Below are 57,671 nucleotides of genomic sequence, written 5' to 3'. Positions count from 1 at the left end.
CAGGACCAGCACGGATACTCCTCTTCACCAAGGACGTTCATCATCAACGCTCCGCGCCAGCGTAGAGCGCCGGAGCGGTGCGATGTGACTACGCTCGTCCTATGCCCCGCCGCCACATCCGTGTCAAGGGTGCCCCCGAGGCGCCCCTCCGGGCCGCGCTCGCCGCCCTCCGGACCGACCTCGGCGTCCCCGAGACCTTCCGGTCCGAGGTCCTCGCGGAGGCCGAGAGCACCGCCAGGTTCCCGGCCGTACCCGGCCACGACGCGACCGACATCCCCTTCTTCACGGTCGACCCGCCCACCGCGAACGACCTGGACCAGGCGATGCACCTGTCCCGGCACGACGGCGGCTACCGCGTCCGGTACGCCATCGCCGACGTCGCCGCCTTCGTCGTACCGGGCGGCGCGCTGGACTCCGAGGCGCACCACCGCGTCAACACCCTCTACTTCCCGGACGAGAAGGTCCCCCTGCACCCCGCCGTCCTCAGCGAGGGCGCGGCCAGCCTGCTCCCCGGCCAGACCTGCCCGGCCGTGCTGTGGACCATCGGCCTGGACGGGGAGGGCCGGACCGTGACCGCCGACGTCCGCCGGGCCCTCGTCCGCAGCCGGGCCAAGCTCGACTACGCGGGTGTGCAGAAGCGGATCGACGAGGGGACCGCCGAGGAGCCCGTCGCCCTGCTCAGGGAGATCGGCGAGGCCCGCGAACGCCTGGAAGTCGCGCGCGGCGGTATCTCCCTCAACGTGCCCGAGCAGGAGATCGTCGAGTACGACCACACCTACGAGCTCACCTACCGCGCCCCGCTGCCCGCCGACGCCTGGAACGCCCAGATCTCCCTGCTCACCGGCATGGCCGCCGCCGACCTGATGCTGGCCCACGGCACCGGCGTGCTGCGCACCCTCCCGACCGCCCCCGACGGCGCCGTCGCCCGTCTGCGCCGTACCGCGCACGCGCTGCGCATCGACTGGCCGCACCACGTCTCCTACGCCGCGCTGATCCGCTCCCTGAACCCGCGCCGCCCCCGCCACGCGGCCTTCCTCCAGGAGTGCACCACGCTGCTGCGCGGCGCCGGCTACACGGTCTTCCGGGACGGTGTCCTCCCCTCGAACACCACCCACGCGGCCGTCGCCGCCCCCTACGCCCACTGCACCGCGCCACTGCGCCGCCTGGCCGACCGCTACGCCTCGGAACTGTGCCTGGCGGCGGCCGCGGGCGAGGAGCCGCCCGACTGGGTGCTGATGGCACTGGACACGCTCCCCAAGCAGATGGCCGAAGGGGCACGGCGCGCCGGCACGGTGGAGCGGGAGTGCGTCGACATCGTCGAGGCGGCCCTGCTCAAGGACCGGGTCGGAGAGGTCTTCGACGGGTGCGTGGTGGAGGTCGAGCCGCGCCGGCCGACCGTGGGCAAGGTGCTGCTGCAGCAGCCCGCCGTCATAGGCCGGATCGAGGCCGCCCACCCTCTCCCACTGGGCGAGCGGCTGCCGGTGCGGCTGACCGAGGCCGATCCGGGGACGACGAAGGTGCGGTTCGCGCCCGCGTGAGCCGTCGTACGGCGGCGCGGAGCCGCCGGACGCGACCGAGCCTCAGGCGGCGACGAACCAGCGGGTCAGGACGGCGTCGAGGTCGGCTCCCTGGCCGTTCGCACCCTGGTTGCTCTCGTCCTGGCTGTGCCCGTCCGCGGCCCAGGCCACGAACCCGTCGGGCCGTACGAGGAGACCGGTCAGCTCCGGCCGCCCCGGGCAGGCCGCGGTGACGACGTCCACCCGGTCGCCGTACCCCTCCGCGCGGGCGCGCAGCTTCGGGTCGTCGGCGAGGTCGAGGAGCAGGGCGCGGCCGTCGTGCAGGTGGTCGCCGAGCCGGGTGCCGTTGGAGAGCTCCAGGTCCGGGGCGCTCTGCCCGGTCAGCGGGTGGTCGCCGGGCAGGTCGTAGTGCTGCCAGACGCCGGAGATCTGCTTGACGAGGTACGTCGTCCCGGTCGTCGTCAGCGCGAGGTCGGTGACCACCCGGCGCAGGGCGCGGGCGTGCCGGTCCGGGCGCATCACGGCGATCTGGGCGCGGGTCCAGTCCAGCACCCAGGCGCCGATCGGGTGCCGTTCGGCGGTGTAGCTGTCGAGGAGCGAGTCGGGGGCGGCCCCGCGCACCACGGCGGCCAGCTTCCAGCCGAGGTTCATGGCGTCCCCGAGCCCGAGGTTGAGTCCCTGCCCGCCGAACGGCGAGTGCACGTGCGCCGCGTCCCCCGCGAGCAGCACCCGGCCCTTGCGGTAACCGCTCGCCTGCCGGGCGTTGTCGGTGAACCGGGTCGAGGAGTGCACCTCGTGGATGGTCACCTCTTCCACGCCGGACACCCGGCGTAGGGCGGCCTGCAACTCCTCGGCGGTGACCGGCGCGGACCGGTCGGCGGGCGGCCCGTCGAACTCGACGGTGAGGATCCGGCCCGGGAAGGGCCCGTTGACGTACGTCCCCACGTCGGTGGTGTTCCACCCGGCCCCGAGCCGCTCGCCGCCGCTCATCTCGACGACCGCCTGGTAACCGGTGATCTCCGGCTCGGTCCCGGGGAAGTCGAACCCGGCGAGCTTGCGGACGGTGCTCCGCCCGCCGTCGCACCCCACCAGCCAGCCGGTGCGGACGGTGTGGTCACTGCCGAGACGTACGGACACCCCTTCGTCGTCGGCGTCGAAGCCGGTCAGCTCCACGCCCCGGCGCACCTCGACGCCGAGCCGCTCGGCGCGGGCGCCCAGGATCCGCTCCAGCTCCACCTGCGGCACACCGAGGCCGACGCCGTCGGCGGGACCGATGTCGGCGAACGCCGGGTCGGAGCCGTCGAACAGGTCCCCGCGCATCATGATCCCGGCGAAGTGCCCGGCGAACTTCGGGGGAGTCCGGGGCGCATCAGCCGCCCCGGCCCCCTGCTCCCGGTCCCCGAGGAAGGCCCGCATCCGCCACCGGTTCCGCTCCCAGGCCGCCGCGAGGTCGGGCAGCAGCCCGCGCCGGTAGAGGCTCACCGCGCCGGCCGTGTTGATCCCGCCCGCCTTGATGGTCTCGTCCACCTCGGCCAGCCGCTCCACGACCAGCACCTTCGCCCCGCCGAGCCGCAGCTCGCCGGCGAGGAAGAGACCGACGGGCCCGCCGCCGGCCACCACCACGTCGTAGTCCGTGCCGGTGTCGCCGTTGTTGCCGTTCCTGCTGTCTGCAGTCGTCATGCTTTCGCTCATGGCTTTACTGTAGTCACTAAAACTTTCGAGCGGCTATAGTTTTCTCGTGATCGATGAAAACAGGCCGGGCGGGCCACGGGAGCCAGGGGAGTCCCTGCGGGAGCGCAAGAAGCGCGAGACGCGGCAGCGGATCTCGAACGTCGCGACGGTGATGTTCCGGGAGCACGGCTTCGACCATGTGACCGTCGCGGAGGTCGCGCGGGCGGCCGGGGTGTCGGCGATGACCGTGTTCAACTACTTCCCGCGCAAGGAGGACCTGTTCCTCGACCGCATCCCGGAGGCCGTCGCGGCCTTCGCCGGCGCGGTACGGGACCGCGCGCCCGGCGAGCCCCCGCTCGCGGCGCTGCGCCGTCTGGCCTTCCGGTTCATCGACGCGCGGCATCCGCTGGGCGGCGTGGGGGAGAACTTCGGTGGCTTCTGGCCGGTCGTCGCCGACTCGCCGGCGCTGCGGGCCCGCGCCCGTGAGGCGGTCGAGGAGGTGGAGCGGGCGCTGGCCGGGGCGCTCGCCGAGGCCGGGGTGGCCGACCCGGAACTGGTGGCGGCCGTGACCGTGGCCGCGTACCGCTCGGTGTGCGTCACCTCGGTGAGCCGTCAGCTCGCGGGCGACCCGTTCGCGGAGATCGTCGAGGACCACCGGCAGCGGATGGGGGCGGCGTTCGACGCGCTGGAGCGGATGGTGCGGTAGCCGCCCCTCTCCCTTGACGGCTAACGCCGTTAGCCCTACTGTCGTGGCTAACGGCGTTAGCTGAATTGCCTCTGGAGGCAGCCATGACCAGCACCACGAACGTCACCCCCGCCCTCCGCACCGCCACCACGGTGGCCCGCCGCACCGCCTGGCTGGCCGCCGCCCTGTTCTGGACGGCGTTCGCGATCCTGGAGGGCGTGAACCACGGCTGGCTCGCCGGCGCCCTCGCCCTGCTCTTCCTTCTCCTCCCGGACCTCACCTTCCTGGTCGCCCTCGACGAGGCGCCCCGGATGGCCAAGGGGCAGCTGGCGCCGCGCGCGGTGCCGTACTACAACGCGATGCACCGGGCGCTGGTCCCGCTGGGACTGCTGACGGCGTACGCGGTGCAGCCCCTCTTCTCCTGGCCCCCGGCGTTCGCCGCGCTCTGCGGCTGGCTGGCCCACATCTCGTACGATCGCGCCTTCGGGTACGGGCTGCGGACGAAGGAGGGCTTCCAGCGTGACTGACGCGACCGATGCGACCGGTGTCTCCGGCGCGACCGACCGGCTGACGCCGAGGGCGCGGGAGATCGTGGCGGCGGCCCGGGAACTGCTGGAGGAGTCCGGACCCACCGTCCTCACCATGCGCACCCTCGCCGACCGCCTCGGCATCAAGGCCCCCTCGCTCTACAAGCACTTCCCCGACAAGCACGCCGTGGAGGTCGAACTCACCGCGCAGATGCTGGAGGAGTCGGCGGCGGCACTGGAGACGGCAGCGTCCCGGCACCCCGGCTCCCTGGAGGCCATGGCCGAGGCGTACCGCGCCTACGCCCTGGCCCACCCCCACCTCTACTGCCTCGCCACCGAACGCCCCCTCCCGCGCGCCGCGCTGCCCGCCGGCCTGGAGGACCGGGCCGCCCTCCCGCTCCTGCGGGCCTGCGGCGGCGACCGGGACCTGGCCCGCGCCACCTGGGCGTTCGCCCACGGCATGGTGGTCCTGGAGATCCACGGCCGCTTCCCGCAGGACGCCGACCTGGACGCGGCATGGAAACGGGGCGTGCGGGCGTTGCACCCTTAGCGCGAGGGGGTGCGAACGTGGCGGAACAGGCACGGTGGACGAGGGCGAGGCTGGGCCGTTGCGGCCCGGCGCTCGACCTGCTGACGGCGAACTTCGAACGGCACACCTACGCCCCGCACGCGCACGCCGAGTTCACCATCGGGGTGTGCGTCGGCGGCTCCGAGGTCATCGACTACCGGGGCGGCCACATCAGCACCGGCCCCGGTTCGATCGTCGTCCTGGCCCCCGGCGAGATGCACACGGGCGGCCCGGCCACACCGACCGACGGCTACGCCTACCGCGCCCTCTACGCGGACCCGGCCCTGCTGGCGGACGGCACCCTGGACGCCGTACCGCACTTCCGGGACCCCGTCCTCGACGACCCCGAACTGGCCGCGGCCTTCCGCCGGACCCACACCGAACTGGCCGCCTGCCCCGACCCCCTGGAAGCCGAATCCCGTCTCCCCTGGCTGCTGACGGCCCTGTCCCGCCGCCACTCCACGGCACGGCCGGCGACCGACCGGGTCCCCGGGGCGTACGGCATCTCCCTGCTGGTCCGGGACCGCCTGGCCGACGAGCTGACCTGCCCGCCGTCGCTCGCCGACCTGGCCGCGGACCTGGGCCTCTCCCGCTACCAGCTGCTCCGGGCGTTCCGTACGACGATGGGCGTGCCGCCGTACGCCTGGCTGGCCCAGTACCGGGTGAACCGTGCCCGCGGCCTGCTGGAGGCGGGCCTGCGCCCGGCGGAGGTGGCGACGCTGGTGGGCTTCGCCGACCAGGCCCACCTGACCCGCTGGTTCCGCCGGGTGCTGGGGGTGACCCCGGCGGCGTACCGCAACAGCGTTCAAGACGCGGATAGGTACTGACAGCGAGACTCGCCGTATGACTGCACGCGGCTGGTTCCTGTTCTCCCTCATGGGAGTGATCTGGGGCATCCCCTATCTGATGATCAAGGTGGCGGTGGACGAGGTGTCCCCGTCGACGGTGGTGTTCGCGCGGTGCGCGGTGGGCGCGGCCCTGCTCCTCCCCCTGGCGATCCGCCAGGGAGGTCTCCTTCTCACCCTGCGCACCCACTGGCGCCCGATGCTGGCCTTCGCGTGCATAGAGATCATGGGCCCGTGGTTCACCCTGACCGACGCCGAACGCCACCTGTCCAGCTCGACGGCGGGCCTGCTGATCGCCGGCGTACCGATCGTTGGCGTGGTGGCGGCGAGGTACTTCGGCGGTGAGCGGGAGCACCTGGGCGCCCGCCGGATCGCGGGCCTCCTGATCGGTCTGGCGGGCGTAGGAGTCCTCACCGTCCCCCACCTGACGGGCGGCGACGCCCGCTCCCTCGGCGAGGTCCTGCTCACCGTCATCGGCTACGCGACGGCACCCCTGATAGCGGCCCGCCGCCTCAAGGACGTCCCGACGCTGCAGCTGATAGCGCCGTGCCTGACCCTGGCGGCCCTGGTCTACGCCCCGGCGGCCGCGGCCACCTGGCCGACTGCGATGCCCTCCACGAACGCGCTGCTCTCCCTCCTCGCCCTGGGCGTCCTCTGCACGGCGGTGGCCTTCGTGGCCTTCCTGGAACTGATCAAGGAGATAGGCCCGACCCGCTCCACGGTGATCACGTACGTCAACCCGGCGGTGGCGGTGGCGGCGGGCGCCCTCTTCCTGGGCGAGAGCTTCACCGCGACGATCGCCGTGTCCTTCGCGCTGATCCTGACGGGGTCGGTCCTGGCGACGATGGCCTCGGCACCGAAGGGGTCGGCACGCCCGGTAACATGGTCCACACGGCAGACGAGCCGGGCGGACGGCCGCGTGGAGTCCCCTTGACGGGGGCTTCCCGAGGAACGTCCGGGCTCCACAGGGCAGGGTGGTGGCTAACGGCCACCCGAGGCGACTCGCGGGACAGTGCCACAGAAAGCAAACCGCCCAGCACCTCGGTGCTGGGTAAGGGTGAAACGGTGGTGTAAGAGACCACCAGTGCCCAGGGTGACCTGGGCAGCTAGGTAAACCCCACCCGGAGCAAGGTCAAGAGGAGCGCTGTGAAAGGCGCTCTGCGGGGACGTTCGAGGGCTGCCCGCCCGAGCCCCCGGGTAGACCGCACGAGGCCGGTGGCAACACCGGCCCTAGATGGATGGCCGTCACCCCGGCTCCCGCGAGGGACCGGGGCACAGAACCCGGCGTACAGCCCGACTCGTCTGCCCCATGGCCCTGGCCTGGGATTTTACCCAGGCCAGGGATGTTTTTGTTGAGAGGGGGGTTCCCTGCTATCTGCTACCTGCCTATTCCCAATGGTTCCCCCGTAACTCTGCAACGGTTGGGAGATGTGGGAACCGTCACTAGGCGTGACTTGACTCGTGACACGTGCTGTTGAGTGAGCGGTTGCAGGTTCGAACCCTGGAACGGGATGGGCGAGGAGAACGGCCTGACCGCGCCGGCGGCGAGGGGACTGACGGTGACGTGACCGACGTCGCGGCCAGACCCGAACTGGTGACGGTCACCCCAGTGTTCCGCCTTCCTCCGCTGGATCGCGCACACGAGTAGAGAAGGGTGCATAGAGGGGCTGTCGTCGGTCTCTCAGAACACAGAGTCTACGGAAACAGGTGTCCTCCGCCGTCAGGGCACTGCGCATGTGTCGATCCCGTCGTCAGTCATTGGCAGTCTCGGCCTCGTCGTGCGGCGTCGTGGAGAGTCCGGCCGCGTCGGCGAGATCTGGGTCCTCCATGCTCTGGTTTCCAGCAGGTGTGTCCGACTCCTCGTTCGACGTCCGATCGATGTCGGCGAGTGTCGGGAGGACATACGCCTGGGCCAGCCCCGCCAGGTGGAGGGGGAGGGGGAGAGACAGGGCGGCGGCGTAGTCCGGGGCCTGACGTAGTTGGTGCACGGCGAGGGCCAGCGCCTCGGGGTCGTCGGGCTTTTCCAGTACGAGGGCCGCTGAGTCGTCCTCTGCGTGGCAGCCCAGCACCGCGATCTCCACCAGGGCCGGGTTCCAGGCGCTGGTCCCCGCCTGCGAGGTGAGGTTGCCTGCCGCGTTGACCCGGGTGGCGAGGCGGTCGAGTGCGGGGGAGATCGCATGGGTTCCGGGGCGTTCGGTGGTGCTGTAGAAGACCCGCTCGCGCGACGAATCCCCGTCGCCGTATCGCTGCTGGGGATTCTGTGCCCAGAAGCCGGCCGGCTGTCCGTGGGGCTTGCCCGGGTCGGCCAGGCCCCACCACTGTGCGCTCTCGCGACCGCCGCACCCGCGCACGCGTACAAGGCGGAGTTCGTCGTCCAGTCGGCCTGCCGGGGCGTGGCCGGTCTTGATCAGGTCGCGTTCGGTCTGGCCGTCCTGGAGCCATGGCCAGTGCAGTCGGCTGTTCTGGGCGTGGGTGATCAGTGCTGTGGGTTGCCCCCGGAGGGAGTGCAGCACGCGTTGGAGGAATGCCGCGGTGTCCCTGCGCTGTTGGGCGAGGTTGTTGCGCCACTGCTTGCCGGTGACCCTAGGGGCATCGGAACGTGCGTCATCGTCCGGAGTCTCGGGTTCCGCGAACGCTTCGGGGTCGATCTCCGCCTGCTTCACCAGGCCGAGGAGGAACTGCGGGTATGGCACCCATTTCCCCGTCGTATCATCCCAGCCGCGTACGGCTGCGATGCCTTCCCGCGCCGGGAGCGGTGTGACGAGGACGGCCACAGGCAGGTGTTTGGGCAACCGGGTCGGGCCGTCCTTGCGACGTTTCACCATCCACACCGCCGCGTATTGCAGCGAGTCCGGAAGATCGCCACCGAGGGTGTGCTGGGGCAGGACGCGGACGCCGAGCTGGCGCAGTCCGTCGAGCCACGAGCTGTAAGTGCGGTGGTCGAGGCTTTCCGCATTGTCGATCTGCCGGTCGGTGGACGGGGTGACGACGAACTGAGTCAGCAGGCCTGCGTCGGCGCACCCGAGGCGGATGGCGAACTTGGGGTCCGTCGACGCCGGGCGGAACGTGCTGCGGTGTGCGACTTCCACGAGGGCGAGTTCAGGGCGGGAGGGGTCCGCGCCGTCCGCGCGGAGCCAGGCGCGCAGGGCGCGGCGTCGTTCGGCGACGGCTGCCGCGAGCGCCGCGCCTTTGCCCTTGGCCACGGGGTCGGGCACGAGCCGGTCGCCCAGCCCGTCGGCGAGGGGCAGGCAGCGCAGCCGGAGTGTGACCTCCGCCGTCCGCCACTCCAGGACGACCGGTGTTCCGGGCATGGCCTCGTCGAAGTCCCGGTCCGTGACGTGGGCGGCACTGGCGTCGCCGTCGCCGTCGAGGCCCAGGGCCTTGGCGAACTGTTCCACTGCCTCGCCGCGTACCTCGGGTGACTGCCACAGCAGCCGCACCTCCACCACGGGCGGGCCGGCCTGTTCCGGGCCGTCGGAGGCGATCTGGACCTGTGCCGCGAGTGCCACGCGCCGTGCCTGGGTCTCGCGCAGCAGCTCGGCCTTCTTGGCCTCGTCTGTCCTGGGCTTGGGCCGCCGGTTCTGCGGCGCGCCGATGCCCTTGCCGCGTCCGCGCGTGAGGTCGGGTACCCGGGCCAGTGTTTCAGGGAGGGCCTGCTCGGCCCATTCGGTGAGCTGGGCCCGCTGGTTGGGCATGAAGCCTGTGCCGATCTCGTGCTTGCCCATCCTGGTGCTGTGGACCACGGCCGCGCGGACACCGCGGCCCTCCCCGATCCAGGAGACCGGTTCGGTGAGGAGCTGTTCGGGGTCGGGGAAGTTGCCGGCGAGGCTGAGTCCGCGCAGGATGCCGGCGGTGTCGTTCTCCGACCAGACGAAGGTGTCGGCGGCCCGGTCGCGGCGCAGGCGGGCGAGTGCGTAGCGTTCGGTGGCCGGTGCGCCGGGCAGCCAGGGGATGGTGGGTCGCAGGTAGACCGTAGTGGCCTCCCTGTAGGGCAGGTTGAGGCGTTTGGTGGTGGTCCGAGGGTGGGTCGCCCAGCGGCGTACACCCCAGTGCAGGTGGAGACGCGGTCTGGGGTCGAACGGCGTGGTGTGCAGGGAGATGTTCAGGAGGACGGAGAACCACCACTCCTTGCGTTTGACGGTCCGGCACAGGGGCTGCGACATGAGTTCTGCGCCCTGGTCGCGAGGTCCGCGGGGCAGCGCCCGGAACCGTAGCTCCCCGCCCTCGAACGGGAAGGGATCGAGGGTCAGGATGCGGCGTGCCAGGGCGTCGGTGGCGAGTTGGAACTGGCGCGGTTCCGGGGCGGCGGTGCCGCCCCGGGTGGTCGGGGTGGTGAGGAGTTCGACGCCGCTGACCGGCTGCCACTCGGGCAGGTTCTGCTTCAGCTCGGTGCTGCTCGCGAGCAACAACGAGCGGAACCGGGGATCCTGTGCGGAGTCCTTGGGACCGAGGGTACGCAGCCAGGCGTCGAGGAGCTGCTGCATGGAACGGCCCGGGAGGGGGTCGGGCGCCGAGGCCGGTACGTACATCCAGAAGTCCTCGGTGGCCTGCGGCCCCGGTTCCACGGGGATCCGCGGCCGGGGGCGGACGATCACGTCGGGGGCGAGGGTCTGGAGCACGCCGTCGAGTCGGCGGGTGGGCAGCGTCGGCTGCCGCTTCTCCTCGTCCCGCCCGTGGTTGTGCAGTTCGAGGAGTCCGGCATGCCAGTGTTCGGGGAAGGGAAGTGCGTGGAAGTCCTCGGTCCAGGGGGTGCCCTCCTCGGCCAGGTGGTACGCGGATCGGCGGATGTTCTTGTACATGTCGGTTCTCCCTGGGATGTCCATACGTAGGCGGTGCGATTGCTCGCCAACAGTGCTGCTCAGGGCGGTGGTTGACGTATTTCAGTCGACCGGTCGCGGGCCGGGTGACATCCCCATGGCGCACAGTGCTTCGTACAGCGGGCGGTAGAGCAGCTTGACGAGTGCGGCGTCGGCGGGATCGGTGCGCGCGCCGTACTCGACGGTGCCGGTGTCCGTGTCGGTGTGCGCGAAGTACGGCGCCAGAACGTCCCGTAGCCTGACCAGCAGCCCGGGGTCGCCTGCGCGGCGTGGACGCCGGTTCTGGCCTGTGAAGGGCGCCTGTGCCGCGGCGAGTCGCGGTGCGAAGGCCGCGTCGACGAACACGACGCGGGCGGGTACGCCACCGCGGACGAGGCGCCCGATGACTTGCCAGATGGTGACGAGCTGGTCCCAGACGAAGGACTTCTTCTCGTCATCGGAGAGCGAGGAGTAGATGTAGGGCCGTGACAGTACGTGCCGCCACACGCCGCGTGCGGTGGTCCTGAAAGCGCTGCCTGCCGCGTTGAGGTCCCCCGCCTGGGTGACCATGTCGCAGAACGTCCCTTCGTCCGGCAGCTTCAGTTGACCGCGTACGAACCGCGTCGCCCAGTCGTTGATGGCGAAGACCGCCAGGGAGAGGTCGTCGGGGCGGGGGTGCGGGCGGACAAGGAAGAACACCGTCCCGAACGCCGCCACCTTCTCCTCGCCGGGCCGTTGGGGGGCGGTGAGGATGTTGTGGCCTCGCTCCACGGCGAGGAGGGGCGCCACGAGCAGTTCGGCGTCCGGGTCGTCGGCGAAGGCCGCGAGGTCCCCACGCCGGACCGCTCCTGCGCCCGATTCCGTGGCCGGCGCCTGGCTTCGTGCCGACGCAGTCCCGTCGACGGCGGCCTCCAGTTCGGCGTCGTCGGCGGCCAGGACGCGTACGCGGCCACGCCAGCGCGGGATCTCGTTCAGGGCGGTGGCGGCCACTTTGGCTTCCGCGTAGCTGCCCACCAGGAGCAGGGCACGTTTGCGGCGCTGGTCGGGGATTCGGGCGAGTTCGCTCTGGAGAGGGGAGGAGTTGCCGTCGCTCCGGGACCGGGCGAGCCGGTCGATCATCAGGCGCAGGACGTCCTCGCGCTGGTCGGGGTCCTGGCCGGAGAGCCGGATCGGCTGTCCTGCGGCGTCGTACAGGAACTCGGTGCGGAACACCGTCTTCCGGATGGCGTCGAGAGCCTTAGGCTGCGGTTTCAGTACGGCGCGGACAGGTGCGAGGACGTGGGCCCGGGTAGAGGTGCCGGCCCAACTGGTGCCGGACATCAACAGCACGTGTGGGCCGGCTTTGCCGAGGCCTGGGTCGGCGCCGAGCTGGGGAAGACCCAGGAGCAGTTCCCGGCCCACGCCCGCGCAACGGAAGAAGCGCAGGGTGCCGGTACGGTGTCCGTCCTTGTTGCGGGCGGCGGCCCGTTCGTCCACCAGGTACTGGAAGCCCAGGACGTTGCCCATGGGCGCTTCGGGCAGTAGTGGCGCGTAGTCGAGGGGCGGGCGGCGGGTCAGCTCGTGGGCCGCGGAGTCCAGCCGTAGCGCTGCCTCCACCTGAGGCCACAGGAACGTCACCCGGTCCAGGCGTTGGTGCAGGGCGGCGAGGACGAGGGTGAACTCCAGCCGCCGTGCGTTGAGTTCACGCCACTCCTCGGTGAGTGGTACGTCCTCGGGGGCAGGCTCCTTGCCTCGCTTGGCAGCGGGCATGGGGCGCTGTTCCGGGCCCGGCGCTCCGACGAGGAAGGAGTCGAGGAGCGCGCGGACTCGGCGTCGTGTCCGCTTCTCGTCGAGGGTGTGCAGGACGTCGTGGGCGAGGGCCGTGAGCTCGTCGGCGGGAGTTCCGTAGGGGCCGCGTCCGCCGAGCGGATCGTCGCGGAACGTGTCGAAGAACCCGGTGATCGCGGTGCGTCGCTGCACCCAGGGAACGTCGGGGACGGGGGAGTCGCCATCGGCCCCGAGCCCTTCCTCGTCCTCGTAGAGTGTGCTCTCGTCCTCGACATCCTCTTCGTTCATGTTGTCCGGCCGCCCGGCGGCCTGGCCTCGCGTCAGCGGGTACCAGGCGTGCAGCAGCTTCTCCTGAAGGGTCCAGGCACTGAAGTAGTCGATCTGCGCCCAGTCCCGCATCGCTCCGTCGTCGATGAGCATGGCGTACAGCCGGTTCGCGGCGGATCCGACGACGTCCAGGGCGGCGGACCACCGTTCCACGTCCTGGTCGGAGAGTTGCAGCCGTCCCTGCCGGGCGAGTTCGGCGATCTCGTGGGTCTGCAGCTGGTCGAGCCAGGAGTCGGAGACACCCTTGGTGACGAGCGTGGCCGACGGGGCGAACATCTGGTCGAGCTGCATCTGTACGCGGTCGGCCTCGTCGACGACGACGATGTCGCTGCGCAGGCAGGCCAGCTCCAGATAGCGCAGGCGCTCGGCGTTTAGCTGACGCGGAACCGCCGTCTGGACGAGACTGGCCGGGTTGGCCACCCAGATCAGCGCGTCCACGAGGTCACGCGCGGCGGAGTGCCGGGGGCAGGCGCTCCACAGCGGGCAGGCGTGCGGGGTGCCCAGGTCCTCCTCGTCGGTGTCGGTGTCGTCCGTGGCGCCCTCCCTGTCGACGGCGCCTCGGGCTCGTTCGAGTTCGCGTACGGCGCGCTCGGCCGCGGGCTCCTCGGTGGTCTCCTGGCGCCGAGCGGGGTGAAGGCCACCGCAGGGCGCGTCGGTGTAGCGCAGGGGCTCGGACGTGTCGAGTGCGCGCAGGGCGTCCAGCGGGCAGGCGGTGCTGAGGTGGGCGAAGACGGGTCCGGTGTGAGCCAGTAGGGAGTGTTCTCCCCGTGCGGCGAGTCTGCGGTGCAGCCGCTGGGTGTGCTGAGGCCGCGTCGTGCCCCCCTGCACCAGGGCGGCGCTAAGGCCGAGCGTGCGGAACAGCTCGGTCAGCGTCAGCTGTTCGGCCACGTCGCCGACGACGAGAGTGATGCGCAGGCCTTTGTGGTACGCCCAGACGCCGAGCAGGGTCATCAAGGTCGACTTGCCGGCGCCGACCATGCCGACGAGGTGGGTGAGCCGGTCGAGCGGCAGCGCGGACGCCGCTTCGAAGACTGTCCCGTCCGGGGTACGGGTGTCGAGGTCGAGCTGGGCGAGACGCTGCTCCCAGTTCCCCGCCTTGAGCCCGCGCCGCTGCTCCTCCGCGTCCATCCACCGTGCGACGTCGGCGAGTTCGTCGAGTGGTACGTCGAGGGGGCCTGCGGTGGCGGGGCGTTCGGCGGTGAGGGGGTGACCGGGGAAGGGGTCCCGCACGAGGTCGGCGGGGACCGTGACGGAAGTGCGCCGGTGGCGGCGGTCCATGAAGCGGTGTTCGCCCGCCTCCGCCGGGGGAAGCACCTTCGTGGCGAAGCCGGGGAGGTTCGCGAGCGCGTCGTCGTAGGTGGTGAAGCGGTCGGCCGCCACTTTGAGGGGGACCCGATGGGCGGGCTCCCCGGCCGCCGGGACGCGGTACGCGCGCAGCCGTTCGGGCAGTTCCAGGTAGGCGTCCAGGCTCTGCTGCCACATCCGGCCGCGGCGCATCGGCCAGAGCAGATGCCGGGCCGCGGCCAGCGCGACCTGTTCGGTGGTGCCGGTGGGGAGCTTCGAGGCCCGCGCGAATGCGAGGCCGTAGCCGCCGAGGAGCGTCCACGCCCCGTCGGCAGCGTGACCGGGCGCCACGGTCTCCATCAGCCGCAGAGCGAGCTCGACCTGGCAGAGCAGAGCGGGCCGGGTCCCGGCGTGTTCTTCGGGCCAAGGCCTCAGTGCGGCGACGACCGGCTGGTACCAGCTGCTGCGGTCACGCATGGTCTGTTCCCTTCTTCCCGGCGCCGTCGGTCGCCGTCGTCTGGTTTCCGGACCGGGACGACGCTGTGCGTGCCCCGCTGTGCTCCCTGGCCGGAGGCACTGTGTGCAGGGGCGCGATGGACGCGTCCGGCCCGCGTTCGCCGGACAGTCGCAGCCGCGCGGTCCGTTTCAGCTGGTCGTCCGTCAGCAGCCGAAGACCGCCCGCCCCCGCGCCCCGCTCCTTGGCGTACATGGCCAGGTAGTCACGGCGGGCGCGCACCCGGAATGCGGGCACCACCCAACAGGCTTCGTCGTACGGGGGCTCGGGGCGGACGGCGGTGGCGGCGCGTCCGAGGAAGGCGGGGTGTGCCCAGTCCTTGACGTCGACGGCCCACACGTGACCGTCGGGGAAGGTGATGCGAAGGTCGTACGCGTCGAAGCCGGGCCACATCTCGACGGTGAGGCCCAGGGCGCGTAGTTCGCCCTCCAGAAAGACCTCGGCGCGTCCGGGCCCGGTGACGAACTGCCGCAGTGGTTTCCGCAGTTGACGCAGCTCGCCCACCTCGGACGTGACGAGTTCCCGGCCGTGCGGTGGGGGGCCTTGGTGCCGGCACTGGTCGCGCTCGCACCACCACTCGGTGTCGGACACCGGATGGAGCAGGGTCAGGCAGCGGTGACAGCACAGGTACGCTCCGTCCCGGCGGAACCCGAGCGGGACGGGGGCATAGATCTCCTCGACGAGGAAGCGCACGGGGTCGAGGAAGAGGTCGGTGCTCACCTCTGCCCAGTCCGCCTCGGTGAGGACGGGCCGATTCACCAGGAGACGACGGAAGGCCGTGTACGACTCGGGTGACGACACGGCCCGGCAGGCGCGCAGGGCCTCGTGGATCACCAGGCGGTCGTACTGCCGTCCGGTGCTGTCGCCATACCCCTGTACGGCGAGCTCGTGGCAGAGCTGGGCGGGCTCTCCGGAATCCTCGTCGATCAGCCGGTCCGCGGTGTCGAACAGGTCCGCGGGCAGCCGGTCGAGGGGCCAGCTGCCCAAGGGGCGGGTGCGGGCCCAGCGCATCATCTCGGGCACCCCGGCCGGGGGCCTGGCGCCGTTGCGCAGGCACTGGAGTACCAGGGCATCCAGGGCCCGCTGCGCGGCGGCCGGGTAGGGCAGAGTGAAGGAGTCAAGGCGGTCGACGGCCGCCAGGTGCAGTACGGCGGTGGCCACGTCCCGCAGGAGGACGACATCGGGGTTGGACAGCCAGTCCGGTACGAGCTGTTGGTCAGGCATGGGGCGTGGCGTCTCCTCGCGGCGAGGTCTGCGTGTCGGGGCTCGGCGGGCGCGGATGGTCGGTGACGTAGGCGGTGCCGGGCCGGCACCAGGTCCGGGCCTGACAGCCGTGGCAGTGGCGTCCGGTCCTCGGTTCGTAGGTGGTGTCGTCCAGGAGTGGCTGGGCGAGTTCGGCGATGACGGCCCGGGCTTCGTCGACGTTCTCGGCGCGGCCTGGGTCGATGGGTTCGAGCCGACTCTCCCCGTGGACTTCACGTAGGTGCTCCAGTTCGACCCAGGAGCGGCGCGGGTCGTCTCCGAGCGCGCCCGCGTGGAACAGCAGGACACCGAGGGCGAGTTGGGGATAGGTGTGGAGCAGGGAATCGCGTTCCCACAGCGGGCGGGCCGACGTCTTGGTCTCGCGCCAGATCCACCGGCCGCGGTGGGTGTACACCAGATCGGGTACGGCGAGGACGACGATGTCGAGTTCGGGCACGTAGGCCGTGACCCGATGCTGTACGAGCACCTGCTCGTCGGCGTCAAGTCCGTTGAGAGGGCACAGGAGCCGGTGTTCCGCGAGCATCCCGGCAGCCTCGCGTGCGGAGGTGTCGTCGAGTCCGGCCCTGGCCCGTACCGCCGTCGGCTCGGGAATCTCGCGGTCCCGGCAGCCGCGTACCGGGCGTTCGGCGTGCTCTGCGTCGAGCCAGGCGTCGACGGCTCTGCCGCGCCGTGCCCCCCGGTCCTCGGTCGAGAGGTCGTTGAGGTGCAGTCGCCGCACCAGGTGATACTGGGCGGGGCACTCGGCGTGCAGCCGCAGGTCCCAGACGGAGACGGAGCGGCGTTCGCGTGCGAGAGCCGGAGGGCGCCCGCCCCACAGCCGCGGGGTGCGTTTCAGATCCGTGCAGCCGGCGACGGCCTTGCAGTCGACACAGCTCTCCCCGGGCTGCACGCCGGGTTCGGTGGCAGCCGTGACGAAGGCGGGCACAGCGTCGTCCCTGAACCGCTGCCTCGCCTCGGCGGGATCTTCGGAGAGCAGCTCTTCCACGGACCCGTCGGCGCACCCGACGTCGAAGACGCGGACCAATCGGGGCAAGCTGGTGCTCTCGGTCGCGGTGGGCGGAGGCTGGGCGCGTTGCTTGCGCCGAGGCGTGGGCGCGCCGAAGGCCATCACCTGCGCCACGGCCCCGAGTTCCGCGTCGGGGCGGCCGGTCTTGGCCCGGCCCATGGAAGGCAGCCACAGGTCGCGCACCCTTCCGTCGGAGGAGGCGTACATGCGGCCCCAGAGGGTGTGCTCGTACTGCCGGGCGCCACGGGCGTCGGGAGCGTCCGTGCGGGGAGTGCGCCACGTCCATGGCTGCTTCACCGGCTTGGTCTCAGGCAGCCCGGCCTCGACGGCGGCTGCCTGTTCGCGGGTACGGGCGGCCACGTAGCGCTCCAGGGCGTGGGCGGTCCAGGCCAGGTGGGCGGGGTGGACCGGGGCGCCCCATCCCCGGAAGGGACCGCGGGTGCCCCGGAGTTCCTCGCGCACCCGCTCCACGGACCACCCGTCGTGTTCCACCAGGTCGAGGGCGGTGAAGAGCGGGCCGAATCCGAACTCCTCGCGGGGTGGCCGCCGGAACGGCACGGCCGGGTCGGCGACGAGCAGTGGCCGCATCGCGGTGCGTCGGTGGGTGGGACAGGCCGCGTCGTCGGGCCGGGCCATCCGGGGGCTCGCCCTGATCAACCAGTCGTGGCCGGCGACGCCGGGTGGGTTCTGCATGGTGACCCCCGTGGCAGGCGGTATGGGCAGGAGGGTGCCCAGAGCAACGGGAGTCCGAGGACGTCCGGGCACCACTAGAGCATGGCATAAATCTGTGAACTGAGTCCATGGACGGCTCATGTCCAGAATCTTTCACGCTACGCTGGTGGGTCTGATGCGCAGCGGTGCGAAGGGGCACAGTGGTGGACGCGGATACGTACAAGCCCGGCGTGGGTGATCTGGTCGACGGGCGCTACGAGTTGAAGGACTCTCTGGGCAAGGGCGGGATGGCCCAGGTCTGGCGGGCCCGAGAGGTGTCCGGGGGGCGGGAGGTGGCGGTGAAGTTCCTGCGCCACGACTCCGAGGCCCTGTACTGCCTCGACCCGTACGAGCGGGATGCCGAACTCGCCGTCAGGAACGCCCGGTTCCGGCGCGAGGCCAACCTCCTGGGCACGCTCGACCATCCGGGAATCACCGAACTGTACGGAAGCGGATCGCATCGGGGCGTCCCCTACATCGCCATGCGCCTGGTGACCGGAGTGAGTCTGCGGACCTTCCTCGACGAGCACAGCCCCCTGCCCCTGGCCACGGCGGTCGCCGTTGCCATCCAGTTGGCAGGGGCGTTGGCCTGCGCACACACGCTCCCGGTCGTACACCGGGACCTCAAGCCCGCGAACATCATGATCGATGAAGAGGGGTGGGTCGTCCTCATCGACTTCGGCATCGCCAAGCCGCTGCATGCCGACGCCACCCGTTACACGGCACACGGTTCGACGCTCGGTACCCGCGGCTATCTGGCGCCGGAGCAGCTCCTGGAGCGCGAGCCCACCACGCGCACGGATGTCTACTGCTTCGGCTGCATCTTCTACGAACTCCTCACCGGGCGGCCCCCGTTCCCGCTCGGCGCGGAGTCCGGCCTGACCGACAAGCACCTCAACGAGGAGCCGCTGCCGCCGAGCACGTACGCCGCGGGCATCCCGGAGCCGATCGACGATCTGGTGCTGCGGATGCTCGCCAAGAAGCCCGAGCAGCGTCCGGCCGTTGACGAGGTACTGGAGGTCCTCGACCCGTTCGCCCCGGGGGTCGGCGATCCCGAGCCCCGGCCCCGCACCCACCCCGACCCCACCGCCCCCCTGCGTCGGCCGCGGGACCGGGCTGTTGGTCCGCGCCCGGTCGCTCTCACGCTGCCTGTCGCGTCCGCACCGGCCGACGAGTGGCTGGACGCCCGCGTGGTGGAACAGCTCTGCGCTCAGGCCGAGTCGGAGATCGCGGCCGGTGAGCCGGGGGACGCGACCGACCGGCTGCACGGTCTGACCGAACGGGTCCGCAAGGAGTGGGGTGAGCGGCGCCCTCTGGTGCGTCGCGTGTGGCAGGGGGCTGCGGACGGATTCCGCCTCTCCGGCAACTTCGGCGCTGCGGCCCGCCTCTACCAGACCGTCGACAACGATCTCATTCACGGGGACGGCCCGGACGAGCGGGCCGATCGCGCGCTGATCCGGCTGCGCACGGCCGAGTGCCGGCTCACGTTCGGGGAACTGGATGCGGCCATCGCGGCGGTTGACACGGCGGGCCGCACCGCCGCCGGACTGCCACCGGAACTCGCGGCTCGTGTCGAGGCCGTACGCCACGCGGTCGACGCCCAGCTCACGGCCCGCCTGGCCGAGCCCAGGCGCAGGGAGGCGTGACTCTGGCTGGTGTGGGCGGGAGGCGATGGGCTAAGGGGCCGTCGCTCTGAGCGGGTCGGGTGAAGTGGGCTACGGTTCCCCGCGCCCCAAAGGGGCGTGGGGAACTGCGCGACCAGCCACAACGGTGCCGCAGACGAACGACGGCACATCCCGGTACTTCAAGCGGAGCGCTCACGCCTGGTTGGCCAGGCGTCCGGCCGCCAGCTCGTCGCCGAGGTCGCGGACGAGGCTCGTGCCGAGGTCGGCGGTGCGGCGCAACAGTCGCTCGAAAGCGGTGAGTTCGCGGAACGCCTCTCCGTAGCGCCGCTGTTCGACGAGGGGAACCTGGCGGATCTGGAGACGGCGGACGTCGATGCGGGAGGAGTTCGTGGTGTGGGTGCCGGCCTGCCGGGCATTGGCGGGAGCTCGCAGTGAACCGGCGAGGAACCAGGCGTCGAGCTGTTCGGGCTGTACTCGCACGGCATGCAGTTGCGGGCCGAGGGCGGTCGGCGGCCCCTCGTGGACCCAGGCGGAGAAGGCACGGGCGACGCCTACCACCACGATGTCCCCGGGTTCGGCGATCACGGCCTCGCTGGCCGCCGCGGTGCCGGGAGCGAGCCAGCTGCGGGGTTCGCCGTCCACCAGAAGATCGGGGACGGTGAGGAGGGGGATGCCGTCGTCGGACGGCGGGCCGGCGTGGATCGATTCCTCCGGCGGCTGCTGGCCGCCGCGCAGGGTGAGCGCTCCGGCCCGGGCGAGCTCGGCGACTGTGGTTGCCGTCGGTGTGTCCGCCTCGGCCGTGGCGAGGTCGAGCGCCGCGAGCAGCCCGGCCGACTTGCTTACGTTCGCGGTGAGCTCGGTGAACTCCCGCCAGGATTCGGCCAGTCGGGGTGCCGTTTCCGCCGGGGACGGGGCAATGTGGCGTCCAGGGGTGAGGTCGACCTCGTCGTTGAGGAGTTCGATGACAGGCACCTGTCGTACGTAGGCAAGGGCCTGTGGGGAGTCCGCCTCTTCGACGGCCTCGCGCACGAAAGCGCTGATCGCCGCCCAGTCGGGGGTCCACTTCTCGTCCGGGTCCCGGGGGAAGCGCGAGGCCGCGTCGGCGACCAGCAGCCGATCGCCCACCGGTGCGCCTTCCCCCTGGGCAGGCATCCGCAGCACCCACAGGTGCAGGGAGACGCTGTGCGGTGCGGCGCAGCCCGGCGGCAACGCGACGACGGCCCGCAGTTGTCCGGTGCGTAGCAGCGAGCCGCGGATGCGGCGGCCGGCCTTCCTGGCCGCGACGGCGGGCGGCAGCAGCAGTACCGCGGCGCCGCCGGGCCGCAGCTGGGCCAGGCAGTGCTGGACCCAGGCGAGTTCGGGCTCGGTGCGCGGGGGAAGGCCGTGGCTCCAGCGGGCATCTGTGGCCAACTCCTCGTATCCCCAGTCCCGTTCGTTGAAGGGCGGGTTGCACAGGACGATGTCGGCGGGGGCATCGGAGAACGGGTGGTCGCGTAGGGAGTCCGCAGCCCGTACGGAGACCTGCGCCCACTCCTTCTCCCCATGTCCCTCGTTCTCGGCGAGGGCCAAGCGGGAGTCCGCCAGCGAGGCGAGGACGGCGTCCCGGTCACTGCCGAGCAGCGTGAGCGCCCCGGCGCCGGACGCCCTCACGGCATCGGCCGCCGCCAGGAGGAGGTGCCCGGGGCCGCAAGCAGGGTCCATGATCGTGGTGCCGCCGGAGCTGCCCGGGCTGTCGCCCGCCACGCCGTTGGCCGCCCTGAGGGCGAGTTGTGCCATGAGGGATGCCAGCGGTTCCGGGGTCGTGGCGATCTGGCGCACATGGACGTCGAGCCAGCGGCGCAGCAGAAACGCGAACGTTTCCGTGCCCCCTTCACGCTGTCCGAGATCCACGGCCCGTTCGATCAGCTCCCGTGTGTCGGCACGGATCTCTTCGCCTTCGTCGCTCACCCGCCCGGAGAGGAGCCGTCCTACCTCGGCGATCGCGGCCCCGGTCTCGTCACGCCCGCCGAGCGCCTCGAAACCGGGCCAGAGCCATTCCCTCTCGGCGGACTTCTTCAACTTCTTGTTGTCGCGCAGCCAGCCCTCGATGTCGGTCAAGGAGAACTGAGGGTTGGTGTCGGTGCCGGCGATCCGCTCCGGGAAGGACGGATGCCGCCGCCGCCAGTTGCTCACCGCGGCTCGTCCCACACCCGCAAGGCGGGCGATTTCGGCCAAGGTCACCGGTACGGCGCGCGACGTGGACATCTACACTCCCAGGGCATTTCTGGTGGAGGGAGGACTTTTCCCTCGGTCATGGGTGTGTGATCAAGCCACCCTTCCTCCGAACTGCACCCGTCAGCGTACATGACCATTGACTTTGTTCACAGATGCGTAATGGCGAGTGTGGGGGTATATGTCGCGTTCCGGTCGGCGAGGCGCGAGGGTCAGTGCGACGGCCGGCTGTGCCGCCCGGACGTCGCCCCCGTCCGCCCCGGTGCCGCCCATGCCCGCACCGGCCGGGCCTCGGGTCCCATCGGGTGGGTGAAGGGCCGTAGCGGGTCGACCTCGGCCCACGGGACGAGTGCCTGTTCGGGGGTGCGGCGCTCGGGCAGCCACACGGCGAGGCGCCGCCACACCTCGCCGGCGTGGGCGGGGCGCTCGTCGGGGTCCTTGGCCAGTAACTGGAGCACCAGGTCCTCCAGTTCGGAGGGGATGCCCGCGCGGAGCCTTCCGGGCGGTACGGGCGGCTGCTCAAGGATCATGCCGGGCAGCATCAGTTCGGACTCGTGCGTGAAGACCGGCTCGCCCGTCAGCATCGCGTACAGCAGACAGCCCAGCGCGTACAGATCGGTGCGGGGGTCGACCGGCTTGCCCCGCACCTGTTCCGGCGCCATGCACTCCAGGCTGCCGGGGCGCTCGCCGGTCGTGGTGAGGCCTGTGGTGTCCGGGTCGAGGAAGGCGGCGACGCCGAAGTCCAGGACCTTAACCACGCCGTCCGTGCGGATCACGACGTTGCTGCCCTTGAGGTCGCGGTGCACAACCTCGCGGGCGTGCACCGAGCCCAGGACGGAGGCGATCTGGACGCCGATCGACGCGGTCTCCTCGATGGAGAGCGGGCCCTCCTCGGCGATCCGGTCGTCGAGCGCGGGGCCGATCACGTACTGCATGACGAGAAAGCGGGTGCCGTTCTCCTCGCCGAGGTCGTAGACGGTGGCGAGGCCCGCGTGGTCGAGTCGCGCGACGGCCTGCGCCTCCCGGCGGAACCTTTCGGCGTCGCGGGCGCGCTGCTCCTCGGTGAGTCCCGGATCGACGTTCATGGTCTTCAACGCCACGTCGCGGCCCAGGTTCTCGTCGTGGGCGAGCCAGACGACTCCCATGCCGCCCCGGCCGATGAGGTGCTTGATCCGGTAGCGACCGGCGATCAGTGTTCCGGTGTCCATTCGCGCTGCGGCCCGTCCCCTCCGTGCCCTGCCGCGCCCTGCCCGGGCTGGTGTCAGGGAGAGTGTGACACGGCGGTGCTTCGAATGCCGCCCGAGCGACGCTTTATTCGTTGACTGAGTTCACATGCTCTTGCTCTAATGGGGTGAAGGCGGGGCGGTTCGTCCCGTGCGCCTCACCCACTACGGTGATGCGTGGATTACGTCGGGAGCTAGTGAGGATCACGTGGACGTCTTCGAGGTGCACCGTCGGCTCATCCGGGACTACAAGGAATACACGTCCGGATCGGTGGTGATCGACGACCCGCGGATCGGCGAGAAGGTGTCCAAGTCCCTTGCCGACGGCGACCAGTGGCCCGACCCCTGGCTCTCGCTCAACCCGAGCTTCGCGAGCGGCGGCACCGTCGACCACCTCGCCGACGACCTCGGCCTCCTCCACCCCGAGTGCAAGCGGATCTTCCGCACCGGCAAGGACAAGCGGGGTGCGACGATCCGTCCCATCCGCTTCCACCGGCACCAGCGTGACGCCATCGAGGCCGCCGACTCGAAGGGCTCGTACGTCCTGACGACCGGCACCGGCTCCGGAAAGAGCCTCGGCTACATCGTGCCCATCGTCAGCCGGATCCTGAGCGAGAAGCGGCCCGGAGACCCCCCGAGCATCAAGGCGATCATCGTCTACCCGATGAACGCGCTGGCCAACAGCCAGCGGGGCGAGCTGAGGAAGTTCCTCACCGCCGGATACGGCGAAGGCGACGAGCCCGTCACGTACGCCCGTTACACCGGCCAGGAGAAGCAGTCCGAGAAGGACGCGGTCCTCGACACCCCTCCGGACATCCTGCTCACCAACTACGTGATGCTGGAGCTGATGCTCACCCGCCCCGAGGAGCGCAAGCGGCTCATCGGCCGGGCCAAGGGCCTGCGCTTCCTCGTCCTGGACGAACTGCACACCTACCGCGGCCGTCAGGGCGCCGACGTCGCCCTGCTGGTCCGGCGTGTGCGCGAGGCGTGCGAGTCGCCCGCCCTGCAGTGCGTCGGCACCTCCGCCACCATGTCCACTAAGGGCACCCCCGCCGCTCGCCGCCGTGAGGTCGCCGAGGTCGCCTCCACGCTGTTCGACACGGAGATCTCCCCGGACCGGGTGGTGGGCGAGACCCTGGTCCGCGCGACCGGCGACACGACCCCCACGCGTGCCGAACTCGCCGCCCGCGTAAGGGAGAACAACCCCCCGCTGGAGTACGACGCACTCAAGGCCGACCCGCTGGCCCGCTGGGTCGAGACCACCTTCGGCCTCACCGAGACCACCGACGAGGACGGCACCCGTCTGCTGGTGCGCGCCAAGCCCACCACCGTGGAACTCGCCGCGCGCGCCCTGCGCGAGGACGCCTTCGACATCCCGCGCGCCGCCCCCGAGGACGAGCCGTACACCGCCTGCGCCAAGGCCATCCGGTCCACGCTCCGGGCCGGCACGCAGGTCCGCGACGCCGACGACCGCGCGCTGTTCGCGTTCCGCCTCCACCAGTTCCTCTCCAAGGGCGGCTCGGCGTACGTCTCCTTGGAGCCGGCGGACAGCCGCCACATCACCCGCACCTACCAGCAGCGGGTGCCCGGAGAGCCGGAGAAGCTCCTGCTGCCGCTGTCCTTCTGCCGCGAGTGCGGCCAGGAGTACCTCACCGTGGCCCGCGAGCAGAGCGACGACGGCACGGTCGCCTTCCGTACCCGTGAGGACGCGGACGACGAGCAGGGCTACCTCTACCTCTCGGCCGCCAACCCGTGGCCCGAGCGTGTCACGGACGCGATCGACCAGCGCCGCTTCCCCGACAGCTGGCTCACCCTCGACCCGAAGAAGGGCACGCCCGTCCTCACCGCGAGCCGCAAGAAGCGCGCCCCGCAGCCCGTGTGGGTGAGGCCCGACGGCACGGCGGTGAACAAGGACGGGGACGGCCTGTACGCCGCCTACGTGCCCGCCCCGTTCCTGTTCTGCCTGGAGTGCGGGGTCAGCTACGAGGAAGTGCGGGAGCGGGATTTCGCCAAGCTGATGACGCTCGACCAGGAGGGCCGGTCCACGGCCACGTCTGTCGTCAGCGCTTCCATCGTGCGCCACCTGAAGAGTCTGCCAGAGAAGGAACTCGGCAAGGACGCACGCAAGTTGCTCACCTTCGTCGACAACCGGCAGGACGCCAGCCTGCAGTCCGGGCACTTCAACGACTTCGTGATGGTCACCCAGCTGCGGGGTGCGCTGTACCGCGCGATGCTGAAGGCGGGGGAGAAGGGGCTGCGCTGGAAGCGGCTGGGCGAGGAGGTCGTCGAGGCCATGGGGCTGGCCCCGCACGAGTACGCCAACAACCCCACCGAAGTGGAGGCGCTCGCCGAGGAGACGCAGGATGCGCTGGCCCAGGTGGCCGAGTACCGGCTCTTCCTGGACCTGGAGCGCGGCTGGCGGGTCACCATGCCCAACCTGGAGCAGACCGGTCTGCTCGGCCTGGAGTACGCGGGGCTTGACCAGATCGCCGAGGACGAGGAGCGCTGGCAGCGGGCGGCGGGACCGCTGCGCACCGCCTCTCCCGCCACCCGGCTCGATCTCGCCCGGGTCCTCATGGACGAGCTGCGCCGCCAGCGGGCCGTGGACACCCCGTACTTCACCGAGGCGAAGTTCAACGAGCTGCGCAAGGAGTCGGCGAAGCTCAACGACGCCTGGGGGATCGCCGACACCGAGGCGGCGCCCCCCACACCGACCGTCGCCCTTCCGCGCGCGGGGCGGCCCGGCCGCAGCCGCAGCGAGAAGAACCTCACCGGCCGCGGCGCTTTCGGCCGCCACGTCCGCAAGCCGGAGACCTTCCCGGACTGGAGCCACGACCTCTCCCTCGACGACGCCCAGAAGGTGATCAGCGACCTGCTGGAGGTTCTCGCCGACGGCGGTGTCCTGAGCCGGATCACCCAGGGACGGGGCGAGGACCCCGGCTACCAGATCCACCACCCGGTGATCCGCTGGCACGCCCGCGACGACGAGCACGGTGCGGTGGACCGGCTGCGCCGCACCTACCGCACCGGCCGGGGCCCCCGCGTCAACGCCTTCTTCAAGGGTCTCTACAAGGAGGTCGCGTCCACCTTTGCCGGACTGCACGCCGCAGAGCACACCGCGCAGGTCCACCCGGACGTCCGCGAGGAGCGGGAGAAGCTGTTCAGCAAGGGGCTGCCGCTGCCCCTGCTGTACTGCTCGCCCACGATGGAGCTCGGCGTCGACATCGCCAGCCTCAACGCCGTCAACCTCCGCAACGTCCCGCCGACCCCCGCGAACTATGCCCAGCGCTCGGGCCGCGCGGGCCGTTCGGGCCAGCCCGCGCTGGTCACCACGTACTGCGCGACCGGCAACAGCCATGACCAGTACTACTTCACCCGCTCCGACCAGATGGTCGCGGGCACCGTCGCCGCGCCCCGCCTCGACCTGGCCAACGAGGACCTGCTCGCCTCGCACGTGCACGCCATCTGGCTCGCCGAGACCCGCCTGGAACTCGGCCGCACCATGACCAAGATCCTCGACACCGACGGCAAGACCCCCTCGCTTGAGCTGCTGCCCGAGGTGCGGGAGCAGATCGGCGGGCCGGCCGCCCAGCAGCGCGCCCTCGTCCGGGCCCGCACCGTTCTCGCGGGCTGCGTCGACGCCCTGCGCGAGACGTCCTGGTGGCACGAGCAGTGGCTGGAGGACACCGTCGCCAAGGCCCCCGGGCGCTTCGACGAGAAGTGCGGGCGCTGGCGGAACCTCTACCAGAAGGCTCTGGAGGAGCGGGAGATCCAGCACGACAACATCCGCAACCGCACGGCGACCGGCCGCTCCCAGGCCCAGGCCGTCCGCCGCCGCGCCCAGGCGGAGAACCAGATCGCCCTCCTGGAGAACAGGCAGGGCGGCGAGCGCACGGTGCTGTCCGACTTCTATCCGTACCGCTACTTCGCCTCCGAGGGCTTCCTGCCCGGCTACTCGTTCCCTCGGCTGCCGCTCGCCGCGTACATCCCTGGCACCGGCCGCACCAGCCGCGGCTACGACGGCGACTACCTCCAGCGGTCCCGCTTCATCGCGATCCGCGAGTTCGGGCCGGGCGCGCTGATCTACCACGAGGGCAGCCGGTTCAAGGTGGACCGCGTGCAGCTGCCGCCGGACACCAGCGGCGAACTGACCACCGAGAGCGCCAAGGTGTGCCAGGGCTGCGGCTATCTGTCCCCCGAGGAGCGGCGCGAGGACACCTGCCTGGGCTGCGGCAGCTCGTACGGCGACCCCCGCACCGGGCTGCTGCACCTGCACACCGTCTTCACCCACCGCCGCGACCGGATCTCCTCCGACGAGGAGGAGCGCCAGCGCACGGGCTACGCGGTGGAGATCTCCTACCGTTTCAAGCAGCACGAGGACGGCCGGGACGGTTCGCTGCGCGCCGAGGCGAAGGCCGCGGCCGGCCGCCTCCTCGCCGAACTGGTCTACGGCGACAGCGCCACCGTCCGGCTCACCAACCTGGGCTACCGCCGCTCGGTCGCCAAGGGCGACATCGGCTTCTGGCTCGACCCGGTCACCGGCCAGTGGCTGGCCGGCTCCACCGGCAGGCCGAGCACGAGCGCGCCCGGCCGGGAGACCCCGGTGGAGGACGAGGGCCTCGCCGACGCGGAGAAGGTCGTGCGCAAGATCCCCGTCATCCCGTACGTCCAGGACACCCGCAACATCCTCGTCCTCAAGCTCGCGGCCCCCGTCGACAAGGACACCGCGATCACCCTCCAGTACGCGCTGGAGCGGGGCATTGAGGCCGAGTTCCAGCTGGAGGACTCCGAGCTGGACACCGAGGAGCTGCCGCCGCACGACGGTCCCCGCGAGCGGCTGCTGTTCATCGAGAGCGCCGAGGGCGGCGCGGGCGTCCTGCGCCGCCTCCAGGCCGAGCCCGACGCGCTCGCCCGCGCCGCCCGCCGGGCCCTGGAGATCGCGCACTTCGACCAGGTCGGGCGCGACCGGGGAGCCGAGAAGCGCAATGGCGACCCGTGCGAGAAGGGCTGCTACGACTGCCTGCTCTCCTTCGGCAACCAGCGCCACCACCGGATGATCGACCGCCACCTGGTGAAGCAGCTGCTGATGGACTTCGCGGGCGGCGAGGTCGGCTCCAGCCACGCGGGCCGCACCCGCGACGAGCAGGCCGCCGCGCTCATCGAGGGCGCCGACTCCTCCCTGGAGGAGCGGTTCGTCGCCTACCTCAGGACCCACGGCCACCGCCTGCCCGACCACCAGCAGGTGAAGCTGAGCGCGGCCCTGTCCAAGCCGGACTTCGTCTACGACACCTCCTTCGGCCCCGTCGCGGTCTTCGTCGACGGCCCGCACCACGACCACGCCGAGACGACGCTGCGCGACGAGGAGGCCGCCGAGCGGCTGAAGGAGATCGGCTGGGAAGTCATCCGCATCCGCTACGACGACGACTGGTCGAAGGCCGTCGCCGACTACCCTTCTGTGTTCGGCGAAGCGCGCCGCTGACCTCGGGGACGGGGCGGACCCCATCGGCCCGCTCCGTCTCACGGCCCGCCGACCAGCCGTCCGGCCACCGCCCCGGCTGACCCGCTCGAACGACCCCTACCGCCCCGACCCCGGAAGGCCCGCATGACCACCGCCGCCCAGCCGACCCGGCAGTACGCCGTCGGCTCCCTCGTCCACGCCCGGGGCCGCGAGTGGGTCGTGCTGCCCGACTCCACCCCCGACCTGCTCGTCCTGCGCCCACTCGGCGGGGCCGACGACGACATCGCGGGCGTCCTGCCCGGCCTGGAGACCGTCGTCCCCGCCACCTTCGCCCCGCCCACCCCCTCCGACCTCGGCGACCAGCAGGCCGCCGGGCTGCTGCGCACCGCCCTGCGCATCGGCTTCCGTTCCGGCGCGGGCCCCTTCCGGTCGCTCGCCTCGATCGCCGTCGACCCTCGCCCCTACCAGCTGGTCCCGCTGCTGATGGCGCTGCGCCAGGACACCGTCCGGCTGCTGATCGCCGACGACGTCGGCATCGGCAAGACGGTGGAGGCCGGGCTGATCGCCGCGGAGCTGCTGGCGCAGGGCGATGCCCGAGGCCTGGTCGTGCTGTGCTCGCCCGCCCTGGCCGAGCAGTGGCGGGCTGAGCTGTACGGGAAGTTCGGCGTCGACGCCCGTCCGGTGCTGCCGTCCACGATCGGACGTCTGGAGCGCGAGACCCCGTACGGCCAGTCGGTGTTCCGCCCCGACGGCGCTTACGTCGTCTCCACCGACTTCATCAAGTCCCCCCGTCACCGGGAGGACTTCCTGCGTAACTGCCCCGACCTGGTGATCGTCGACGAGGCGCACTCCTGCGTCTCCGACTCCACCGTCGGCGCGTCCGCCCGCTCCTCCCAGCAGCGGTACGCGCTGCTGCGCGCCCTCGCCGACCGGACCGACCGCCACCTCCTGCTGGTCACGGCCACCCCGCACAGCGGCAAGGAGGAGCCGTTCCGCCGCCTGATCGGCCTGCTCGACGACCGCCTGGCCGCCGTCCCCCTCGACACCGACGCGGGCCGCAGGCTGCTCGCCGAGTTCTTCGTGCAGCGCCGCCGCGCCGACATCCGCGAGGACTTCCAGGACGGCGCCCACTTCCCGTCCTCCCGGGACACCGCCGAGACTCCCTACACCCTGCACCGCGACTACAAGAAGCTCCTCGACGAGGTCCTGTCGTACGCCCGCGAGACCGTACGCGCGGCGGACGGCGCCCTCCAGCAGCGTCAGCGCTGGTGGTCCACCCTCGCCCTGCTGCGCACCCTGTCCTCCTCCCCGGCCGCCGCCGTGCAGTCCCTGAACACGCGCGCCGGAGTCGAGGAGGCGGACACCCCCGCCGAGGCGGACCGCACAGGGGAGCGCACCGTCTCCGACCCGGCCGACAGCGAGACACCCGAGTCCGCGGACGCGGTACCGGGCACCCGACTGCCCGCGGACACCGGCGCCGAGGACGGCGCTGAGGTCGACGACGAGGAGAAGGCCCGCCTGGTCGCGATGGCCGAGTCGGCGAAGAAGCTGTACGGCCCGACCCGCGACGCCAAGCTGAAGAAGCTGATCAGCACTGTCTCCGACCTCCTCGACGAGGGATACCGGCCCATCGTCTTCTGCCGCTACATCGCGACCGCCGACTACGTGGCCGACCACCTCAAGAAGGTCCTCAACAAGAAGGGCGCCGAACACCCGGTCGCGGTCGCCTCCGTCACCGGCGAACTCTCGCCCGACCAGCGGGTCACCCGCATCGCCGAGCTGACCGGCACCGACGAGGAGGGCAACCCCGCGCCGGAGCGCCGCGTGCTGGTCGCCACCGACTGCCTGTCCGAGGGCGTCAACCTCCAGGAGTCCTTCGACGCCGTCGTCCACTACGACCTCGCGTGGAACCCGACCCGCCACGAACAGCGCGAGGGCCGCGTGGACCGCTTCGGCCAGCGCACCGACGTCGTCAAGGCGCTCACTCTCTACGGCGCCGACAACCCCGTCGACGGCATCGTCCTCAACGTCCTGCTCCGCAAGCACGAGCGGATCCGCCGCGTCACCGGCATCTCCGTGCCCGTGCCGCAGGAGTCCGAGAGCGCCATGCAGGCCGTGTTCGAGGGCCTGATCCTGCGCGGCGAGCGGTCGGCCTACGAGCAGGAGGGACTGTTCGCGCAGGAGGAGGTGGCCGAGCAGCTGGAGATCGCCTGGCAGTCCTCCGCCGAGCGGGAGAAGCGCTACCGCTCCCGGTACGCCCAGCTCACCATCAAGAAGGACGAAGTGGCGGCCGAGGTCGACGAGGTCCGCGCCGCGCTCGGCACCGGCGAGGAGGTACGGGACTTCACACGCCGCGCCCTGGGCGCCCTGCGCGGCATGCCCGCCCCCACGAAGCAGGGCGGCTTCACCGCGCACACCGACGCCCTCCCGCAGGGCCTGCGCGACACCGTCTCGCACGCGCTCGGCCCCCGCCACCCCCGCCCGGTCGTCTTCCACGACGCCCCCAGCGCCCCGCGCGGCGAGGCCGCCCTCACCCGCACGGACCCGGTGGTCGCCGCCGTCGCCCGCTTCGTCCTCGACGCGGCCCTCGACGACGCCGGCAAGGTCCCCCAGTGGCAGCGCCCGGCCCGCCGCTGCGGAGTCATCCGTACGAAGGCCGTGGAGCGGAACACCACGCTCCTGCTGGTGCGCCACCGCTTCCAGCTGAACCTGCCCGCCCGCGACGGCTCGGTGCGAGAGCAGCTCGCCGAGGACGCCCGAGTGGTCGCCTACCGCGGCAGGCCCGACGCGCCCGAGTGGCTCCCGGAGGACGAGGCCGTGGCCCTCCTCGAAGCCCGCGCCACGCAGAACACCGACCCGAAGTTCGCCACCGAGCACATCGCCGAGATCCTGGCCGCCCTGCCCGCGATCATGCCCGAACTACGAGACCGGTCGGCCGAGTTGGGCCGCACCCTGGAGGCCTCGCACCGCAGGGTCCGCACCGCCTCCCGCGCCCGTCTCGCGGGCTTGAAGGTCGTCCCGCAGGGCGACCCGGACATCCTGGGCGTCTACCACTACCGCCCGGCCCCGACGTTCTCCCAGGGAGTGGGCGCATGAGCACCGCCAGGACCCTCGTCACCGACTCCGTCGCCACCGTCGGCGGCCTCCTGCCGTATGACCTCCTGGTCCGCATCAAGGAGGGCAAGGAGCAGACCGGCTCCAAGCCCGCCGACTACCGCCTCTACGCCAAGGGCGACTCGGTACGGGGCGCAGCCGAGCGCTCCTGGGGCTACCTGCGCGGCGTGTGGGCCGCCTACCAGGACGCCCTGGCCCGCGACGGCGCCGACGCCGACCCCGGCGTGCACGCGGTCGGCGTCACCACCGAACGCTGGCTGCTGCCCCTCTTCGAGCAGCTCGGCTTCGGCGCCCTCACCCCCGTCCCCGCGCCCGGCCTGCCCTCCCACGACGGCGAGAAGGACTTCGAGGTCAGCCACCACTGGGCGCACGTCCCCGTCCATCTCACCGGCTGGAACGTCCCCCTCGACACGCGCACCACCGAACTGGCCAAGCAGGCCCCCCAGTCGATGGTGCAGGAGTACCTCAACCGCTCGGTGGACTCCACCCTCTGGGGCGTCCTCTCCAACGGCCGTCAGCTGCGCCTGCTGCGCGAGTCCGCCTCCCTCACCGGCGCCGCGTTCATCGAGTTCGACCTCCAGGCGATCTTCGACGGCGACCGCTCCGACGACTTCGTCCTCCTCTGGCGCCTGCTGCACCGCACCCGCTTCGAGCCCCGCGCCGAGGGCGAGCCGGCCGCGACCTGCCTACTGGAGAAGTGGCGCACCGAGGCCATCGACAGCGGCACCCGCGCCCTGAAGGAACTCCGCAAGGGCGTAGAAAAGGCCCTGACCGTGATCGGCACGGGCCTGATCGCCCACCCCGACAACGCGGACCTACGAGAGGCTCTGCTCCGCACCCGCGACAAGAACGTCCGCGACGACCTCCACCCCGCCCTGCTGCGCCTCGCCTACCGCCTGCTGTTCCTCTTCGTCACCGAGGACCGAAACCTGCTCCTGCACCCCGACGCCACCGAGCAGGCCCGCGAGACGTACGAGAAGTACTTCTCCACTGCCCGCCTGCGCCGCGTCGCCCGCCGCACCGGCACCCTGCACGGCGACCAGTGGCAGGCGTTGCAGCTGGTCATCACGGGCCTCGGCACCCCGGGCGGCCGTCCCGAGCTCGGACTCCCGGCGCTGGGCGGCCTGTTCGAGCCCACCGCCACGGACGCGATCCTGGACGGCCTCAGCCTGTCCAACCAGGCCCTCTACGAGGCCGTACGCGCCTTGTCCGAGGTGTACGACGCCAAGCTGGGCCGCCCCCGCAAGGTCGACTACCGCCACCTCGGCGCCGACGAGCTCGGCTCCGTCTACGAGTCACTGCTCGAACTGGAGCCGCGCCTCGGCGAGGGCAACGAGTACGTCCTGGCCAAGCTGGACGGCAACGACCGCAAGACCTCCGGCTCCTACTACACCCCGTCCCCCCTCATCGACTGCCTTCTCGACTCCGCGCTCGACCCGGTCATCGACCAGGCCGTCAAGTCCGGTACGACGAAGAAGGAGCGCGAGGACGCACTGCTCGCACTGACGGTGTGCGACCCCGCCTGCGGCTCCGGCCACTTCCTGGTCGCCGCCGCCCGCCGTATCGCCCGCCGCCTCGCCGAGATCCGCACGGACGACCCCGAGCCGAGCGCCGAGGACGTACGGCACGCCCTGCGGGACGTCATCGCGCGGTGCGTGTACGGCGTCGACCTCAACGAGATGGCCGTGGAGCTGGCCAAGGTGTCGTTGTGGATCGAGGCGATGAGGCCGGGCCGGCCGCTTACCTTCCTCGACGCCCACATCAAACATGGCAACGGGCTGCTGGGCACGACGCCGAAGCTGCTGGCCGGGGGCCTGCCCGACGACGCGTTCAAGCCGCTGGAGGGCGACGAGTCGAAGCACGTCACCGACCTGAAGAAGCGCAACGCGGCGGAGCGGACCGCGTGGAAGATCGCGCTGCGCCACGGGGCGAACCAGGACGCCCTGTTCGCGGAGGAGGAGGTGCTGGCCGAGTCCAACGCGGGGTTCGGCGAGAAGGTCTCGGCGATCACGGAGACGGACTCGCAGGAACTGGAGGACGTCCGGAACCAGGCCAAGGCGTACCGCGAGCTGACCACGTCCCCGGACTACATCCGGGCACTGGAGCTGGCCGACGCGTGGTGCGCGGCGTTCGTCTGGAAGAAGACGAAGACGGCGACGCCGCCCGCGCTGACGACGAAGTCGCTGCTCACGCTGCACTCCGAGGACGGCGGCGCGAGCCTGCCGCGCGGCACGGTGGAGGAGGTCGTGCGGCTGCGGGAGGAGTACCGGTTCTTCCACTGGCATCTGGAGTTCCCGGAGGTGTTCCGGGTTCCGGCGAATGCGAAGGCACCGGGGGTGGACGAGCGGACCGGGTGGAAGGGCGGGTTCAGCTGTGTGCTGGGGAATCCGCCGTGGGAGCGGGTCAAGCTCCAGGAACAGGAGTTCTTCGCCACCCGTGACGAGGAGATCGCCAACGCCGCGAACAAGGCGGCCCGCGAGCGCATGATCGACGCGCTGGCCGAGAGCGAGGAGGAGACGGACCGGACGCTGCACACCGAGTTCATCACCGCCCGTCGCTTCTCCGAGGGTGTCAGCCATCTGCTGCGCGACTCGGGCCGCTTCCCGCGGGCCGGACGCGGCGACGTCAACACGTACGCCGTCTTCGCCGAGGCCGCTTCCCTGGGCATCGCGCCGACCGGGCGCATGGGCCTGGTCCTGCCGACCGGCATCGCCACTGACGCGACGACGGCGCCGTTCTTCTCGGACCTGGTGCGTACGGCCCGTCTCGCGTCGTTCCTGGACTTCGAGAACGAGGCGTTCATCCTCAGCCGGGACGTGCATCACTCGGTGCGCTTCTCCCTGCTCACGGCCACCGGCGTCGGCGCGCGAGTCGACGAGGCGTCCTTCGCCTTCGGCACCCGATACATGGAGGACCTGGACAGCCGGCGGTTCGCCATGCCCCCGGAGGAGATCCTGCTGGTCAACCCCAACACGGGTACGCTTCCGGTGTTCCGCACCCGGCGCGATGCGGAGATCACCCTGGGGATCTACCGCCGGGTCCCGGTGCTGATGAAGGAGCCGGACGAGAACGGCTGGGGCGGGACCAACCCGTGGGGTCTCACGTTCATGCGCATGTTCGACATGTCCAACGACTCTCACCTGTTCAAGGGCAAGCAGGAACTGGCGGACCAGGGCTGGCAGTTGACCGGCAACGTCTTCTCGCGCGTCGATGACGAGGGGAAGACGCGCCGCTATCTCCCGCTGTACGAGGCGAAGATGCTCCACCACTTCGACCACCGCCTCGGCACGTACGAGGGCCAGACCCAGGCCCAGGCCAATGTCGGCACCCTCCCGCGCGTGACGCCGGAACAGCACGACGACCCCGACTTCGCGCCGCTGCCCCGGTACTGGGTGCCGGAGTTCGACGTGGACTCGGGCAAGCGGGACAAGAAGCTGAACCCGATCATGTGGCCCGGGACCAAGACGCGGCTGGCGGACCGGGAGTGGTGGAACGGGTGGCTGATGGGATGGCGGAACATCGCCCGGTCCACGGACTCGCGAACGATGGTGGCCACTGTGCTTCCCCCATTCGGGGTCGGCCATAGCAACCCGCTGATGTTTCCCCGGGATGCGGAATCTGCGGCTCTGCTCCAGGGATGCCTTTCCTCGTTCGCTTTCGACTACGTCATTCGGCAGAAGATCGCGGGCACGAACCTGACGTTCGGATATCTCTACCAGCTCCCAGTTCCGCGGCTCGCAGACTTCCAGGCGACCCTCGGAGGGACACGTTGGTTCATTGATCGCGTTGCAGAACTGGCCTACACCAGCACTGACATGGGGGGCTTTGCAAAGGACCTCGGCTACTCGGGAGCGCCCTTCAGATGGGATGAAGAACGCCGTGACCTGCTGCGCGCGGAGTTGGATGCTGCGTTCTTCCAGCTCTACGGCGTCGCCCGTACTGACGTGGAGTACGTGATGGACACGTTCTCCAGGATCAAGAGTGATGACGAGGCCGCCCACGGTGGCGCCTACCGCACCAAAGACCTCATCCTCGACATCTACGACCGTATGGAAGAGGCCCGCGTGACCGGCGACGAGTACCGAACCGTGCTGGACCCGCCGCCGGGGAAGGGGCCGCGTCACGCGGCCTGAGTGCCGCAGCTTCGGGCGGGTGGGTCAGAGCCCGTCCCGCCCGAGGTCCGCGACGAACCCGGCCCACGCGCCCCGCGTGAACGCGAGTTGCGGACCGTCGCCCCGTTCCTTGGAGTCCCGCACGCGGACGGCGGTCCCGTCGGCGGCGACCTCGACGCACTCGCCGCCTTCGTCACCGCTGTAGCTGCTCTTGAACCAGCTGAGCCGTATGGGCTGTTCGGTGTTCATAGGTCTCCCAGCATCTTCTCGATCAGGCGCAGGGACTCGCGCGGAGTGAGCGCCTGTCCCCGGATGCTTCCATACTTCGCGGACAGGACACGTACCTCGTCTGGGTCGGTGATCAGACGGCTGACGTGCTGGACCTCCAGGTAGGTGACCTGTGGCTTGCCCTTCGGGGTGAGCAGAGTGAACGGACCGCCCATTCCGGCGTGATCCTGACTGGTCGTCGGCATCACCTGGATTTCCACGTGGCGCAAATCGCCGGTCTTGAGCAGGCGCTCCAACTGTCCACGCTGAACGTCCAGTCCGCCGAACGGTTGGCGCAGCACACTCTCCTGGATGATGGCACTCACGGTCGGCGGTGGCCAGCGGGTCATCAGCTCCTGGCGTGCCATCCTCGCGGTGACGCGCTGCTCGATCGTCTCCTCGTCGAAGAGCGGCTGTCGGCTGGCGAACACGGCACGTGCGTACTCCTTGGTCTGAAACAGTCCCGGCACCGCCTGGTTGGCGAAGTAGCAGAGCTCAACCGCCTCCGCCTCCAACCGCGCGTAATCCCGAAACCACTCCGGATGCCGAACCCTCCTCCGCGCCCGCGCCCGCTCCACATCCTCCGCCGCAGCCGCCAGCAGCCCCCCGCACTCCAGCAACTTATCCACCGCGACCAGCAGTTCAGGTTGAGGCGTCCGCCGTCCCCGTTCCACGGACGAGATGGTCTCCTCCCCGTACCCGAGTCGGTCGCCCAGTTCCTTCTGGCTCATCCCGGCCCGTACCCGCGCGACCTTGATCTGCCGCCCGAGCGCCCGGAACAGGTCGGCCACCTCGTCCGTACCGTCCGCCTCACCGCCGGTGGGAACCCCCGAACCGACCGCCTGTGCCGCCATCCCGTACCACCGCCCACTTCCGTCGCACCAGGAGCGAACCGCCGAACGCCCGGCCAGGTCACGGCCATACGCCCGTACATCCCGCCCTCTGTCCCGGGACAGTAACCCTCCGTACCGCCCCGCACCCTCCACACAGTAGAAGCACTCCGTCACTCTCGGTGAGGTGATCCAGCAAACCGTCACCGTCACCGGTGAACCGACCGCCACCACCCACCACTTCCGCCTCACATTCCCCACCAGCAGACACGGCGCCCACACCGCCCGCCACGCAGCCGAACGCTGGCTCGTCGACCAGCGGGACTGCCCGGAGGACGCGGCCACGGCCTCCCTCCTCATCGCGGAACTCGCCGCGAACGCCGCCCTCCACGGCTGCGCACGGGACCGCGACGCCTGCCTCACCCTCACCCTCACGGCCGGCACCCTGCGGATCGAGGTCACGGACGCCCGGGGCGACCGCCTCCCCGAACCGGCGCCGGGCGGTGACGGGGACGGCGAGTCCGGGCGCGGCCTGCTCCTCGTCGCCTCACTCGCCGACGCCTGGGGCTGCGAGCCGCACCACCCCGGAGGCAAGACGGTCTGGGCCGAGTGTGCCCGGCGTAGACCCGCGCCCAAGGGGGGCGCGTGAACTCAACTGCGCTCCTGCCCAACGAGGTTGGGGATTGACGGCGATTGTGAACGGCCTTCACGCTTGACGGGTAAACGTGAAGGCCGTTCACGGGGGGGATGTCATGGCAGGCACGCCCGAGGCGGAAGACCAACTCGTCGGACTGTTCGAAGTGGCGGAGATGGCGGGGGTCGGCCGGACGGTCGTAGCGAATTGGCGCGCCCGTGACCAACACTTCCCCGCTCCCGTCGTGGACCTGCGGAGCGGTCCGGTTTTCCGGGCGAGTCAGATTCAGCGCTACCTCAAACGGAGGAAGAAGCACATGGCACCCAAAGCTCATGTCATCTCGACCATCAATCTGAAGGGCGGCGTCGGGAAGACCACCACGACGGCCGGACTCGCGGAGTTCCTCTCTGCGGAGTTCCGCAAGCGGGTCCTGGTGGTCGATCTCGACCCGCAGACCAATCTGACCACGGTCCTGATCGGGGAGGAGAAGTGGGAGGAGCTCAACGACGAGGGATACACCCTGGCGACCCTGTTCAAGGATGCCCTCCGGCCCGAGGACGAGCCTCTGGAGTTCGACCTGGAGAAGACACTCCAGCGCAATGTCTCTTCCGTGGACGCAGTGACGAAGGTGGACCTCCTGCCTTCTTCGCTGGACCTCATTGACGTCCAGGACCGCCTGGCGTCTATGCCCAGGGGGCGTTTCCACGCCAACAACCCCACCGATCTCCTGCGCAAGGCGATCCGGAAGATCATTGATGAGTATGACTTCGTGCTCGTCGACTGCCCTCCCAACCTCGGCATCGTCACTTTGAATGGTCTGCGCATCTCCGAGGGATACATCATCCCGACCATTCCCGACGTCCTGTCCACCTACGGCATCCCTCAGATCCAGCGGCGGGTGCGGGCCTTCGCGGACGACCTGGGGGAGACCATCAAAGAGATCGGCATCGTCATCACGAAATACAAGGCCAATTCGACGGTCCACTGGAACACCGTCAGGCGACTTCAGGGCGACAAGAAGCTCCCCGCCGTGCTGCCGACCTTCATCCCCGAGAAGAACGACATCGCTGGTTCGGCGGAGTTCGTCGGTCGCGGTACCCTGCGGCAGAAGTACGGCTACCAGGGCGGCTTCGACGCTTTCCGGGGCATGACGCAGGAGTTCATCGAACTGGTCGAGGAGAAGGCGTGACCGAGCAGAGCGACAGTCGGCCCGACGACAACGGTCTCCTGAGTGCCCAGGTGCGGGAGGCCGAAGAATCCCTGACCAAGCTCGGCGCCTCCGACCCGGAGCTCGCGGCGACGCTCGCACGTGTCCTCGGCGTGGTGGCGTCCGAAGCCGCACGCACTACACGCTTCGCCCGAGCACTGGCCAAGGCGCTGACGCCTCCCGATGCGCAGACCGCACCTCGGCCAGCAGAACGCCCGAGGCGTAGCCGACGAGCTCCGGGAGTGATCGACCCGTTCGCGGTGCTCGCCGAAACCGGCGAGACGGGACTCCGTTCGAGCCTGAGCGAGCTCGGCCTCGAACAATTGCGGGACATCGTCTCCGAACACGGGATGGACCACGACCGGCTGGCGCTGAAGTGGAAGGACCCTCAACGGGTCATCGACCGCATCGTGGAACGCGTCGAATCGCGGACAGCCAAGGGAGCCGCCTTCCGGGGACGGCCGGAACAGCCCGCTTTGCGGCACGATGAGGCCGTCGGCTCGGCGGCCGAGGACTCGTCGACGTGAGGTGAGCTGGGCGCGACGAGCCAAACGCCTCGCGGCCGCCGCCCATGCCAAGGCCATCCGCATCGAGCGCCGTGTCGAGGACCGCACCGTCCTCCTCTTCAACGGCCTGTTCACCACCGGCCGGCAGATGCCGGCCGTCGCCCGCCTGTTACGCGGGCGGGCGTGGCTGAGGTAAGGGGTCTCGTCCTTCGCTCGCGCCCCTTGGCGAGGGGCGGGCCGCCAGGGGCACTGTTCGACTCGTGACGATCGACCGGGGTGCCCCCTGAGTTCCGGTCTCAGTTCCTGTCCCGGCTCTCCCAGCGGTCCCGGAACCAGGTCAGAGTCTCTACAAGCAGCTCACGGTTGCGGTCCTTCTCCAGGACGGACAGCCGGAAGCTGGGGTCCGGTCCCCGCCCCGGCTTCTCCTGGAGGTCGACACCTTCAAGTTCGTTGAGACGCCTGAGGTGCTCGGTACGCAGGGTGCGATCGGTGAACGAGCCGACGTACGCCGTGCCGCCCAGCCCGCAGCCCGGGGTGAGGCCCATCGGCGAGACCCAGCTGCCCGTGGCGCTCGCCTCATTCAGCGTGAGGATCGCGCCGGTGAACTTACTGTCTGGGTGGTAGATATCGCCGCCGAGTTCCTCCCAGTGGGACAAGAGGGCGCGCACCGCCTCCACCGTCTCGGGGGAGTTGTCCTCCGCGAGCTGACGGAAGAACCGCCTCTCGGGGGAGTTCTCCGCCACGAGCTGAAGGTAGAAGGGGTCGGCGTGCGTCTGCTCACCCTGGCTTTCAGCGATGCGCTGCGCCTCCTCCTCACCGTCGGCCTGATCGTCTTCGGGGCCGCCGACCAGCAGGGCGAGGTCATCGGCGGAGAGGCGCTGCGCCGGATCGGCGGCCCCGTTGGCCGCGAAGCGCACGCCGTCGGCGCTCAGCCGGGCGCGGACGTCTCCTCCCACGTCCTGAGGCGTCCAGCGGAAGCCGTCGGAGACCTTGCCCTCGGAAGTGAGCACCCGGTACGCGTTGGCCACCCCCGGCGTATTGGCCAGATGGTTGCCCACGGCCTGGGCGCCGGAGCCGGTGAACGCCGCGAGATCGCCGTACGACGTCCAGGTGCCGTGGGGGAGCGCGGCGAGCACTTGGTGGGCCAGGTTCCAGTCCCGGCTCCGCTCCGCTCGGCCGACTCCGCGCAACGGAGCCGGCCACAGCGCGATCGCGCGGTCGGCGAGTTCGTCGGCACGCGCGCGGATCTCGTCCGCGCCCCACCGTTCTGTGGCCGCGATGCGGCGGTTCATCTCCAGGTGGCTGCCCTGGAGCAGGTCCTGCTTGCGCTCGAAGGGGTGGTTGGACAGCTCCGCGTTGACCGCGGTCAGCGTCAGGTTCCCGAGCGTGTGCTGAAGCCGGGAGTGTAGGTCCTCCGCGCTCTCGTCGGCGACCACGTCCTCGCTCAACATCCGGAGCCACTCGTCGCCCGGCGACTGCGGCATGACGTGCTCGATGGTGAGCTGCGCGGCGGCGAAGTCGACCGGTTCGGGATGCTCGTAACTCTCCTCCAGCCGCTGGAGCACCAGCTTGCGCTGGTGCCCGCGTCCGAACTTGTAGAAGGGTGCAGTCCGGACCTTCTCGCGTAGCTCGTCGTCATCGGGCCAGAAGCGGTTCTCGGCGGAGAGGAGCTGGTGCAGCCCGTCAGCGACGGGCATGTCGAGCGGCAGCTGCCCGGGCACCGCCTGGAAGATCCTGTTGAGGTTGTTCGTCGGCACGCGGCACATCATCCGGCGTACCAGGAAGCTCTCGATGTACGACATCGCGCGGGCCGTGTCCGCGGAGTTGAGGTCCCTGCGCTCGCGTCGGTCGAGCAGCAGCATCAGAGCGGGGTAGGTGACCTGGGCCTGCCAGGTGTCCAAGCGGTGCAGATGGGCGCGGACGGCCGCGTTCGGCTCCACTTCGGGGTGCAGCAGCCGACGGAAGAGGGCGCCGCGCCGGTACAACTCCTTGATGTACGCCTCGATCTCAGCTTCGCTGACCTCACCGCGCTCGAAGCGCTGCTGCTGAGCCGCGTAGAGGTCCTGGCGGCGGACCCGGTCGTCTCCGTCGAGCACCAGCTGCAACCACATGAGCTGTTCCAGCTCGTCGTTGCTCAGACTGTCCTGCAGCGGAAGCCAGTAGGTCTCGTAAATGCGCTCACCGCGGGTGGGTAGCCGCATGAACAGGTAGTTGCGCAGCAGGTCGGCCTGGCTCAGCTTGAGGCCGGTGTTGTTGAGGGACTCGAAGATGCGGTGCACGTTGTCCGCGCGCTCGGCTGTCACCGCCACCAGCGTGAGCCGGGAGGTGATGGCCTCCTCGATGCGGAGCACGTCCTGCGGGGCGGCCGGATCGGCGGCCTCGACGAGCTTGCGGCGGAAGAAGCCGTAGGCGGCGGCGACGGCTCCGTCGGCGGCCTGCTCCGAGAGCGGCCCGCGAACGTATGCCGCGAACTGCGCCCGGTCAGCCTGGGTCGGCAGTAGCCGGAAGCGATCGCTGCCGTTCTTGCGCTTGTTGATGAGGTATTCCTCGTCGATGCGCTCGGCCTCGTCCGGCTCGCCGTCCGCTATGTGGTCGCGGATCGCGGCCAGGGCGAGCGACAGCGTGGTCAGCCGCTGCTGACCGTCGACGACGAGCCAGCGGGGGAACGTCGCCTCGTTCTGCGGCGACGGCGCGAGCACCACGGACCCCAGGAAGTGTGTGCTCACCTTCTCCCCGGACTCCAGCAGCTCGGCCTGCTCCAGGATGTCGGTCCACAGCTGTCTGAGCTGCTTCTCCGTCCAGGAGTAGGTCCGCTGATAGAGCGGCACCTGGAACTGCTGTGCCCTGCCCTGGACGAGATCGGCGAACAGTGTCTCCTTCGCCTGCACGGCGGTCCCCCTCGGTGATCGGTCCGGTCGTAGCGCGTGGGAAGGACCTTAGGGCTTCCCGCTGACAGTCAGGGGCACTTCAGCCCTCGTCGAGGCACGCACACCACAGCGTGTAAGCCCGGTCCATCTCGTCAAGTGCCGCCCGCGTGAACCGGGCGTCGAGGAAGGCCCGGTCGACGATCCGCTCCGCGAGCGCGACCAGGTGCGCCGCGACGTGCTCCACCCGCTCCCCGCGCACCCGGTCCTGAACTCGCTCCAGGCGTTCCTGACGCTTCCACAGGTCGGCGAGGCTCGCGCCCGCCTCCTCCTCGTCGTCGTACACGGACGGCGCGCGGGGCAGCAGGTCGGCGGTGAGGGCGGGGACGGAGTCCGGGGTGGTCGGCTCGTCCGGTCCGCCGTTGCCGAGGACGCGGTTGGCGATGGTACGGACGGCCTCGGAGCGCTCGACACGCGCCGCCTGGGCCCGCAGGGCACCGAGCAGTGCCGGGACCTCGGCCCGGGCCCGGCGCCGCAGGGTCTCCGCGAGTGCGGTCGTCAGGTCCTCGCCCAGGTCCGAGGCGTCGTCCAGTACGTCGTTCGCCGCGCCGACCGCCTCGAAGGCGCGCTGCGCGGTGCGGGCCGCCTCGGTGAGCAGGGCGATATCCTCGGCCGTCGGCTTCACGCCCGCCTTCAGTCGGGCCACGGCCGCGTCCAGAGGGTCACCGGCCAGATCGAAGAGGTCCACGCAGTCGTCTTCCAGGGCGAGTCGGCCGTCCGTATCCGGTTCCAGCAGTGTCATCTACCCAACAACCCCCGCGCTCGCGATGCCCCTGTGTCGTGCGGCAATTCCTGCGACGAATCATGGAGGTTTTCGTAAACTGAGTCAACAGATACTCTGTCGGTCGGTGTTGTCGAAGGGTGGGGAACATGCCGCAGATCGCGATCACCAACACGTTCTGGGAGGGCGTCGACCGGCTGGACAAACCGGCCCGCGCCCGCGTCCACAAGGCGATGGCCAAGTTCCAGCAGCTGACGGTGGCCCAACTCCACGCGGACAAGGGGCTGCACCTGGAGTCGGTGGTCAGCTCGCGTGACCCGCGGATGCGGACCATCCGCGTCGACGACGGGCTGCGGATCGTGCTGCTCGCGCCTGACGACGGCAGCGACCTCTTCGTCTTCGTCCACGTCGTCCCCCACGACAAGGCCTACTCCTGGGCCCGCCGACGGCTCTACACGGTCAACTCCGTGACCCGCTGCCTCGAAGTACGCGACCTGACCGCCATGGAACAGATCACCCCGCTCTTCGCTCAGGAGGCCGCCGCGGCCCCCCAACTCCTGTTCGCCGCCTGGTCGGACACCGTCCTGCGGCACCTCGGCGTCGACGACGTCACCTTGCGCGCCGCACGCACCGTCACTGGCAAGGCGCAGCTGGAGGCGTTCGGGTCGCTGATGCCGGAGGACCAGTACGAGGCGCTGTGGCTGCTCGCCGAGGGCCTCGACCCCGACGACATCTACCGGGACCTCGTCGCCGTACGCCAGAAGACGACCGTCGCCGAGAGCGCGGCGGGGGAGGACACCGCCGGGGACGACCTGGCCGCCGCCGTCACCCGCACCCGCAGCCGCATCGCGCTCGTCACCGGCCCCGACGAACTTGCCGACATCCTGACCAAGCCCTTCGCCGCCTGGCGGATCTTCCTCCACCCCACCCAGCGGCGTATCGCCTACCGGCCCGGCTATGCCGGACCCGCCCAGATCACCGGCGGCCCCGGCACCGGAAAGACGGTCGTCGCCCTGCACCGGGTCAAGCACCTCCTGGACCGGGCACCCGACACGCGCGTCCTCCTCACCACCTACACCGGAGCCCTGGCCCGCTCCCTCCAGAGCAGCCTCGCCCTGCTGCTCGACCACGACCCGGCGCTGCTCGCCCGTGTCGACGTCACCACCGTCGACGCCGTCGCCCACCGCGTCGTACGGCAACTGCGCGGCAACCCGGGGACCGCGCTCGGGGACCGGGACGAGCGCACCCGCTGGCAGCGCGTGGCCCGCCGCCTCGAACTGCCCTGGAACGAGGCGTTCCTGTCCCAGGAGTATCGGCACGTGGTCCTCGCCCAGGACCTGCGGAGCGAGGAGGAGTACCTGGCGTGCGAACGGCGTGGGCGCGGCAGCGCGCTCGGGCAGACCCAGCGGCGTCGCGTCTGGCAGGCCGTGGCCCTGTTCGAGGACGGTCTGACCCGTGACCGGGCGCACACCTGGCTCCAGGTCTGCGCCGAGGCCACCCGGCTGCTGCGCGACAAGCCGGGTTCGGGACCGTCGTACGACCATGTCGTCGTGGACGAGGCGCAGGACCTGCACCCGGCGCAGTGGCGCCTGCTGCGCGTCCTGGCCCCCGAAGGCCCCGACGACCTGTTCGTCACCGGCGACCCGCACCAGCGGATCTACGACGCCCGGGTCTCGCTGCGCTCCCTCGGCATCTCCGTCGCGGGACGCAGCGGACGACTGCGCGTCAACTACCGCTCCACCGAGGAGATCCTGCGCTGGGCCCGCGGCCTGCTCGACAGCGAGCCCGTTGCCGACCTGACCGGCGACGCCCACGACACCCTCACCGGATACCGCTCGCTGCTGCACGGCGCACAGCCCGTGTCCGAGGGGCACGGGAGTGAGAACGAGGAGGCCGACGCGGTCGTGCGCCGAGTACGCGACTGGATGGACGCCGGGGTCGCGCCCTCGGACATCGCCGTCTGCGCCCGCTTCAACACCCTCGCGGGCAAGCTCGGCGACCGCCTCGCCGCGTCCGGCATCCCCGTGGTGCGGGTGCGGGACGGGGAACCGGAGAGCGCGGTCGGGGTACGGGTGTCGACGCTGCACAGCATGAAGGGCCTGGAGTACCGGTGCGTCGCCGTCGCCGGAGTCACCCTGTCCGCCTTCCCGTTCGCGCCGGCCGTGACCCCGGCCGAAGTGGACCGCATCCAGCACACCACCGACCTGGCCGCCGAGCGATGCCTGCTGTTCGTCGCCTGCACCCGGGCGCGGGAGGCGCTGTATGTGTCGTACAGCGGGCGGGCCAGTGAGTTCCTCGCGGCGTGATGCCGAGCGGGGGCTCCGGCACCGCCTCAGTCCGGAGTCCCATGGATCTTGCCGACTCCGGTGCGGTGGCGAGGGGCAGTCGTGATCTCGCTCCCCTCGTGCACCACCCGGAACCAGTCGTCAGTCACCTGGACGGTGACGGTCCTCGCGTGCCACTGCATGCCCACGTGAATCGTCTGATGGCCGACCACGATGAATCCTCCGGGCCCGTAGACCTTTCGGCGCACACAGGGGAGGTCGGAGGCGAACTCAGGGGGAGGCCCGTCCACGTCGCTCGGTACGGCGCGCGACGGCTCGCGGACCGGACGAGCGGCGCGGATGCGGTTCTCGTCGATCTGCTCCCGCAGCTTCGCCAAGGCCTTGGACTCGATCTGGCGGATCCGCTCCCGGGTGCGGTTCAGCTCCGCTCCGATTGCTTCGAGGGTGAGCTCGGGGCCGTCGTCGAGTCCGAGCCGGAGGGTCATCACCTGGCGCTCTCGTTCGGAGAGGCAGCTGAGCAGCTCACGGACTTCTTCCGGGGGAAGGTCACCGTAGTAGAAGTCCGGTTCGGTCCAGTGCGGTCCCTGAATGCTCCGGTCCGCTTCCTCGTGCAAGGCGTCGTCACCGATGGACTCGGTCAGGTCTTCCAGAGGGAGTATTCGGCGGACCCGGGCCAGTAGGACCTGCGCCTCGTCAACGGTGACACCCGCGCGAGCGGCCACCGTGGGGAGAGCGTCAGTGGGCGACTCGTGCCCCAACTCCCGTGCCGCCTTCCGTAGCGCGGCCAGGGTTTCGTACGCGTGGACCGGGATCCGTATCGTGCGGCCTTTGTCCGCCAGGGCCCGTGTGATCGCCTGCCGGACCCACGGGACCGCATACGTCGAGAACTTGTGCCCCTTGAGGTGATCGAACTTTTCGATCGCGCGCAGCAGACCCAGGTTGCCCTCCTGGATCAGATCCAGGAGGTCCAGACCGCGCCCGGTGTACCAGGTGGCCATACTCACCACCAGCCGGAGGTTCGCCTGGGCGAAGTCCGTGAACGCCAGTTCCCCGAGCCTGACCAGCTGTTCAAGCTCACGCCGCAGCTTAGGGGAGATCTTCCTGCCGGCCTCGTCCAACCGCTCGCGAGCCAGCAGTCCCGCCTCGATGGCCTGGGCCAGCTCCGCCTCCTGCTGCCGGGAGAGCAGCGGGAACCTGTCGATCTCCTTGCGGTAGTGCGCGAAAGAGTCGCCCATGGCCCCACGTGGGGAATCGTCCCCCTCCGGGGACTCGGCGACGGGCTCGGGGCGGGGGCGCGGCGAAGGCGGGGCCGTGAGTGCGGTCGTAGGACCGACGCGCGTCTCGTACGGCTTTTCGGCCCGCAGGGGCGATCCTTCCGCGGAAGGAATGCCGAGACGGAGCGCTCGAACGGTCAACGCGGAAAGGTCCAGCCTGCTGTCCTGGTGCAGTTCAAGAGTGAAGCACGGTGGTCTGCGTGGTTCCGGCTCTGGCCCCGCTGGAACGCTGCGTTCACCTTGCGTGTCGCTGGGCGGATTGGTCGTTGCAGGAAGCTCTGGCGCGGCCGGGGCCGCGGAACCGCCTCGCAGACCGAACGCCGCCACCGCGGCCGGAGGCAGTGCGACCCCCTCCGCCATCACCCGGCCCAGCACCTCGGCCACCACCGCGGTGTCCACGCCGGCCAGCAATCCCCGCAAGACCACCGGAGTCAGGGCTCGCTGTGGCCCCGCGGCAGTCACCAGCGCCTCATGCAGCACGGCAGGCGTCCCGGCCTCGGTGTCCGTCGTCATCAGCGTGCCCCCCATGTGCCGTACTGCGGTGCGACGAGCCTTCTCGCATTGCACCACCCGCCACTGACAATCAGTCACGCCCCGGGTAGAGCGCACTGTTCACCTGCTGATTCCCCATGCTCCTTATGTGAAGGAATGGTAGAACGTACAACGATGGTCGGTCCCGGGCGAGATCGCGTACGTCCGAGGCGGGAGGGGCGGGACATGCTGGTTGATCCCACGCGGTTGCTGGACGACTGTGAGCGGGCCTGGCGCGAGGTGGGGAAGCCGCCCGCCGGCGCGGTGGAGCCGGTCGCCGCCGTACGGACCGCGCTCGTCCTGGAGGCGCTGGTGGCGTACCGGCTCCTCGCGGACCACTCCGACCTCCCGCGCGACACGGTCTTCGCACGCTGGCCCGCCTGCGCGGTCCACACCGTGGCACTGGCCGACGGTCCTGAACTTCCTCGTCTGGTGGCTGAAGCACGCGCGCGCGTGCTCGCGGCACGCCCTGACCTGGCGTCACACGGAGACGCCCCGGAGAGTGCCGGCGAGTGGGGTCGCGCCGCGCAGGAGGCCGCCCGCTCGCTGGGCTGGACATGGCGCGCGCCGACCGCGGCGGACGATCCGGTCGCCCCGTCCCGCAGCGTCGCCCCTCCCCCCGAGCTCCGTCTCGGCCCCGGCGCGGGCAGCGTGCTGCTGACCCTGCCCGGCGAGCCGGACGCGGGAGACTGGCAGCTGTCCGCCGACGGTGAGGTGTTCGCGGCCCGGTCGTCCTACTGGACGCTGCCCGGCCCCGTGCGCCGCGTCGAGGCGACGGCTCCGACGGGAACCACCCATGTCTCGGCCGTCGTGGACCCGGACACCGCCCTGCTGGCCTTCGACGCCGACGGCCACCGCATCCCCCCGGACGAGCCCCTGCCTGCCGCCGAGATCTGCCTCCTGCACGCGGGCACCCTGCAGACCGAGGGCGCCGACCCCGGCGTCGTGGAACTGCCCACCCCGTACGGCTGGAACGGCTGGACCCTGAGCAGGGTGTCGCTGACCGGGGTGACGCGGGTGCGGGCCTTGGCCGCGGTCCCGGGCAGCTGGCTGGACGTCGCCGCCGGACGGCCGCTCGGCTGGGAGGGCGGTGCGACGTTGCCCTGGATCATGGGTGACGACGGGGCACCCGTGTGGCACCGTCCGCCCGCTCTCCGGCTCCCGCGACGGCCGAGCGAACCGGACACGCGACTCTGGCAGGCCGAAGTGCGCCGCCCCGGCCACGAGGAGCCTCTCGCCCGTCACACCGGCGCCCCCGGGGCGCTCCTGGACCCGTGGCAGGACGTACCCCGCCCGCTTCTGGGACCGTACGAGATCCTCGTCCACCGCGTCGGCTCCCGGCGCAAGCGACGACTGGTGGCCTTCCTCGCCGAGGGAATCACGGCCGAACCGACCGCCGAGTGGCGTCTGCTCGCCCCGCACGGAGGCCTGGCCCCCGCTCGGCTGACCCTTGGCGCCGACGGACCGGTCACCGCCTCCACGCACACCGTCGCGTTCTCCCTGTACGAGATCACCAAGACGCTGGTCCTGGGCGACGGGGTCCGTCGGTTCGCCGTGGAGGCGTGCATCCCCCACTCCGAGGTCCGCCTCGAACTCGGCGGCAAACCCCTGACCTGGTCCGTCCGGCCGCTCGACATCGACGCGACGGACCTGGCCGGGGAGAACGCCCTGACCGTCCGCCTGCCGGAACAGGCGGTGGCGGTGACCCCCTTGCTGGCACTGGTCGTCGAGGGGACGACCCTGCACACGCTGCGTCCGGAACGCCGCACTCGCACGCGCAGAGGAGACCTCCGGTACCCACTGGCGGCTTTGGCGGACACCGTGCGCGACTGCGTGAAAGCCGAGATACGGCTGCTGGTCGCGGGGGAGAGCATCCTCGTCGGGACCGTGCGCACCCAGCCCATCGCGGAGGACGTCGTACCGGACGGCGGCGGACTGCTGCTGCGGGGCCTGCGCCACCCGGGCGAACTGACCGCCCGCCTGTACGCGGTCTTCGCCCCGTGGGAGCGGCCGCTGACGGCCACCGTCGACCAGAGCGGCCGAATCCCGCTGCCCTCGGCCTGGCGGTCCGTCGGCCCCCTGATCGTGGACCTGAACGCGGGCGCCCCCACACCCGCCGCTCCCGGGTGGCCCCGCCTCCGCGATCGCGACACCCTCGTGCTGCGCCGGTGCACGTGGACCTCCGCCGCCGGCCACGGAACGGGCGCCAGGGTCTCGGAGTACCTGGCCGGACGCGGCGTGCTGCCGCGCGGCGCCGACGCGATCGCCTACCAGTGGATCGTGACCGCCCGCGGGCGCGACCTGCAGGCGTGCGGAGCCAGGGAGACGGCACCGGCGGAATGCCGCAGCGCCCTCGCGGACGCCGGACCCACCGCCCTCACGGGAGCGGCCGACAGCGCGCTGCGCTCCGGCGAACTCGCCTCCGTGCTAGCGGGCAGCGGTCTTGCCGCCCTGCGGATACGGGAAGTGACGGACCCGGCCGCCGTACGTCACGTCTGGCGGCAGGCGCCCCTGTGCGCGCTGTTGCTCACTGCTCCCTTGCTGCCGTATCTCTCCGGTGGCCTCGCCTACGACGTCGCGGAGTTGTACCCGGAGGAGGCGGAACTTATCGGCGAGGTGGGCCAGTTCCTGGGCGACGCCGCCATCGCGTTGCTGGCCGGGCAGGCGGATCCGAGCGGCGCGGTCGGCCGGTTCGACGCCCAGACCCGTGCCCTCGACCAGCTCCCCGAACTCCAGCAGCAGGCCGTGTGGCGCAGCGCCCGTGTCGTCCCACGGGGTCTTCTGGACCCCGACACCCGTGCCGACGCGGCGTGGCAGGCGTTCCGTGCCCGCAAGGACCTCCAGTACCACGCCACCCGTGAGGAGTTCCGCGACGGCCTGGACGCCGTAGCGATCTTCCTGGACGACGGACACCCCGACCTGGCCCAGGCCTTCCGTGGACGGGACCCCGGCCAGTTGCACGGGCCGGGCGAAGCCTGGATGCGGGTCCCTCAGCTGTCTCTGGGATGCGCGCTGATCGCGAGGCTCGCCGCCGCCGGCGACGCCCGCGCCGCCGGCCTGGAACGGGGACTGCGCCACCTGTGGACGCCCGTCGCCTCCCACGCACCGGATCTCACCGCCGTCGACATCGCCCTCGCGGAATGCCTGGTCACCGCGGAGGCCGTGCACAGCACCGGCTGACCACCGGTTCCCGTCCAGCCCGTACCGCAGCGGTACCGCCCCACCGCTCGTCCGAAGCCAACCGCCACAACGGAGCCTCCCGTGCACAGCCTCGAGCCGCTCGCCACCTCCAGCATGATCAGCGACACCTACCGCCGCTATCTGCGTTCCCTGCTGCCCCTGCGCGAGCCCCGCCTGGCCGAGGCCCTCGCCCACGCCATCGACACCAGCCCGCTGCTCACCAAGGGGCCCCTGCTGGAGGCCACCCCCGCCTATGCGCCGGGCGCCACCCTGAACGAGCTCGTCGCAGAGGGCGTACTCGACCCCGCGTTCCAACAGCTGACCGGCCCCGCACTGCCCGCCGACCGTCCCCTGTACCGGCACCAGGAACAGGCGCTGCGCAAGGCCGTCGCCGGACGCAACCTCGTCGTGGCGACCGGCACCGGCTCCGGCAAGACCGAGAGCTTCCTCCTGCCCGTCCTCAACGCCCTCGCCGCCGAACACGCCCGCGGCACCCTCGGACCCGGCGTCCGCGCCCTGCTGCTCTACCCGATGAACGCCCTGGCCAACGACCAGATGAAGCGACTGCGCCGACTGCTCGCCGACACCCCCCACATCACCTTCGGCCGCTACACCGGCGACACCAAGGACGATCCGCAGCGCGCCGCCGACACCTTCGAGCAGCTCAACCCCGGCGAACCGCGCTTGCCCAACGAGCTGGTCAGCCGACGGGAGATGCGCGCCACACCGCCCCACATCCTGCTCACCAACTACGCCATGCTGGAGTACCTGCTGCTCCGCCCCCAGGACATGGACCTCTTCGAGGGAGAGCAGGCGGGTTCCTGGCGGTTCGTCGTCGTCGACGAGGCCCACGTCTACGACGGAGCGCGCGGCGCGGAACTCGCCATGCTGCTGCGCCGCTTGAAGGACCGTGTGGGGCAGGGGCGGGAGATCCAGGCGATCGCCACCAGTGCAACCGTCGGCGCGGAGGAGAACCCGGCTGCCGTCACCGCCTTCGCCCAGGCCCTCTTCGACGTCTCCTTCCGCTGGGACGCGAGCGACCCGGCCGCCCAGGACCTGGTCACCGCGACCCGGGTCGCCACACCCGACGGCCCCCACTGGGGGCCGCTGCCGACCACCGAGTACCTGCGCCTGGCCACGACCGCCGACCCCGAACCGGAGATCGTGTCGGCCGCGCGCATGCACGGCCTGCCCGCCGGCACGACCGCGGCCACCGCCCTCGCGGCCGAGGCCGGCACCGCGGCTCTGCGCCGGGCCCTCGCCGACGGACCCCGGCCCGTGAACGAGATCGCCCGCGACGTCTTCCCCGGTGACCCCGTCGGCCCCGCGGCGGTCACCGCGCTCATCCAACTCGCCAGCCAGGTGACCGACACCGACGGCGCTCCCGTGCTCTCCGCCCGCTACCACCTCTTCACACGCGCCACGGAAGGCGCCTTCACCTGCCTCGACCCGGCAGGCCCCCACCTCGACCTGGCCCGCCACGAGACCTGTGCGCGGTGTGCCCGCCCCTCCTTCGAACTGGGCGCCTGCCGCCGCTGCGGTGCCGTACACCTGCACGGCACCTTCACCGGCAAGGGGGTACAAGCCCGCCTCGCACACCGCAAGTCTCCCGACAGCCCCCACACCTGGCTGCTCCTCGACGGGGACGGCTCGGACACCGGTGCCGACGAGGACGACGAGACACTCGGCGACAGCGCCAAGGGCGGCCTCAAGGAACGCAGACTGTGCACCCGCTGCGCGGCCGTGCACCCCGCGGCCACGGCATCCTGCACCGCTCCCGGATGCGGTGGCACCGAACTGCGCCGCGTCCACCAGCTCGACACCCACGAGGGCACCCCGGCCGCATGCCTCGCCTGCGGAGCGCGCGGCCACGGCATGATCCGCCTGTTCGAGGCGGGCAACGAGGCTTCGGCCGCCGTCCTCAGCACCGCCCTCTATCAGGCACTGCCTCCGGCGACCGACGGCCCGGCCGCCGCACTGCCCGGACAGGGCCGCAAGCTGCTGTTCTTCAGCGACAGCCGACAGGCCGCCGCGTACTTCGCGCCCTACCTGGAGGACTCCTACACCCGCATCCAGCACCGGCGCCTGATCACCCAGGCCGTCCGGCAGGGCTGCTTCGACCCCGACGAGCCCCTGCACATCGATGACCTCGTCGCCCACACCATCCGCGCCGCCGACCGCGCCGGAGTCTTCCGCCGGAACGACTCCCGACAGGCCAAGCAGCGCGAAGTGGCCTTGTGGGTGATGCAGGAAGTGCTCAGCCTCGACGACCGACAGTCACTCGAAGGCCTCGGCCTGCTCCGGATCGACATCGACCGCGAGCCGTTCTGGCAGCCGCCCGCCGCCCTTACCTCACTCGGCCTCACGGACGACGAGGCATGGCTGCTGCTGCAGGAACTCCTGCGCACCCTGCGCAACCAGGGTGCGCTCACCATGCCCGAGGACGTCGACGCGGGCGACGAGGCGTTCGCCCCACGCAAGGGGCCCATCTGGGTCCGCTCCCAGGGCTCCGAGGCCAAGCGCAGGGTGATCAGCTGGCTGCCCAGCGCCGCGAGCGCCTCGAACCGACGCGTCGACTACCTCGTACGCGTACTCGACGCCCTCGGCCACCAGGGCGAACGACGGGCCACCGCCCTCGATGCCCTGAACCGCCTGTGGACCGACCTCACGACAGGTCACCTCGCCGACTGGCTGCCGTCCGAAAGCCAACCGGGGATCGGCGTCGTCCGCCGACTCGACCACGCCTGGCTGCGGTTGCGGCCGGTGACGGCGGACAGCGGTCCGCTGTACGCCTGCGACCGCTGCCGCCGCATCACCACCGTGTCCGTGCGCGGTGTGTGCCCGACGCTGCGCTGCACAGGACGCCTGGAGGACTTCAAGCCGTCGCCCGAGACAGACGAGCACCTGCGGCGCCTCTACCTGACCTTCGACCCCGTTCCCCTGCGCGCCCAGGAGCACACCGCGCAGTGGACCGGGGAGAAGGCCGCCGAGATCCAGGGGGAGTTCGTCCGAGGGCAGGTCAACGCCCTGTCCTGCTCCACCACCTTCGAACTCGGCGTCGACGTCGGTGAACTCCAAGCCGTCGTCCTGCGCAACATGCCGCCCTCCACCGCCAACTACGTCCAGCGCGCCGGCCGCGCCGGCCGCCGCGCCGACTCGGCCGCGCTGGTCCTCACCTACGCGCAGCGGCGGCCCCACGACCTCGCCCGGTTCGCGGAGCCCGAGCGGATGATCGCCGGGGAGGTGCGGGCCCCGATCGTCCCCGTCGACAACGTCCGGATCGACCGCCGCCACGCCCACTCCATCGCGCTCGCCGCCTTCTTCCGTGCCATGAAGGACGAGCGGGGCCGGATCTGGCGCAAGGCGGGAGAGTTCTTCCTTCCCGACGACACCACCGGCGAGATCGCCGCCCACACGGTGCGCGACTGGCTGACCCCCGTTCCGGACAGCGTCATGGCCTCCCTGCGCCGGGTTCTCCCCGACCAGGTCCAGAAAGAGATCGGCATCGACTCCGGCGACTGGGTCGCCGAACTGGACCGGCTCCTGCGTGCCGCACAGCAGATCCTCGACCAGGACGTCACCTCGTACAGCGAACGCCGCGACCAGGCCGCGGCCGCCCGCAAGTACCGGCAGGCGGAGATGTACGAGAAGGTCATCCGCAACCTCACCCAGCGCGAACTGCTCGGGGTCCTCGCCAACCGCAACGTGCTACCCAAGTACGGCTTCCCCGTGGACACCGTCGAACTGCGCATCCCCCAGGAGGGCGGCGCCGTCTCGGGGCAACTCGAACTCACCCGTGACCTGAGCGCCGCCGTCCACGAGTACGCTCCGGGGGCCGAGATCGTGGCGGGGGGCCACCTATGGGCGTCCGCCGGCGTCTACCGGCTGCCGGACCGCGAACTGGTCAGCCGCCACTACGCCGTGTGCGCGGCCTGCGGCCGCTACCGGGAGGCCACCGAACCCGTGGACCCCGTCTGCGCCGCCTGCGGTACGCAGTCCGCGGCCGCGCAACGCCGGTACGTCGAACCGGTCTACGGCTTCGTCGCCGCGCGCGGACCCCAGCGCCGCCCGGGGCAGACCCCGCCACGACGGTCCTGGTACGGCGACGTCCACATGTCCACCGACACCGCCGACCTTCAGGAAGGCGCGACCACCTTCGTCTCCGGCCACACCACGCCCTGGTCGGCGGGCACCCGGGGAGAGATGGTGGTCGTCTCCGAGGGACCGGCCGGCGCCGGATACCAGATCTGCGACTGGTGCGGCTGGGGCCGTCCGCACGCCCAGGCCGGGCCTCTGCGCGGGGGCCACCCGCACCTGCTGAAAGACACCCAGTGCACGGGCCCCCTCCGGGTCGTCTCCCTTGCTCACCGGTACCAGACCGACTTCCTCCAGATCCATCTGGACCCGCTCACCGCCCTGACTGCCAGTGCGGCCCGCCTGCGCTCCGGCCTGTACGCACTGCTCGAAGGCGCCGCCGCGCACCTGGAGATCAGCCGCGACGACATCGACGGCACGGTGCACACCGGCACCGACGGCATGCCGTCCCTGCTGCTCTTCGACACCACTCCAGGTGGTGCGGGCAACGCCGTGTCTATGGGCAAGCTGCTCGAACCGGTTGTCTCTGCCGCACTTGCTCGGGTGGCAGCCTGCGAGTGTGGCCCGGAGAGCAGCTGCTACGCGTGCCTGCGGAACTTCCGCAACGAGCGCTTCCACGAGTTGCTGAGCCGCCGTGAGGCTGTCGCACTCCTTGATGCCCTTGCGGGCAACGTGAGCTGACGGGATGCGACGCCGCGTGCAGACACGGAAGCACGACGTCAACCGTGACGCCTGGACGTGGGTGCTCTCGCTGCCGCGCTTTGGGCCGAGGAGGAATCGCTTCAAGAACGTGCGTCACCGCCCCGCTCGCATCGGACGTGACTGGGGGCTCTGGGGTCATGCGGCGGACTCCCATTTGCTGAGGGCTTCGGCATGGGCGGCGGCCAGCTCGTCGCAACCGCACTGGTCGGCGGGCGTGACGGGATCAGCCGTCCGTCTCGACCTCGACCGATTCGGGGCCAGACAGAGGGCGATTGCCTGTGGCTGGTTCCGAGCAGCTCGGGTCGAATCAGAGTGGGTTTCCCCTGACCGCCTCTGATCGCCATTCCGGCCCTTCCTAGCTTGATCCTGCCGATCCCGCCCGCGAAAGCGCAAGTCAGAAAGGCGCTCTAGGAATACCCGGCGTACAGCCCGACTCGTCTGCTGTTTGTGGTCTCCGTCCAGTGAAGAAGGTACTGGGCGGGGGCTGTTTTTTTGTCGGTCGAGAGGCTCGGCCGGCCGGCGGTGGGCGAACCTGGATCCTCATGATCCCTGGCGGCCAGCCCCTTCGCCCCGTAGGCCTGCTTCCAGCACCGCATCGGTCGACGACCGGTCGAGCCGGCGGGAGCAGGGCCGTCCGGTGAGCCTCAGGCCCCGGCACGTGCGCACCCGCGTTCCGCCTCCATGCGCATGCACGTGTTTGAGACGTGGGTCACAGCGGGGCCGTGTCCGGCGGGTCAGCGGGAAAACGAGTTCTCAGCGGAAAGGAGGCTGGTGTGTCACGCGATCGGATCGCCCTGGCTGAGGTGCTGGCAGCGGCGGAGGATGCCGCGCCGGTGCGCTCTCTCGATGTCGTGGCCCACAATCTGCGCGAGCGGTTCGGTGCCCGATACGTGTCGTTCCTGTTCGTCGACGTCGTCGGCCGACGCCTGTTGCGGGTGAGCGAGGAGGCCGCAACGCCCCAGGAGCGTCGCGCCGAAGAGGTCCCCTTCGACGACAGCGTCTACGACGAGGTCCTGCGCGTACAGCAGACGGTGCGGGTGCCGGAGGGCGAGCGCGGGCACAGGGTGCTCACCCCCGTCACCAACCGCGGCGACGCCCTCGGTGTCCTGGAGCTGTTCCTCTCCGAAGCCACCCGGGAAGTGCTGGAGCAGGTCGAAGAGGCCGCGCACGCGCTGGCGTACATCATCGTCACCGACCGCCGCTTCACCGACCTCTACCACTGGGGCAACCGCACGACCTCGGTCAGTCTGGCCGCGGAGATCCAGCGCCAGCTCCTGCCCTCCGCCCCGTCCTGCGAGGCCCCGGAGTTCGCGCTCGCCGGCGCCCTGGTCCCGGCCGCCGACATCGCCGGTGACACCTACGACTACACCCTCGACCACGACACCCTGCACCTGTCCGTCACCGACGCCATGGGCCACGACGTCAGCGCCGCACTCATGGCCACTCTCCTGGTCAACGCCTCCCGCGGCGCCCGCCGTGCCGGGTGCGACCTCGCCGAACAGGCCCGCCAGACCCACGAGGCCCTCCTCGCCCACGGCCGACACACCTTCGCCACCGGCCAGTTGCTGCGCATCGCCCTGGACGGCACCCGCTCCCAGCTCGTCAACGCCGGCCACCCCTGGCCCCTGCGGCTGCGCGACGGCACGGTCGAGGAACTGCGTCTGGCAGTGAACCTGCCGTTCGGCGTCGCCGCGCACAAGGGACCGTACCGGGTGCAGGATCTCGACCTGCGCCCCGGTGACCGCCTCGTGCTGCACACCGACGGCATGCAGGAACGCGAGGCGAAGAAGGTCGACCTCCCCGGCCTCATCCGTGACACCGCCGCCGAGCACCCGCGCGAGGTCGTGCGTACTCTGGCCACCGCGGTCACCGACGCCTGGGACGGCCACCCGCAGGACGACGCCACCGTCCTGTGCCTGGACTGGCACGGTCCCCGTGTCCGAAGACCGCCGCGCGAACGCCGCCGCCGACGCCCCGGGTGAGGGCCGGCGGGCGGACGGGATCACACCTGCTTGGCGCCGCCGTCGATGAAGATCTCGGTGCCGGTGATGAAGCTGGACTGGTCGGTGGCGAGGAAGAGCGCGAGGTCGGCGACTTCTTCCGGCCGGCCCATGCGGCCGAGGGGGACGATGCCGGCGAGGGTCTGCCGCAGTTGCGCGGCACCTTCCTCGTCCGCGGCGAGGCCGTTGAGGCCGGGGGTGGTGATGGGGCCGGGGGAGATGGTGTTGACGCGGATGCCGCGCCCGCTCAGTTCGTTGGCCCAGGTGCGGGAGAAGGCGCGGATGGCGGCCTTCGAGGCGCCGTAGACACCGAAGGCCGGATCGCCGGAGACACCCGCGATGGAGCCCGTGAGGATCACGGAGGCGCCGTCGACCAGATGGGGGAGCGCCTTCTGGACGGTGAAGACGGTGCCCTTCACATTGCTGTCGAAGGTGGTGTCGTAGTGCTCCTCGGTCATCTGGTCGAGGGGGGCGAACTCGCCGCCGCCGGCGTTGGCGAACAGGACGTCGATCCGGTGTCCGGCGTCGGCGACGGTGGCGTAGAGCCGGTCGAGGTCGGCCAGGTTCGCGCTGTCGGCCTGTACCGGGGTGACGTTGCCGCCGATCTGCTTGGCGGCCTCGTCGAGGGTTTCCTTGCGACGCCCCGTGATGTAGACGTGGGCGCCTTCCTGTGTGAAGCGCTGGGCCGTGGCCAGCCCGATGCCGCTGGTGCCGCCGGTGATGACGACCGTCTTGCCGTCCAGCTGTCCCATGATGTCTCTCCTGTATCCGTGGGGGCCTCCTCGGCCCGAGTTCTTTAGCTTTCAACCACCCTGCGGGCGGGAAGGTGATGTGTCAACCATTTAGATGATACGTCACCTACTTTGTCGTTCGTTGGTTCAGTGGTCCATCGCGGCGTGCGCGTGTGCGTCCTTCGCCTGAGTGTCCGGCTGCCGCATCACGCCGGGGGCGAAGATGCCGCCCGGTTCATCCGCGTCCGCGCGGGACGCTGCTTCCCCTGGCGGCACCTGCCGTGGCGCTGGCGTCAGCGCCAGCCGAGTTCCGGCGCGACGTGGGTCAGGATGCTGCTGACGACATGCGCGTTGTAGTCGACACCGAGCTGGTTGGGCACCGTGAGCAGCAGTGTGTCGGCGGCGGCGACGGCCTCGTCCTCGGCGAGCTGCTTGACGAGCACGTCGGGCTCGGCGGCGTAGGACCGGCCGAAGATGCTGCGCGTGCTGGGATCGATGTAGCCGATCTGGTCCGTCGAGTCGCGGTCCCGGCCGAAGTACGCGCGGTCCCGGTCGTCGAC

At 70.9% G+C, this 57,671-nt stretch carries 32 protein-coding genes, 1 other RNA gene and 1 pseudogene (2 of these 34 running past the window's edge); 19 read left to right on the top strand and 15 right to left on the bottom strand.

Annotated features, from left to right (window positions below):
* Positions 1-12: the 5' portion of a peroxide stress protein YaaA gene (gene yaaA / locus ACZ4UV_RS03090; RefSeq protein ID WP_451016005.1), read on the bottom strand. It extends 771 nt beyond the left edge of the window; the window shows 12 of its 783 coding nt (coding positions 1-12); the start codon lies at positions 10-12; its stop codon lies beyond the left edge, outside the window.
* Between the two features lie 89 nt (positions 13-101).
* Between yaaA and ACZ4UV_RS03085 the strand changes: the two genes are divergently transcribed.
* Positions 102-1,538, top strand: a complete 1,437-nt coding sequence (locus ACZ4UV_RS03085) for an RNB domain-containing ribonuclease (RefSeq protein WP_467835591.1) — start codon at positions 102-104, stop codon at positions 1,536-1,538.
* A gap of 42 nt (positions 1,539-1,580) precedes the next feature.
* Here the strand turns inward: ACZ4UV_RS03085 and ACZ4UV_RS03080 are convergent, their stop codons facing one another.
* The gene (locus ACZ4UV_RS03080; protein ID WP_467836494.1) at positions 1,581-3,197 is read right to left on the bottom strand and encodes an FAD-dependent monooxygenase; all 1,617 of its coding nucleotides are present in this window, start codon (positions 3,195-3,197) and stop codon (positions 1,581-1,583) included.
* 61 nt (positions 3,198-3,258) lie between these two features.
* Between ACZ4UV_RS03080 and ACZ4UV_RS03075 the strand changes: the two genes are divergently transcribed.
* The 6 genes and pseudogenes from ACZ4UV_RS03075 to rnpB all read left to right on the top strand — a co-directional run bounded on the left by ACZ4UV_RS03075 (position 3,259) and on the right by rnpB (position 7,118).
* Entirely contained in the window at positions 3,259-3,894 is a 636-nt protein-coding gene (locus ACZ4UV_RS03075) for a TetR/AcrR family transcriptional regulator (RefSeq protein ID WP_467836491.1), read from the top strand.
* Between the two features lie 83 nt (positions 3,895-3,977).
* Positions 3,978-4,400, top strand: coding sequence for a DUF4260 family protein (locus tag ACZ4UV_RS03070; RefSeq protein ID WP_451016008.1), 423 nt, complete (start codon positions 3,978-3,980; stop codon positions 4,398-4,400).
* Positions 4,401-4,440: 40 nt separating this feature from the next.
* Complete coding sequence (locus ACZ4UV_RS03065; RefSeq protein WP_451016031.1) at positions 4,441-4,950, top strand: TetR/AcrR family transcriptional regulator; 510 nt, start codon at positions 4,441-4,443, stop codon at positions 4,948-4,950.
* Positions 4,917-5,795: an AraC family transcriptional regulator gene (locus ACZ4UV_RS03060; RefSeq protein WP_467835588.1), complete on the top strand. Its 879-nt coding sequence runs from the start codon at positions 4,917-4,919 to the stop codon at positions 5,793-5,795. The genes ACZ4UV_RS03065 and ACZ4UV_RS03060 overlap by 34 nt, the downstream gene beginning before the upstream one ends.
* 16 nt (positions 5,796-5,811) lie before the next feature.
* Positions 5,812-6,597, top strand: a pseudogene (locus ACZ4UV_RS03055) (DMT family transporter); the annotation flags it as partial.
* 115 nt (positions 6,598-6,712) lie between these two features.
* Positions 6,713-7,118: RNase P RNA component class A (rnpB, locus tag ACZ4UV_RS03050), an RNA gene on the top strand.
* A 446-nt stretch (positions 7,119-7,564) separates the two neighbouring features.
* On the opposite strand, the gene ACZ4UV_RS03045 is transcribed toward rnpB, so the two are convergent.
* The 4 genes from ACZ4UV_RS03045 to ACZ4UV_RS03030 all read right to left on the bottom strand — a co-directional run bounded on the left by ACZ4UV_RS03045 (position 7,565) and on the right by ACZ4UV_RS03030 (position 17,463).
* Entirely contained in the window at positions 7,565-10,612 is a 3,048-nt protein-coding gene (locus ACZ4UV_RS03045; protein WP_451016010.1) for a pPIWI_RE module domain-containing protein, read from the bottom strand.
* An 81-nt stretch (positions 10,613-10,693) separates the two neighbouring features.
* On the bottom strand, positions 10,694-14,464 hold the full coding sequence (locus ACZ4UV_RS03040) for a pPIWI_RE_Z domain-containing protein (RefSeq protein WP_451016011.1): 3,771 nt from the start codon (positions 14,462-14,464) through the stop codon (positions 10,694-10,696).
* The gene (locus ACZ4UV_RS03035; RefSeq protein ID WP_451016012.1) at positions 14,457-15,725 is read right to left on the bottom strand and encodes a pPIWI_RE_Y domain-containing protein; all 1,269 of its coding nucleotides are present in this window, start codon (positions 15,723-15,725) and stop codon (positions 14,457-14,459) included. Before ACZ4UV_RS03035 ends, ACZ4UV_RS03040 begins: the two co-directional genes overlap by 8 nt.
* Positions 15,718-17,463 carry a PD-(D/E)XK nuclease family protein gene (locus ACZ4UV_RS03030; protein WP_451016013.1) on the bottom strand — a complete coding sequence of 582 codons (1,746 nt, stop codon included), beginning with the start codon at positions 17,461-17,463 and terminating at the stop codon, positions 15,718-15,720. Before ACZ4UV_RS03030 ends, ACZ4UV_RS03035 begins: the two co-directional genes overlap by 8 nt.
* Positions 17,464-17,645: 182 nt before the next feature.
* Here ACZ4UV_RS03030 and ACZ4UV_RS03025 point away from each other — a divergent pair, with 182 nt between their 5' ends.
* Positions 17,646-19,127 (top strand): serine/threonine-protein kinase, encoded by a 1,482-nt coding sequence (locus tag ACZ4UV_RS03025; RefSeq protein ID WP_451016014.1) that lies wholly within the window; start codon positions 17,646-17,648, stop codon positions 19,125-19,127.
* A 171-nt stretch (positions 19,128-19,298) separates the two neighbouring features.
* On the opposite strand, the gene ACZ4UV_RS03020 is transcribed toward ACZ4UV_RS03025, so the two are convergent.
* Entirely contained in the window at positions 19,299-21,350 is a 2,052-nt protein-coding gene (locus tag ACZ4UV_RS03020) for an HsdM family class I SAM-dependent methyltransferase (protein ID WP_451016015.1), read from the bottom strand.
* Between the two features lie 179 nt (positions 21,351-21,529).
* On the bottom strand, positions 21,530-22,525 hold the full coding sequence (locus tag ACZ4UV_RS03015) for a serine/threonine-protein kinase (protein ID WP_451016016.1): 996 nt from the start codon (positions 22,523-22,525) through the stop codon (positions 21,530-21,532).
* 223 nt (positions 22,526-22,748) lie between these two features.
* Here ACZ4UV_RS03015 and ACZ4UV_RS03010 point away from each other — a divergent pair, with 223 nt between their 5' ends.
* From ACZ4UV_RS03010 to ACZ4UV_RS03000, 3 genes are all read left to right on the top strand, one after another.
* Complete coding sequence (locus ACZ4UV_RS03010; RefSeq protein WP_467835581.1) at positions 22,749-28,019, top strand: DEAD/DEAH box helicase; 5,271 nt, start codon at positions 22,749-22,751, stop codon at positions 28,017-28,019.
* Positions 28,020-28,142: 123 nt separating this feature from the next.
* Positions 28,143-31,094 carry a helicase-related protein gene (locus ACZ4UV_RS03005; protein WP_451016018.1) on the top strand — a complete coding sequence of 984 codons (2,952 nt, stop codon included), beginning with the start codon at positions 28,143-28,145 and terminating at the stop codon, positions 31,092-31,094.
* Entirely contained in the window at positions 31,091-35,245 is a 4,155-nt protein-coding gene (locus ACZ4UV_RS03000) for an Eco57I restriction-modification methylase domain-containing protein (RefSeq protein ID WP_451016019.1), read from the top strand. Before ACZ4UV_RS03005 ends, ACZ4UV_RS03000 begins: the two co-directional genes overlap by 4 nt.
* Positions 35,246-35,269: 24 nt before the next feature.
* Here ACZ4UV_RS03000 and ACZ4UV_RS02995 read toward each other — a convergent pair whose 3' ends face one another.
* Together ACZ4UV_RS02995 and ACZ4UV_RS02990 are read right to left on the bottom strand one after the other, a co-directional pair.
* Complete coding sequence (locus tag ACZ4UV_RS02995; protein WP_451016020.1) at positions 35,270-35,473, bottom strand: DUF397 domain-containing protein; 204 nt, start codon at positions 35,471-35,473, stop codon at positions 35,270-35,272.
* The gene (locus ACZ4UV_RS02990) at positions 35,470-36,345 is read right to left on the bottom strand and encodes a helix-turn-helix domain-containing protein (protein ID WP_451016021.1); all 876 of its coding nucleotides are present in this window, start codon (positions 36,343-36,345) and stop codon (positions 35,470-35,472) included. Before ACZ4UV_RS02990 ends, ACZ4UV_RS02995 begins: the two co-directional genes overlap by 4 nt.
* Positions 36,346-36,508: 163 nt before the next feature.
* Here ACZ4UV_RS02990 and ACZ4UV_RS02985 point away from each other — a divergent pair, with 163 nt between their 5' ends.
* The 4 genes from ACZ4UV_RS02985 (at position 36,509) to ACZ4UV_RS02970 (ending at position 38,864) form a co-directional block, all read left to right on the top strand.
* Positions 36,509-36,970 carry an ATP-binding protein gene (locus ACZ4UV_RS02985; protein WP_467835576.1) on the top strand — a complete coding sequence of 154 codons (462 nt, stop codon included), beginning with the start codon at positions 36,509-36,511 and terminating at the stop codon, positions 36,968-36,970.
* 103 nt (positions 36,971-37,073) lie between these two features.
* The gene (locus ACZ4UV_RS02980) at positions 37,074-38,144 is read left to right on the top strand and encodes a ParA family protein (RefSeq protein ID WP_451016023.1); all 1,071 of its coding nucleotides are present in this window, start codon (positions 37,074-37,076) and stop codon (positions 38,142-38,144) included.
* Positions 38,141-38,689, top strand: a complete 549-nt coding sequence (locus ACZ4UV_RS02975; protein WP_451016024.1) for a hypothetical protein — start codon at positions 38,141-38,143, stop codon at positions 38,687-38,689. Before ACZ4UV_RS02980 ends, ACZ4UV_RS02975 begins: the two co-directional genes overlap by 4 nt.
* 1 nt (position 38,690) lies before the next feature.
* Entirely contained in the window at positions 38,691-38,864 is a 174-nt protein-coding gene (locus tag ACZ4UV_RS02970; RefSeq protein WP_467835572.1) for a hypothetical protein, read from the top strand.
* 100 nt (positions 38,865-38,964) lie between these two features.
* On the opposite strand, the gene ACZ4UV_RS02965 is transcribed toward ACZ4UV_RS02970, so the two are convergent.
* Together ACZ4UV_RS02965 and ACZ4UV_RS02960 are read right to left on the bottom strand one after the other, a co-directional pair.
* A complete protein-coding gene (locus tag ACZ4UV_RS02965; RefSeq protein ID WP_467835570.1) occupies positions 38,965-41,556 on the bottom strand; it encodes a GmrSD restriction endonuclease domain-containing protein in 2,592 nt (863 codons plus the stop codon).
* Positions 41,557-41,635: 79 nt separating this feature from the next.
* Entirely contained in the window at positions 41,636-42,334 is a 699-nt protein-coding gene (locus ACZ4UV_RS02960) for a hypothetical protein (protein ID WP_467835567.1), read from the bottom strand.
* A gap of 128 nt (positions 42,335-42,462) precedes the next feature.
* Here ACZ4UV_RS02960 and ACZ4UV_RS02955 point away from each other — a divergent pair, with 128 nt between their 5' ends.
* A complete protein-coding gene (locus tag ACZ4UV_RS02955) occupies positions 42,463-44,619 on the top strand; it encodes a UvrD-helicase domain-containing protein (RefSeq protein ID WP_467835563.1) in 2,157 nt (718 codons plus the stop codon).
* 26 nt (positions 44,620-44,645) lie between these two features.
* On the opposite strand, the gene ACZ4UV_RS02950 is transcribed toward ACZ4UV_RS02955, so the two are convergent.
* Positions 44,646-45,833 (bottom strand): sigma-70 family RNA polymerase sigma factor, encoded by a 1,188-nt coding sequence (locus ACZ4UV_RS02950; RefSeq protein ID WP_451016402.1) that lies wholly within the window; start codon positions 45,831-45,833, stop codon positions 44,646-44,648.
* Between the two features lie 756 nt (positions 45,834-46,589).
* Between ACZ4UV_RS02950 and ACZ4UV_RS02945 the strand changes: the two genes are divergently transcribed.
* From ACZ4UV_RS02945 to ACZ4UV_RS02935, 3 genes are all read left to right on the top strand, one after another.
* Positions 46,590-49,583 (top strand): hypothetical protein, encoded by a 2,994-nt coding sequence (locus ACZ4UV_RS02945; protein WP_467835560.1) that lies wholly within the window; start codon positions 46,590-46,592, stop codon positions 49,581-49,583.
* A gap of 81 nt (positions 49,584-49,664) precedes the next feature.
* Entirely contained in the window at positions 49,665-54,359 is a 4,695-nt protein-coding gene (locus tag ACZ4UV_RS02940) for a DEAD/DEAH box helicase (protein WP_451016400.1), read from the top strand.
* A 794-nt stretch (positions 54,360-55,153) separates the two neighbouring features.
* Entirely contained in the window at positions 55,154-56,362 is a 1,209-nt protein-coding gene (locus tag ACZ4UV_RS02935; protein ID WP_467835557.1) for a PP2C family protein-serine/threonine phosphatase, read from the top strand.
* Positions 56,363-56,382: 20 nt separating this feature from the next.
* On the opposite strand, the gene ACZ4UV_RS02930 is transcribed toward ACZ4UV_RS02935, so the two are convergent.
* Complete coding sequence (locus ACZ4UV_RS02930; protein WP_467835555.1) at positions 56,383-57,132, bottom strand: glucose 1-dehydrogenase; 750 nt, start codon at positions 57,130-57,132, stop codon at positions 56,383-56,385.
* A gap of 272 nt (positions 57,133-57,404) precedes the next feature.
* Positions 57,405-57,671: the 3' portion of an LLM class flavin-dependent oxidoreductase gene (locus ACZ4UV_RS02925; RefSeq protein ID WP_467835552.1), read on the bottom strand. Its footprint extends 756 nt past the window's final position; only the last 267 of its 1,023 coding nucleotides appear in the window; its start codon lies off the right edge, out of view — the gene reads right to left on this strand; its stop codon occupies positions 57,405-57,407.

The organism is Streptomyces sp. NPDC028289 (assembly GCF_055565975.1).
This window is presented reverse-complemented; position numbering and strand designations above follow the sequence as displayed.

Coding starts and splice junctions, on each gene's coding strand:
- ACZ4UV_RS03020 (WP_451016015.1), bottom strand. CDS start 21,350: ATGTCCACGTCGCGCGCCGTACCGGTGACCTTGGCCGAAATCGCCCGC.
- ACZ4UV_RS02930 (WP_467835555.1), bottom strand. CDS start 57,132: ATGGGACAGCTGGACGGCAAGACGGTCGTCATCACCGGCGGCACCAGC.
- ACZ4UV_RS03070 (WP_451016008.1), top strand. CDS start 3,978: ATGACCAGCACCACGAACGTCACCCCCGCCCTCCGCACCGCCACCACG.
- ACZ4UV_RS02990 (WP_451016021.1), bottom strand. CDS start 36,345: ATGGCGGCACAGGCGGTCGGTTCGGGGGTTCCCACCGGCGGTGAGGCG.
- ACZ4UV_RS03005 (WP_451016018.1), top strand. CDS start 28,143: ATGACCACCGCCGCCCAGCCGACCCGGCAGTACGCCGTCGGCTCCCTC.
- ACZ4UV_RS03030 (WP_451016013.1), bottom strand. CDS start 17,463: ATGCAGAACCCACCCGGCGTCGCCGGCCACGACTGGTTGATCAGGGCG.
- ACZ4UV_RS02980 (WP_451016023.1), top strand. CDS start 37,074: ATGGCAGGCACGCCCGAGGCGGAAGACCAACTCGTCGGACTGTTCGAA.
- ACZ4UV_RS03085 (WP_467835591.1), top strand. CDS start 102: ATGCCCCGCCGCCACATCCGTGTCAAGGGTGCCCCCGAGGCGCCCCTC.
- ACZ4UV_RS03035 (WP_451016012.1), bottom strand. CDS start 15,725: ATGCCTGACCAACAGCTCGTACCGGACTGGCTGTCCAACCCCGATGTC.
- ACZ4UV_RS03080 (WP_467836494.1), bottom strand. CDS start 3,197: ATGACGACTGCAGACAGCAGGAACGGCAACAACGGCGACACCGGCACG.
- ACZ4UV_RS03040 (WP_451016011.1), bottom strand. CDS start 14,464: ATGCGTGACCGCAGCAGCTGGTACCAGCCGGTCGTCGCCGCACTGAGG.
- ACZ4UV_RS02995 (WP_451016020.1), bottom strand. CDS start 35,473: ATGAACACCGAACAGCCCATACGGCTCAGCTGGTTCAAGAGCAGCTAC.
- ACZ4UV_RS03060 (WP_467835588.1), top strand. CDS start 4,917: ATGGAAACGGGGCGTGCGGGCGTTGCACCCTTAGCGCGAGGGGGTGCG.
- ACZ4UV_RS03015 (WP_451016016.1), bottom strand. CDS start 22,525: ATGGACACCGGAACACTGATCGCCGGTCGCTACCGGATCAAGCACCTC.
- ACZ4UV_RS02955 (WP_467835563.1), top strand. CDS start 42,463: ATGCCGCAGATCGCGATCACCAACACGTTCTGGGAGGGCGTCGACCGG.
- ACZ4UV_RS02950 (WP_451016402.1), bottom strand. CDS start 45,833: ATGGGCGACTCTTTCGCGCACTACCGCAAGGAGATCGACAGGTTCCCG.
- ACZ4UV_RS02960 (WP_467835567.1), bottom strand. CDS start 42,334: ATGACACTGCTGGAACCGGATACGGACGGCCGACTCGCCCTGGAAGAC.
- ACZ4UV_RS03000 (WP_451016019.1), top strand. CDS start 31,091: ATGAGCACCGCCAGGACCCTCGTCACCGACTCCGTCGCCACCGTCGGC.
- ACZ4UV_RS03045 (WP_451016010.1), bottom strand. CDS start 10,612: ATGTACAAGAACATCCGCCGATCCGCGTACCACCTGGCCGAGGAGGGC.
- ACZ4UV_RS02945 (WP_467835560.1), top strand. CDS start 46,590: ATGCTGGTTGATCCCACGCGGTTGCTGGACGACTGTGAGCGGGCCTGG.